The sequence below is a fragment of the Methylocystis sp. WRRC1 genome (assembly GCF_020733155.1).
In the GTDB taxonomy this organism is placed as follows: Bacteria; Pseudomonadota; Alphaproteobacteria; order Rhizobiales; family Beijerinckiaceae; genus Methylocystis.
In genome coordinates this window covers 2,256,254-2,312,045 of record NZ_JAJFZJ010000001.1, presented here as the reverse complement: position 1 = coordinate 2,312,045, position 55,792 = coordinate 2,256,254, and the positions used below count along the sequence as shown (strand labels likewise).

Sequence of the window (55,792 nt, the reverse complement as noted above, 5' to 3'; positions counted from 1 at the left end):
CGGGCGGCGGCGTCCTGCGACGGCAGCAGCGCGGCGAGCGGCGCCTCCAGCCGCCCGAAGAGACGGTTGCGCGCTTCGGCGTACCACTCCGGCACCGTCGCGCCCTGCGGCAGGCGGTGCTGGAAGAGGGCGCGCCAGCTCGGCTCCTCGCGACGCGCGAAATCCAGATAGGCGCGGGCGAGGGCGGGCAGCGCCTGCGCCGGATCGGTCGAGCGAAGCGCCGCGTCGAGCGCCGCCTCCAGCCGTTCCAGCGTGCGGACGTTGACGCGCAGGATCAGCTCGTCGAGATCGGCGAAGGCCGTGTAGATCGCGCCGAGCGCGCAGCCTGCGGATGCGGCGAGATCGCGCGCCTTGAGCCCCGAGAGCCCGCGCCCGGCAATCGCCTGCTCGGCCGCCGAAATCAGGCGATCGCGCAACGGGGGACGGCGTTCGGCGGCATTTTCCCTAGTTTTTACGCTCACCCGCAACTTTCCCTTCGCCACATTCTCAAGCCTCTGCAACCGCGCGTTGAGAAGCAGCTGAGCATTACCTAAACTCGACGGCTGAACAATGGTCTATGTGAGGAAGGAACATGCTCTCCCCCGTTTCGCCCACTGACGCGACCGCCGGCGCCGCAAGACAGCCGCGTGGAAGCGAACCGCGCCTCGTTCGCTCCCTCGAAGTCCAGATTCGGGAGGTGGGCCGGGCGCTGGAGCGGTCGAAAAGGGATCTGGCGGCGGCCTTCACGCGGGCGGAACTGCAGGACCAGCGCGTCGCCGACGCCAGGCGGAAACTGGAGCAGTTGCGCTGGATCAAGGCCAGCGCGGACGAGAATCCGGAGCTGGCGCGGCTGGCGGCGGCGGAGATAGCAACGCATAACGCCGTGATCGAGGCCGCGAAAAGGGCCGAGGCGAACATGTCTTCGCAGATTGCGCGCCTGCAAGGCCGCGTCGAGCGTCAGACCACGCGCTTCTTCGACCTGCAGAGCCGTCGGCGCGAAGGGAACGACGGCGATCCGGCGAACGCCGCGGATGCGAGGAAGCCGCGTCCCGCCAGCGTCGAACAGCAGACCGGCCGCTCCAGCGACAACCGGACGGCCGAAGTCGAACAGGCCTTGCTCGACCAGCTGGTCCAGATTGGTCTGCGAGCTGCGGAACGCGGCGAGAAAGGGTCCAAGGACCGCGCCGGGCGGCGCAGGTTCGACGAGATCGAGACGCCCCGAGCCGCGCCTGTTTTTCGAGCCCCCGAAGTTTCCGTCTGATTTCCTGCTGATCGACCCTTCCGACCGGCGTCGAGGACGGCTGCCGAAATCCGCCCGCGTCACGGCAGGCAGGCTCGTTTTCTCGTGGAGGCGAAGTCCCCGCCCGCTCCACCGTCCCAACAGAAATTGAACGAAGTTCAATTTTTTGCTTGAACGATGTTCATTCTTGCGCTAGTCTCCCAACGTGAACGTCGTTCATATTGGGAGAGCCGCAATGTTCAAGACCGTCGTCACCCTTCTCAGAGGACGCGCTTTCGAGGCCGAGGAGCGCCTCGCCGACCGCCACGCGCTTTCGCTGTTGGACCAGCAGATGCGCGACGCGGCGGCGAGCGTCGATCGCGCAAAAAAGGCGCTCGCCATCGCCATCGCGCAGGACCGCAGCGAGGAGCAGAAACTCGCCGCGACGCGCGCGCAGATAGCGGAACTCGAAGCCCGCGCCGTCGAGGCGCTCAGGGGCGGGCGGGATGATCTGGCGCAAAAGGCCGCCGAGAGCATCGCCGCGCTCGAAGGCGACGCGCAGGCCGCCGACAGGGCGCGCGCGATATTCGCGGCCGAGATCGGAAAGCTGGAGCGCCATGTGCGCAACCAGTCGGCGCGTCTCGCCGAGCTCGAACGCGGCCGCCGCATCGCCCGCGCGGCGCAGGCGGTGCGCGTCGCCCGCCGCGGCCGGCTGGAGGAGGCGCCCTGCTATCAGTCGACGCTCTCCGAGGCCGAGGCGACGCTCGCAAGGCTGCGGGAACAACAGGCGGAAGTCTGCGCGGCGGAAGCGGCGCTCGACGCGTTGGACGCGGAGCCGACGGCCGAAAACCTCAACGAGACGCTCGCCAACGAAGGCTTCGGCCCGCCGGTGAAGCCGCGCGCGTCGGACGTTCTCGCAAGGCTCAAGGAAAAGGCCAGAGCCTGAGCGCGCACCCAATTCAAAGGAGAAATCAAATGACCTCGCAACCGATCAAACACTCTTCCGCCTTCGTCACCTTCTCCTACGCCACCTTCGTCCTGTCGCTCGTCATGGTCGGCGGCGGCGTGTTCCTCATGCCGATCGACCATTGGATGAAGAGTTTTCTCGCCATGGGGATCGTGATGCTGGTGCAGTCCTGCATCATCGTGACCAAGACGATCCGCGACAATCAGGAGGCGGAAAAGCTCCTCAACCGCATCGAGGACGCCAAGACCGAACGCCTGCTGATGGACGTCTCCAAGGCGGCGTAACGAAAGGCGCCCCTTTTTCCTCGCAATCGGCCGGCGTTTTGACCGATCCTTAAATGAGATCGGGTCATTGTCGCCGGCCTCGCCCGCACGGATTTCAAGCCATGTCGCAGTCGCTTCTCGCAACGCGCCGTTTCGCGCCCCTGTTCTGGCGCCAGTTCTTCGCGGCCTTCAACGACAATTTCCTCAAGAACGCGCTCGTTTTGCTGATCCTCTTCAAGATCGGCGGGGATGCGGGCGCTTCGCTCGTGACCCTTGCGGGGGCGCTTTTCATCGCGCCCTTCTTCCTGCTGTCCGGCCTGGGCGGCGAACTCGCCGACAAATACGACAAGGCGCTGATCGCCCGACGTCTCAGCCTCGCGGAAATCGGCGTCGCCAGCGTCTCCGCCACGGGCTTTGTTCTGGGCGACGTTCCGACGCTCTTTGCGGCATTGGTTCTGTTCGGAATTACGGGCGCGCTGTTCGGCCCCGTGAAATACGGCATCCTGCCCGATCATCTGACCCGCGAGGAATTGCCGGCCGGCAACGCGCTCGTCGAAAGCGCGACCTTCATCGCCATTCTCACCGGCACGATCGCCGGCGGTTTCGCGATGGAGTCGCATGGCGACATCGCCTTCGCTGTCGGGATAATGGTCGTCGCCGTCGCGAGCTACGCCGCCGCCTGGTTCATTCCCCCGACGCAGAGCGCCGCCGCCGGGCTGAGGATCGACGCCAACATCTTTCGCTCGACCTACCGCCTGCTGCGCGTGCTGCGCGCCGACCGGACGCTGTCGCGCCTCACCGGCGTGACCAGCCTCTTCTGGCTCTTCGGCTCCATCGCAATGTCGCTGATGCCGCCGCTCGTGACGCATGTGCTGCATGGTTCGGAAAGCGTCGTCACGATCCATCTCGCCGTCTTCGCCATCGCCATCGCCGTGGGCTCCGGCCTCGCCGCCTTCCTGCTGCATGGCAGGATCGTGCTTCTGCCGGCCGCCGTCGGCTCGGCGATCATCGCCTTCGTATCCGGCGATCTCGGCCTTTCGCTGCTGCTGCAGCCGATGCATGAGGGCGCCGCCGATCTCGGCCCCGCCGCCTATTTCGCGCAGCCCGGCGCCTGGCGCGCGACGATCGATCTCGGCCTTCTCGCGCTCGCCGGCGGCCTGATGATCGTTCCCGCCTTCGCCGCCATTCAGGCGCAGAGCGAGCCGTCGGAGCGCGCCCGCACGGTCGCGGCGGTCAATGTGCACAACGCCGCCTTCATGGCCATCGGGGGACTGGCCGTCGCCGGCCTGCAGAGCTACGGCGTCTCGCTCGCGCATCTTCTCATCGGCATGGCCGTCGTCGCGTTGCTGTCGGCGGTCTGGATCTGGAAGGCGGTCGTCAGGAACCCCTTGCTCGACGTCCTCTCGATCTTCTTTCGCGCCTTCTACCGGCTGGAAGTGAAGGGACTGGAGAATTTCGAGAAGGCGGGGCCCAATCCCATCGTCGCGCTCAATCATGTGAGCTTTCTGGACGCGGCGGCGATTCTCTCCGTCATGCCGAAGGAGCCCGTTTTCGCCATCGACCACGGCATCTCGCAGCGCTGGTGGGTGAAGCCCTTCCTGAAACTCACCCGCGCCATTCCGCTCGATCCGTCGAAGCCGCTCGGCACGCGCACGCTGGTCAACGCCGTGAAGGCGGGCGATCCGCTGGTGATCTTTCCCGAAGGGCGCCTCACCGTCACCGGAAGCCTGATGAAGGTCTATGACGGCGCCGGGCTCATCGCCGAGAAATCCGGCGCCATGGTCGTGCCCGTGAGGATCGACGGTCCCGAGGCGACGATGTTCTCGCGCCTCACCCGCGAACAGGCGCGCCGCCGCTGGTTCCCGAAATTCACGCTGACGGTTCAGGAGCCGGTGCGCCTCACCGTCGATGACGAGCTGAAGGGCAAGGCGCGGCGCATGGCCGCCGGCGCGGCGCTCTATCAGATCATGTCGGATCTCATCTTCCGCACGACGAGGACGGACGAGACATTGTTCGAGGCGGTGGTCCGCGCCGCCGACAAGCACGGTTTTTCGCGCGTCGCGCTCGAAGACCCGATCACGGGCAAGCTCACCTATCGCAAGATCCTCGTCGGCGCGCGCGCGCTCGGCGAGAAGATCGCCGCCTATGGACAGCCAGGCGACGCAATCGGAATCATGTTGCCCAACGCCAATGGCGCGGGGGTCGCCTTCCTCGCCGTGACGTCGGCGGGCCGCGCGCCGGCGATGATCAATTTCACCGCGGGCGCCGCGAATATTCTCTCGGGCTGCGAAGCGGCCCAGGTGAAGACCATTCTCACCTCGCGCGGCTTCATCGAGAAAGGCAAGCTGGAAAAGCTCGTCGCCGCCATCGAGGAGAAGGTCCAGCTGGTCTATCTCGAAGATGTCCGCGCAACGATCGGGCTTTTCGACAAGCTGCGCGCCATGCTGCGCTTCACGAAGCCCGTCGTTGCGCGCAAGCCGGACGACATGGCCGCCATTCTCTTCACCTCGGGCTCGGAGGGCGCGCCCAAGGGCGTGGCGCTTTCGCACCGGAACATGCTGGCGAACGCCGCGCAGGCGGCGGCGCGCATCGACTTCGGCCGCGCCGACAAGGTCTTCAACGTGCTGCCGATCTTCCACAGCTTCGGGCTGACGATCGGCTTCATGCTTCCGCTGATCTCGGGCGTGCCGGTTTATTTCTATCCCTCGCCGCTGCATTACCGCATAGTGCCGGAGCTGGTTTACGGAACCAACGCGACGATCCTTTTCGGCACGGACACATTCCTCGCCGGCTATGCGCGTTCCGCCCACGCCTATGACTTCCGCTCGATACGCTATGTGGTCGCGGGCGCGGAGCCGGTGAAGCAGTCGACGCGCGACGTGTGGAGCGAGAAATTCGGCATAAGGATTCTGGAAGGCTACGGCGTCACGGAGACGGCGCCGGTGCTTGCGCTCAATACGCCGATGTTCAACAAATTCGGCACGGTCGGAAGACTCATGCCGGGCGTCGATTACAGGCTCGAAACCGTGCCGGGCGTCGAGGAAGGCGGACGTCTGCTGGTTCGCGGCCCCAATGTGATGATGGGCTATCTCAAGGCTGACAGGCCCGGCGTGCTGCAACCGCCGGAGGGCGGCTGGTACGACACGGGCGACATCGTCACGATCGACGCGCAGGGCTTCGTCACGATCAAGGGACGCGCCAAGCGTTTCGCCAAGATCGGCGGCGAGATGGTCTCGCTCGCCGCGATCGAGCAGCTCGCCGCGGAGCTCTGGCCCAAGGCGATCTCCGCCGCCGCCACCGAGGTCGATCCGCGCAAGGGAGAACGCATCGTGCTCGTCACGCAGGAGAAGAACGCGACGCGCGCCGATTTCCAGGCCTACGCCAAATCGAAAGGCGCCGCCGATCTGATGGTCCCGGCCGAGGTTCTGGTTGTCGAGAAGGTGCCGCTGCTCGGCTCCGGCAAGCTCGATTTCGCCGGCGTGACGAAAATGGTGCGCGACCGCGGCCGCTACATGGCGAACGGCCCGCGCCTGCCCAATGGCCTGCTCGGACGCATCGACGGGAGCGTGGCGATGTCGACTTAACTGCGCATAGCTGCTGGAAAAAAACTCGCCACAACGGTGGAGTGGGATTAAAGGTGGCGCTTTCGCTGGGAATCGGTTTTTATCGACAGGTTTTGTGCGAGGAGGCCATTTCATGGGGCACGAAGCTAATTTCAGCTTTGTAATTAGTTTCAAGAGTGGCGAGGGTGACCCGCGACGCATTTTCGATGCAGCAAGCGCTCTTATTGACGCTTTTCAGAGCCTCGACCGTGCAGTCCTGCCGACAATCGACAGAAAGATAGAGACTTCCATCGTCCTTGAGGCTGTATCCGCAGGTAGCCTGCGGGTGCGCTTGGCAAACGTCCTTAAATCGATGGACGAAGATGCTTTGAAATCGGGCGAATGGAAGAAGTTTGTCGGCTGCTTCCTTAACGGCGTGCGGATCAGAGCCATCAAGTTCCTCGATAACGAGGATGGCGCCTCCAATCGCCTGCAAGAAATGAAAAAAGAGATCGTCTCCGACGCTACGGCTACCGACGTTAGACACCTTCCCGACTATGCGCCTCTCCAAGACGGACAGCTCATTGCGGCATTAGACAAAATTCAAAAGGCAAAGGCCGAACTGGACGTTGGAGACGGGCTACTTCTTGAGGTCGGCATGGACGAATATCGTGCGGACATAAAGGAGACATGGCTCCCGAGCGATAAGGTCGAGAGTGACGCCAAACAGCCTATCGAAAAGGAAAACATTCTCGATTTAGTACTCACGCTGAGAAAACCTGACATGATTAAAGACACGATGTGGCAATTCCTGCACGGGAAGAGGAATATCAACGCCGCTATGCGAGACGAAGACTGGATTGAGAAATATCGCGCTCGCCAAATCGCGATTCTCCCAGGCGATGCGCTCCAATGCACCGTCCGAGTCGTCGATTCCTATAACGAAAAAGGGGAGTTGATAGAACAGACGACGGAAATAGTTAAAGTCAAAAATGTCATCCGTGGCGGCATACAGGGCATCCTGCCGCTATGACACAGTTACCGCCGTTCCTACGCAGCCTCGAAGGATTGCGCTAGGCTCTCACCCCCAAAACGGCGCCAGCTCCTTCAGCCGCTTCTCGCTTTCCCGCGCATGTTCGACGCCGGCCCGCGCCGCATGGGCGAACCAGCCGCGCACGAAGGCTGACGCGCGCATCGTCGCGCCGCCGTCCCCGGCGTCGATCTCGTCGAGCAGCGGCGTCACCGTCTCCATGTCGTTGAAGGCGCCGAGTCCGTCCTGCAATTCGGCGAGCGCGCGGGAAAATCTGCGCGCGCCGCGCCGATGCGGGAAAAGGCTCTGGAAAAACTCCGCGCCATAGCGCGCCTTTTTCAGCGCGATGCGCGCCTGGTGACGATCCTCGGGCGACAGATCAGCCAGTCCCCTGCTTTTTTTCATCACGCGCTTGCGCAGCCGCGTCAGCGCCGCTTGCGCAAAGCCTTTCGCAGAGCCCTCGTCGCGCGCGTCCGCCGCCGCATTCCAGTCGCGCAGCTCGATCGCCGCCCGGAACTCCGCGACGAATTGCACCGCCTGCGTTTCGTCGAGCTTGGCGCGCGCCTGCGCATAGGCCGTCGCGCGGCGCGACGCCACGGCGTCGAGCAGCGCAAAGAAACTCGGCTCCTGCTCAAAGGCCGCGCGCGGGCCGGCCTCGAGCATCTCGCGAAACACGTCCCAATCTCGCGCGGCGCCGAGAACGGACGCAATCGCCTTCGCGCGCTCGCGCGCGGCGTCTAACGCCGGTCCCGACAGCGCGTTGCGGAACAGGCCGATGGCTGCGCGCAGCCTGCGCAGCGCCACCCGCATCTGGTGGACGCATTCCGGATCTTCCTGCGCCCGCAACGCTCTTGCATTGGCTTCGAACTGGTCGAGCGCGGAGAGGAAGACGCAAATCGCGGCGTCCTCCGTCGAGTCCTCGGGAGAGAGTTTTACTGGCCGCGCCTTCTGCGGTCCGGCTGACGCGGGCCCGGCCACGACGTCGCGCCGCGGCGCCGATCCCCCGGCGGCGGGAGACTCCCGGGCCTCCGCCGAACGCTTCATGTCCGAACCTCCGCGTTTCGCGCCCCGAAACTGAAACGAAGCTTGCGTCACAATCAAGCGTGGCCGCGGCGGGAGGCGAGACGGAGCGCCCGAAAGCCGCGCGCCGGCCGGGGCGATCGAAAGCCGCGGTCCCGCCGGGCTTGATTATCACACCCACTCTTGCTTTATCGCAGCGCAACAATCATTCCCGCAGGAGACCCGCCCATGTCCGTCTGGCCCGTCTATGGCAAAATCACCGGCCCGATCGTTCTGATCGGATTCGGCTCCATCGGGCGCGGCATCCTGCCCCTGATCGAGCGCCATTTCGACTTCGACAAGAGCCGCTTCACGGTCATCGATCCCGTCGACACGCATCGTCGCCTGCTCGACGAGCGCGGCGTCGCCTTTATCAAGACCGGCCTCACGCCGGAGAACTACCGCGAGGTGCTGACGCCGCTCCTGACCAAGGGCGACGGACAGGGCTTCATCGTCAATCTCTCGGTCGACGTCTCCTCACTCGCCATCATGCAGCTAGCGCGCGAACTGAAGGCGCTTTATGTCGACACGGTCGTCGAGCCCTGGCCCGGCTTCTATTTCGACAAGAGCAAGGGTAACGAAGGCCGCACCAATTACGCCCTGCGCGAGACGGTCCTCGAGGAGCGTCGCAAGAATCCGGGCGGCTCCACCGCCGTTTCCTGCGTCGGCGCCAACCCCGGCATGGTTTCCTGGTTCGTGAAGCAGGCGCTGGTGAACATCGCCAAGGACACGGGCGTCCTCGACCGGGAGCCGACGACCCGCGCCGAATGGGGCGCGCTGGCGCAGAAGCTCGGGCTCAAGGGCGTCCACATCGCCGAGCGCGACACGCAGCGCGCCCGCGACCCGAAGCCCCGCAACGTCTTCGTCAACACATGGTCAGTCGAGGGCTTCGTCTCCGAAGGCATGCAGCCCGCCGAACTCGGCTGGGGCACGCATGAAAAGTCGCTGCCGGACATCGGCCGCACCCATTCGACGGGCTGCGGCGCGGCGATCTATCTGCTCTCTCCCGGCGCCAACACGCGCGTGCGCACATGGTGCCCGACGCCGGGGCCGCAATACGGCTTCCTCGTCACGCACAATGAGTCGATCTCGATCGCCGACTATCTCACCGTGCGCGACGCCTCCGGCAAGGCCGTCTATCGCCCGACCTGCCATTACGCCTATCACCCGGCCGATGACGCGGTGCTCTCGCTGCACGAGATGTTCGGGCAGGCCGGCAAGATGCAGGACAGCTGGAAGATTCTCGACGAGAACGAGATCGTCGACGGGATCGACGAACTGGGCGTGCTTCTCTACGGCCACGCCAAGAACGCCTATTGGTACGGCTCGCAGCTTTCGATCGAGGAGACGCGCGACCTCGCTCCCTACCAGAACGCGACCGGCCTGCAGGTCGCCTCCGCCGCGCTCGCCGGCATGGTCTGGGCGCTCGAGAATCCGGAGGCCGGAATCGTCGAGGCTGACGAGGTCGACTACAAGCGCTGCCTCGAAGTGCAACTGCCCTATCTCGGCCCGGTGAAAGGCTATTACACCGACTGGACGCCGCTCTCGGGCCGCCCCGGCCTCTTCCCGGAGGACATCGACGAGAGCGACCCCTGGCAGTTCAAAAACATTCTGGTGCGCTGAAGCCGCAAAAAAAAGCCGATCCATTTACGCGCGCGCCGCCTCCCAAGGGGCGGCGCGTTTTTTATTGCCGGAACGAATCCGCCGAACGCCTCTTGCATCCCGAAATTTTGTTCTATAATTGTTCTTTATTCTGGTTATGTTCCGCTGCGGCAGGTCGAGCCATGGCGGGGCATGGAAGTCCCCAGTGAGTTGCGTTGCGTGTTGCGTCTGCGTGGGAGGCCCGGCTGTCGCGCGCTTTCGTCGCGACGGAGCGAGGGCCTCCCGTCACTGTCACGGAACGGGTGGAGTTCGTCATGGGCCATTTGGCGGAAATTGCGCCAGACGCGGGGGCGCGGATCGGCGGGTTGATCGACGCCGAGCGCCGGCGCGGACGCGGCGCGGTCTCGAAGCGCAGCGGGCGCTTTGAAAAGGAGACCCGCGAGGAAATCGACGACGGCTGGGGCGGGCTCGGAACGCTGGACGCACTGAAGACCAATATTCACGTCGAGAAGCCGCGTTCGATCATCACCAAGAACGATTCGCCCGACATTTCCTTCGATCGCTCGATCAATCCCTATCGCGGTTGCGAGCATGGCTGCGTCTATTGTTTCGCGCGGCCGACGCACGCGTATATGGGCCTGTCTCCCGGCCTCGATTTCGAAACGGAAATCTTCGTCAAGGACGGCGCGGCGCAGATTCTCGAGCGCGAATTGTCGGCGCCGAACTATGTCCCGAAGATGATCGCCATCGGCTCCAACACCGACCCCTATCAGCCGGCGGAAAGACGCCACCGCGTGATGCGCTCGATTCTCGAAGTGCTGGCGCGCGCGAAACATCCGGTCGGCATCGTGACGAAATCGGCGCTGGTGCTGCGCGATCTCGATCTGCTCGCGCCCATGGCCGAGCAAGGCCTGGTGAAAGTCGCGCTGTCGGTGACGACGCTCGATCCGCGTCTTGCGCGCATCATGGAGCCGCGCGCCGCGACGCCCGAGCGCCGGCTCGACGCCATCGAGAAGCTCGCCGCGGCCGGCGTTCCCGTCGCCGTGATGACCGCGCCGATCATACCGGCTGTCAATGACGAGGAGATCGAGACGATCCTGACCCGCGCCCACGCCGCGGGGGCGCGGGAGGCCGGCTATATCATGCTGCGCCTGCCACTCGAACTGCGCGACATTTTCAGCGAGTGGCTCGTCGCCAATTTTCCCGACAAGGCGCGGCGCGCCCTGTCGCTCGTGCGCTCCACGCGCGGCGGGAAAATCTACGACGCCGCCTTCGGCAAGCGCATGACCGGCGACGGCCCTTACGCCTGGATGATCGGGCGCCGATTTGAGGTCGCCGCCAAGCGCCTCGGCTTTTCGCAGACGCGACTGCGGACCGATCTCTTCGAACCGCCGCGGCGCTCGCCGCAGCAGCTCGCATTGTTTTGAGCGCGGCTGGAGCGCGTTCAGGAAAAGTGCAGGCGGTTTTCCGCTTGAACGCGCGACAGAAAATGAAGCGAGAGCAGATTCGGAGAATTCAAATTCGCCGAATTTGCCCTAGTGCTTCAATGAAAAGAAGAAACGCAGCAGCACGATGAGCGCCGCGACGGCGGCGACGCCGAACAGGCCGTAGAAAATCTGCATCGTGGCGCTCAACAGCGGGCGGCGCCCCCCATAGCTCCCCGGCGCGGAGCGATCGACCGTCGATTCGGCCAGGAAGCGATAGGTCGCCACACGGCGCGGCGTGTTCTCGCCAATGATGTAGGAGGCGAATTCCTGATCGTTCGGCGCGCGGCCGTTCTGGCTCTCGAAAGCGCGCATCCAGTCGATCTTGTTCTGCTTGTAAAGCGAATAGGCGACGAGGCCGATGATGTCGTCGTCGCCCGAGACGAGTTTTCGAAAGACCCCATTGTGCTCCGCATCGTTTGTGATCGGCGGGGCCGGCGCGGCGCCCGAGACCGCCGGAAGCGCCTTTTCTTTCGGATAAGTCGCCGCTTCGACGGACTTTTCGGTTGCCATGCCCATAGTCGCCGCGCTTTGCTGTTCCATAAGATGCCTCCTGCGCTCCTTGCCCGCCTCGCCCCGCCGCACGGGGCCGATTCTCGCCAGGCCACGCCTTCCGGCGCTTGTTTGCATTTCTTTAGCAAAGCTGAAGCTGAACCGGAAAGACCTCTGTGAACGGCGGTTTCTCCCCATGATTTCGATGGGCCCGGATTTTCGTCTCGAAGGCCGGCTGCGTCGGCAAGGCGTTTGGCCTGTCGCCGGCGTCGACGAGGTCGGCCGTGGTCCCCTCGCCGGCCCCGTGGCGGCGGCGGCGGTCATTCTCGATCCCGCCCGCCTGCCGCTTGGCGTGAATGATTCGAAGGCGCTCGGTCCGAGGGAGCGCGAGGCCGCCTTCGAGAGGATCCTGTCCACCGCGCAAGCGGTCAGCGTCGCCTTCGTCACGCCCTCGGAAATCGACGCGATGAACATCCGGCAGGCGTCTCTCGCCGCCATGGCGCGCGCGGTCGCCGGACTTTCTCTGTCGCCAGCCTTCGTGCTCGTCGACGGGCGCGATCCGCCGCCGCTGACCTGCCACTGCCGCGCCATCGTCAAGGGCGACGCCCTGGCGCTGTCCATCGCCGCCGCCTCCATCGTCGCAAAGGTCGCGCGCGACGGCATGATGCGGCGGCTGGCGGCGGCCTATCCCGACTATGGTTTCGAGACCAACGCCGGCTACGGCGCGAGGCGTCATCTCGACGCGCTGGAGAGGATAGGGCCTACTCCCGCGCATCGTTTCAGTTTTGCGCCGTTACGCGACAAGTCCTGAGGGGCGCTGGAAACCTTCTGATAACCTTTTCTTTTCCTTAAGATATCCGTTCGAAAAAGAGACGGTAGCGCCCACGCTTCCTATACGCGGCTTTTACCTCGTTCCGGCATCATCGCACGTGTTGGTAGCGTATGTGGTGTTGAGTGAATGAGTAGCGCGCGCGTCGGGGCGGCCCGCCTCCAAACCCGGATCAAGGTCACGCGTACCGGGTCTTCCATTGCAGGGCCGCCCCGCGCGATGTCGGCGCGAAACGCCATATTGCAGGGCGACTGCGTCGAGCTGATGCGGGGCCTGCCCCATGAGAGCGTCGATCTCGTCTTCGCGGATCCGCCCTATAATCTCCAGCTCGCCAGCAAGCTTACCCGGCCGGATCAGAGCCTCGTCGACGCAGTCGACGACGACTGGGACAAATTCGCCGATTTCGCGACCTACGACGCTTTCACCCGCGACTGGCTGTCGGCCGCGCGGCGCGTGATGAAGCCTTCGGCGACGATCTTCGTCATCGGCTCCTATCACAACATATTCCGCGTCGGCGCGATCATGCAGGATCTGGGATTCTGGATTCTGAATGACATCGTCTGGCGCAAGAACAATCCGATGCCGAATTTTCGCGGCCGCCGGTTCACCAACGCCCATGAAACGATGATCTGGGCGGCGCGCGACGCCTCGGCGAAGAGCTACACTTTCAATTACGAAGCGCTGAAGGCTGGCAATGAAGATTGCCAGATGCGCTCCGACTGGCTGCTGCCGATCTGCACCGGAGCCGAACGCCTCAAGGACGCGGAGGGACGCAAGGCCCATCCGACGCAAAAGCCCGAGACGCTGCTCGCGCGCGTGATTCTTTCCGCCTCCAACGCGGGCGATCTCGTGCTCGACCCCTTCTTCGGCTCCGGCACGACGGGCGCCGTCGCAAAGCGCCTGCGGCGCGATTTCCTCGGCCTGGAGCGCGACCCCGTCTATGCGAAGGCGGCCAATGCGCGAATCGCCGAGATCGAGCCCCTGCCGGAGCACGCCGTCTCTGTCGCGCCGTCGAAACGCGCCGAGCCGCGAATCGCTTTCGCGAGCCTCGTCGAGTCGGGGCTCATCGCGCCCGGCGCGAGGTTGACGGATTTGAAGAAGCGCCATGTCGCAATGGTGCGCGCCGACGGGACGCTCTCGCTATCGGGCTTCATCGGCTCGATTCACAAGACCGGCGCATTGGCGCAGGGTCTTCCGGCCTGCAACGGCTGGACCTTCTGGCATTACGAGAAGGCCGACGGTCTGGTGGCGCCCATCGATGAGCTGCGCGCGCAGATGCGCGACCACATGCGCGGCGCAGCGGAATAGGCCTCGAGCCGGGCGTCGCCGCCGTTCACCTCGAAGGGTGGAACATCTGGCAATGCGGCCTTGTGGCGAGCCGTCGCAGCGCAAACTGCACGACCGCGCGCGTCATGGGATCGTCGATGAGGCGGTAGGCGCTCCAGAGTTTCAAAACGGCGGCCTCCCGCCTGCGCTCCTCTTTCGCGCGCGCCAACCGATCTGGCATGTCTGTGGCGTATTTTGAAGCGCTGGTATTTTCCGCTCGAGTCATCGACCTCGCCCCTTGGGAATTCGACCGAACCGCTACGCCGATGTAAGGCATTGGTTCAGCAGGGGAAATTTAGCGGCGAGCGGATGCGGCCGGCACCTCCCAAAAATGGGGGGCCGGGATCAGCCCCGGCCCCGAACCAATCGGAAAAGCGGCCTGCGCCTCAGGCGAGGAATCCGGCGTAAAAGCCCACGAGCAGCACGACGCCGATGAATCCGCGATAGGCGACGAAGGGCCATGCCGAGAAGCGCTCCAGAATGCGGAGCAGGCCCCAGATCGCGACAAAGGCCGAGATCGACGCGACGAAAAGGCCAAGCGTCAGCACCGACCAGCCGTGGAAGTCGAGATGCGCCTTGTGAAGCTCCCAGAGCTCCTTGAGGCCCGCGAGCGCGATGGCCGGCAGGCCGAGCAAGAAGGAAAAGCGCGCCGCCTCCTCGCGCTTGAGGTCGAGGAACAGCGCCGCGGTGAGCGTCGAGCCGGAGCGGGAGACGCCCGGGATCAGCGCGCCGACCTGCGCGAAGCCGACGATCATCGCGTCCTTGAGGCTCACATGGTCGAGCGTGCGCTTGTGGTTGCAGTAGAGCTCCGCGATCGCGAGCAGCGCCGCCATGACGATGCAGGAAATGCCGATGACCGGCAGGGAGCGCAGCGGCGAACCGCAGGTGTTCAGCGTATGCGAGAGGAGAATGCCCGCAACGCCGATCGGCACGGTCGCAAAGCCGATCCACATCACGAAGCGGAAGGTCCAGTCGTTGAAGTCCCGCCGCCGGATCGCCTGTATGGAGCCGACCGCGAGGGTGCGGATGTCGCTCCAGAAATAGCTGACGACCGCCGCGAGCGCGGCGAGCTGCATGGCGGCCGAAAACGCCGAGCCCGGGTCCTTCCAGCCGAGCAGCGCCGGGACGATGCGCATATGCGCGGTCGAGGAAATCGGCAGGAGCTCGGTGATGCCCTGCACGACGCCGAGCGCCGCCACTTTCATATAGCCGAGGTCGACGAAACCGGTGTCGAGACCATTGGTGCAAGCCGTCGCCATCTGTTCTCCCGTCGGAAACTTGTTGCGCGCAATGGTTGCGCGCGGCGCGCTATGGAATTTTCACCATTTGCGCAATTTGGTTAACGGAGCGCAAAGAATGGCGCGAGGAACCGCGCGATCACCTGAACAGCGCCAGCGCCTTGATCGCCGTCATCGACACGCCCCAGGCGAGCGGAATTCCCACTGCCGCCCAGGCGAAGATCAGCAACGCCGAGAACCCGCCCGCCGCGCCCTTCTGCGGCGACGTCGGCGCGGCCGCGGCGATCGCCTCAGGCTCCAGCGCCTCCTCCACGAAATCCTCGAAATCCGCGTGGATGTCGTCGTCCTGCTCGCGCACCTGCGCGACGGTGATCTTCTTCTCCGCCGCCACTTCCTCATCGGTCATGTAATATTTCTCCGCGACCGGGCGGACGAGGAGATTGCAGGCGAGACCGACGAGCAGCAGGCCCGCGAGCACATACATGGTCTGGTTATAAGCGGCGCCGCGCGGCGCGCCCGTCGCGAGCTGAAATTCGCGGATGTAATTGACCAGCACCGGCCCAAGCACGCCCGCCGTCGACCAGGCGGTCAGCAGGCGCCCATGGATCGCGCCAACATGATGCGTGCCGAACACATCCGCGAGATAGGCGGGAATCGTCGAGAAACCGCCGCCATACATGGTGATGATGACCGCGAAGAGCAGCACGAAAAGGGCGACGGCGCCGCCCTTCGCCGCGAAGGGAACGGCGGCGTAGAGCAGGAAGCCGACGATGAAGAAGATCGCATAGGCGCCCTTGCGCCCGAGGACATCGGAGGCCGAAGCCCAGCCGATGCGCCCGCCGATGTTGCAAAGGCTCAGGAGCCCGGTGAAGCCGGCCGCAATGGCGGCGATCTGCTTCTTCTGGTCAGCGTTCAGTTCGTCGAAACCGACGTCGAGGCCGATGAGACGGCCGCCGAAGACTTCCTGAAGCATTGGAGACGCCATGCCGAGCACGCCGATGCCGGCCGAGACATTGAGGCAGAGCACGCCCCACAGGAGCCAGAACTGCGGAGTCTTCCAGGCCGTGTCGAGATGCACATGGCGATGCGTCACCATGGCGTTGGCGGCGGGCGACGGCGGCGTCCAGCCTTCCGGTGTCCAGCCGTCGGGCGGCACGCGATAGCCGAGAGCGCCGGCGACCATGAAGATGAAATAAACGCCGGCCAGCGCCACGAAGGTCTGCCAGACGCCGGGAGAGACCGGCGTCGCGAAAAAACCCATCAGTTTGTCGGCGAGCGGCGCGCCGATCATGGCGCCGCCGCCAAAGCCCATGATGGCGAGTCCCGTCGCGAGGCCGCGCCGGTCGGGAAACCATTTGATGAGCGTCGAGACGGGCGAGATGTAGCCAAGCCCGAGTCCGACCCCGCCGATGACGCCGGATCCGAGCCACAGCATCCAGATCTGATGCAGGTGGACGCCGAGCGCGGAGATCAGCAACCCGCCGCACCAGCAGAAGGCGGCCGCAAGACCCGCCTTGCGCGGCCCCGCCGTCTCCAGCCAGTGGCCGAAGATGGCGGCCGATGAGCCGAGCAGCACGAAAAACAGCGTGAAGGTCCAGCCCAGCCAGCTGATTTTCCAGTCGCAATCCGTCGCGACGATGGTCGAGAAGTAGCCGAGGTCAGCGGGGCATTCCTTCGGCGCGGCGCCGCCGACGACGCGGGACAGCGGCAACCAGAAGACGCTGAATCCATAGGCCATGCCGATGCACAGATGGATCGCCAGCGCGGCCGGGGGCACGAGCCAGCGATTGAAGGTCGGCGAGGCGATGGTCCGTTCGCGGCTCAGAAAATGCGGTTGCTGCGAAACGGCCATATCCATCCTCTCAACCCCTTTCCGGCGCATGCGATATCCACGCCGAGGCTACGCTCGGTTCGATTACAGGAACGCCTTGATCATCTGCTGATAGCTTGCAGTGGCCCAGTGATCAATGAATTGGCGACATTCTGGCTGGAGCGCGGCCGACAGCCATCATATTCGGCGCCATATCCTGTCGGAGTCGACCTGCCTGTCGATCGCCGCCAGCGTGAGATGACGGCAGGCGCCGCGCCGGAGGCGCGCGCGAGGGTTGCGCTCCCCGGCCGCGCGATCACGCGCGGCCGACTGTTTCGGGCCGGTTTCGGGATCATGCGGCTCCGGCCCGGAACATGTCTTGCGGGAGCGACCTTTTGGGAACGCCGCGTCAGACGACGCTGCGCTCGATGATCTGCGCCAGGTCCGTCATGATCACGTTGAGGTCGTAATTCTTCGGCGTATAGACCGCCGCGACCCCCGATTCGAGGAGAAGCTTCTCATCGTCCGGCGGAATGATGCCGCCGACGACGAGCGGCGCCGCGACGCCCTCCTCCTTCATCAGCCGCATGACTTCATGCGCGAGCGTCACATGCGAGCCGGAGAGGATGGAGAGGCCGATGCAATGGACGCCCTCCTTCTTCGCGGTTTCGACGAGTTCGGCCGGCGTCGAGCGGATGCCGGCGTAGATGACGTCGAAGCCCGCGTCGCGCGCGCGCACGGCGATCTGCTCGGCGCCGTTGGAGTGGCCGTCGAGGCCCGGCTTGCCGACGAGGAACTTGGCGCGCTTGCCGATCTTCTGAGACACGCGCTCGACTTCGCCGCGCACCTTGTCGAGCTGGCCGCCGACCTGGCGCGCCGTGGAGGACACGCCCGTCGGCGCGCGGTATTCCCCGAAAACCCCGCGAAGCACACTGCCCCACTCGCCCGTCGTAACGCCGGCTTTCGCCGCCGCGATGGAGGGCTCGACCATGTTGCGGCCTTCCTTGGCGGCGCGGGCGAGCTCCTCGATCGCGGCCTGCGCGGCCTTGTTGTCGCGGCTTTCGCGCCAAGCCTTCAGGCGGGCGATCTGGTCGGCCTCGACGCCCTCCGGCACGACCATGATGGCGTCGCTGCCCGAGGCGAGCGGCGAGGGCTCGGTCGAGGTGAATTTGTTGACGCCGACGACGGTCAGTTCGCCGGCCTCGATCGCCTCGAGGCGTGCGGTGTTGGACTCGACGAGCTTCGACTTCATGTAGCCGATCTCGACCGCGGCGGCGGCGCCGCCGAGTTCGTCGATCTTCCTCAGCTCGGCCATCGCCTCGGCCTTCAGCTCCTCGACCTTGCGGGCGATCTCCGGATTGCCGTCGAAAATGTCGCCATATTCGAGGAGATCCGTCTCATAGGCCATGATCTGCTGCATGCGCAGCGACCATTGCTGATCGAAGGGACGCGGCAGGCCCAGCGCCTCGTTCCAGGCGGGCAGCTGCACGGCGCGGGCGCGGGCGTTCTTGGATAGGACCACCGCGAGCATCTCGATAAGAATACGGTAGACGTTGTTCTCGGGCTGCTGCTCTGTGAGGCCCAGCGAATTGACCTGCACGCCATAGCGGAAGCGGCGCAGCTTCTCGTCCTTCACGCCGTAGCGGTCGCGGGTGATCTCGTCCCACAGCTCGACGAAGGCGCGCATCTTGCACAGCTCGGTGACGAAGCGCATACCCGCGTTGACGAAGAAGGAGATGCGGCCGACAACCTGCGCGAACTCCTCGTCCGACAACCCCGCAGCCTTCACGCCGTCGAGAATGGCCACCGCCGTCGCCAGCGCATAGGCCAGCTCCTGCGACGGCGTCGCGCCCGCTTCCTGCAGGTGGTAGGAGCAGACGTTCATCGGATTGAATTTCGGGCATTCCTTCGTGGTGAAGAGAATGAGGTCCTGCGTGAGCCGCAGCGACTGCGCGGGCGGAAAGACGTAGGAGCCGCGCGAGAGATATTCCTTGATGATGTCGTTCTGGGTCGTGCCCTGCAGCTTCGAGCGCGGCGCGCCCTGCTCTTCCGCGGTCGCGATATAGAGCGCCATCAGCCACACGGCGGTGGCGTTGATGGTCATGGAGGTGTTCATCTCGCCGAGCGGAATGCCCTCGAAAAGAGTGCGCATGTCGCCCAGATGCGAGACCGGAACGCCAACCTTGCCGACCTCGCCGCGCGACAGGATGTGGTCGCTGTCGTAGCCGGCCTGGGTGGGCAGGTCGAAGGCGATGGAGAGGCCCGTCTGTCCCTTCGCGAGGTTGGAGCGGTAAAGACGGTTCGAAGCCGCCGCCGTCGAGTGACCGGCGTAGGTTCGAAACATCCAGGGCTTGTCGCGGCGCGGGGCGGTCTTCTCGATCATCGGGCGTGTCCTCCGCCGTGTGCGATAGCACAGACCGCTGTTTTGACAAGATACGGCGTGGTCGCGCGGCGAGGCTCGGCCCTCAAGCGAAACCATCGTGAAAACCTGCCCACACATCGGAATTTTAGGGCTATTCGGGGCGTCGCGGGCCTATTATAAGCTCGCCCGGGATTTTGTCGCGCCGCAACTCAACGGGGGAGGAGCCTGACCTTGAGCGAGAAAAAAGACCTCTACGAACTGGGCGAGATTCCGCCGCTCGGCCATGTTCCCAAGAACATGTACGCCTGGGCGATCCGCAAGGAGCGCCATGGGCCGCCGGACAAGGCGATGCAGCTGGAGGTCGTGCCGACGTGGGAACTCGACAGCCACGACGTGCTGGTTCTCGTGATGGCGGCGGGCGTCAACTACAATGGCGTCTGGGCCTCGCTCGGCGAGCCGATCTCTCCGCTCGACGGCCACAAGCACCCCTATCATATCTGCGGCTCCGACGCCTCGGGCATAGTCTGGGCCGTCGGCTCCAAGGTGAAGCGCTGGAAGGTCGGCGACGAAGTCATCATCCACTGCAACCAGGATGACGGCGACGACGAGGAGTGCAACGGCGGCGACCCGATGTTCTCTACCTCTCAGCGCATTTGGGGATATGAAACGCCGGATGGCTCCTTCGCCCAGTTCTGCCGCGCGCAGGACCGCCAGCTCATGGAGCGCCCCAAGCATCTCAGCTGGGAAGAGGCTGCCTGCTATACGCTGACGCTCGCCACCGCCTACCGCATGCTATTCGGCCATGCGCCGCATCAGCTCAAGCCCGGCGACAATGTGCTGGTCTGGGGCGCCTCGGGCGGCCTCGGCGTCTTCGCCGTGCAGCTCTGCGCGGCTTCCGGCGCCAACGCCATCGGCGTCATCTCCGACGAGTCGAAGCGCGAATACGTCATGTCGCTCGGCGCGAAGGGCGTGATCAATCGCAAGGACTTCAAGTGCTGGGGCCAGCTCCCCAAGGTCAATTCGCCCGAATTCAACGAATGGACCAAGGAAGCGCGCAAATTCGGCAAGGCGATCTGGGACATCACTGGCAAGAAGGATGTCGACATCGTCTTCGAGCATCCGGGCGAGGCGACTTTCCCGGTGTCCTGCCTCGTCGCCAAGCGTGGCGGCATGGTGGTGTTCTGCGCCGGCACCTCCGGCTTCAATATCACCTTCGACGCCCGATATGTGTGGATGCGCCAGAAGCGCATTCAGGGCTCGCATTTCGCGCATCTGAAGCAGGCGTCGGCCGCCAACCGCTTCGTGCTCGATCGCCGCGTCGACCCCTGCATGTCGGAAGTCTTCTCCTGGGAGAAGATCCCGGAAGCGCACATGAAGATGTGGCGCAACGAACATGCGCCGGGCAACATGGCCGTGCTCGTCATGTCGCCGGAGCCGGGACTGCACACCGTCGAGGACGTGGTCGAGGCCTATAACAAGAAGAAGTAACGGCCAACGTCCTTTCGCTCATTTTGCGGCGCGTCGGGAAACCGGCGCGCCGTCTTGCTTGACGGGCGCCAAGGCGCGATGCACACTCGAGCCAAAGATCATACCCGACGACCGGGCGAGGCCACGCGCGCGGACGGCAAGGGCAAGGATGCGGCGATGCTCGAAGCGCGCAATTTGACGAAACGTTACGACGGCGCCGCGTCTGCGGCGCTCGACGGGCTGAATTTGGCCATCCCCGCCGGCGAGGTCTTCTGTCTGCTCGGCCCCAACGGCGCCGGCAAGACGACGACCGTCAATCTCTTCCTCGGTTTTCTCGAGCCCACGGAAGGGCAAGCGCTGGTTTGCGGGATCGACGCAGCGAAAGACCCGCTCGGCGCGCGGGCGAAACTCGCCTACATTCCCGAGACCGTGATGCTCTACGGCGCGCTGACCGGCGTCGAGAATCTGCAATATTTCACGGAGATTTCCGGCGCGCCGACGCCGCCGTCCGACCTCCTTCCGCTGCTCGCCGCCGCAGGTCTCCCCCGGGAAGCGGCGGAGCGCCCGGTGCGCGGCTACTCCAAGGGCATGCGCCAGAAGGTCGGCGTCGCCATCGCGCTCGCTCGCCGCGCGCAGGCGCTGGCGCTGGACGAACCCACCTCCGGCCTCGACCCGCTCGCAGCCAATGAATTCGCCGCGCTGGTGGAGCGGCTGCGCAGGGAAGGCATGGCGGTGCTGATGGTCACCCACGACCTCTTCCTCGCCAAGCAGTGCGGCACGAAGATCGGCATCATGGCGCAGGGAAAGCTCGCCAGCGTCTTCGGCGCCGACGACGTCGATCATCTCGGGCTCGAACGCGCCTATCTCGATCTCTTCCGGACGGGAGTCGCGGCGTGAGCGACCTCGCCTGTGCGCCGCTCCCGGCGGCGGCGCGACGCATGAATCACTGGGGCGTGATCCGCGCCGTGGCGTCCAAGGAGTGGAAAGAGCTTTCGCGCGACCGCCGGCTCGTCTGGCTCTGCGCCTTCGTCGTCGTGCTGATGCTCGCCGCGCTCGCCTTCGGCGCCGCCGAGAACGAGCGCCTCACGCGCGAGCGCGCGAACGCCGCCGCCGCCGACAGGATGCTCTGGACGAGCCAGGGCGCGAAGGACCCGCACGCCGCGGCGCATTTCGGCCAATACGCCTTCAAGCCGACAAGCCCGCTGGCGCTCGCCGATCCCGGCGTCGACGCCTATGCGGGCTCGGCCGTCTGGCTCGAAGCGCACAAGCAGAACGAGGCGCAGTTTCGCGCGGCGCGCGACCTCGGGGTCGGCGCCAGACTCGGCGGCCTGTCGCTCGCCTTCATCCTGCAGATCGTCGCGCCGCTGGTCGTGATCCTCATGGGCTTCGCGAGCCTCTCCGGCGAGCGGGAGAGCGGAACGCTGAAACAGCTCCTCGGCGTCGGCGCGCGCCCGCGCGACATTCTGGCGGGCAAGGCGCTCACGCTCGTTGGCGCGAGTTTCGCGCTGCTCGTCCCAGCGCTGGCCGGCGCGGCTGCGGCGCTGGCGCTGCTGACGGACGCGCGGCTGTCGCTCGCAGACCAGTTTCTGCGGCTCGGCGCGCTCGGTTTCGGCTATGCGGTCTATCTCGCGGGCTTCGCCCTGCTGACGCTCGGCGTCTCCGCGTTGTCGAAAAGCTCCCGCGCCGCGCTCGTCACGCTTCTCGCCTTCTGGCTCGTCAATTCCTTCATCGCCCCGCGCGTCGCGACGGATATTGCGCGCAGCCTCGCGCCGACCCCGACGGCGCAGGAGTTTCGCGCCGCGATCGCGAAGGACAAGGCGAAGACCTTCGGGCATGACGAGAGCCATCCCGCTTTCGCGGCTTTCCGCGACGAGACGCTCAGAAAATACGGCGTCGCCCGCATCGAGGATCTGCCGGTGAATTTCCGGGGCCTTTCGCTGCGCAAGGACGATGAAAACGGCTACCGGATCTTCGACCGCCACTATGGCGCGCTGCAGGCCGCCTTCGACCGTCAGGACGCCTTGCGCGCCGCGCCAGGCTTCCTTTTTCCGCTGCTGGCGCTGCGGCCCTTCTCGATGGCCTTCGCGGGCTCCGACAGCTGGAGCCAGTTCGACTTCGCGACCGCCGCGGAGGCGCATCGCCGCGAAATCCAGAACGAGGTGAGCGACAATCTCATCCATTTCGGCCGGTATGGCGATTCGACCTATGTGGCCGGGCCGGATCTCTGGAAACGCATCGGCTCCTTCGCCTATCGCGCGCCGGGAGCGGATTTCGCGCTCGCCAACAGCGGGGGCGCCGTCGCCGGGCTCGCCGGCTGGCTCGCCCTCACCGCCCTGTTCGCGCTTTTCGCCGCGGGCCGGCTGCGCCCCCTATGAGCGCCTTTCTCGCGGGTCTGCGCTTCGAGGCGGTGATGCTGCGGCGCGAGGCCGCCGTTTGGATGGCGTTGACCGCGCTCGTCGCCGCCGCCCTCTTCGCGCTCTGGAATGGCGCGGCGCGCGTCGAGACGCAAAGAAACCTCGTCGCCAGCGCGCGCGCCGATGAGGCGCAACGCATCGAGGGACTGCGAAGAACCCTCGCCGAGCTCGAAAAGGGCGAGTCCCACGGCGAGCCGCCGCCCTACCGCAACCCGCGCAACGCGGCCTTCATGGGCGGCGGGCCGGCCGCGACGGTCGCCGCTCTATCGCCGGCGCCGCTGGCGCTCGTCGCCGTCGGGCAGAGCGACCTGTTCCCGCCCGCGATCAGGGTGACGACCGGCTCGAAGGACAATTTCCTTTTCGCCGACGAGATCGACAATCCCGCCAATCTCATGAGCGGCGCAACCGATCTCGCCTTCGTGATCGTGATTATCTATCCGCTCGTCATCCTCGCCCTGACCTTCAACCTGCTCGCGGGCGAGCGCGAAGCGGGTTCGCTCGCCATGACGCTCGCTTCCGCCAGACGGCCCGGCGCGGCGCTCGGCGGAAAGCTCGCCGCCCGCGTTCTGGCGCCGATCGTCGCGATCCTGCTGGCGACAGTGGCCGGCGCCGGATTTTTCGCCGGCCGGGAGGCGCTCGCCGCGGCGGGCTTCGCGCAACTCGTCGCCGTCATTTTTGTCTATGGCCTGTTCTGGGCGGCGCTCGCGGCGGCGGTCGACGGCCTCGGGAAAAGCTCGGCGTTCAACGCGCTGACGGTGATCGGCGCCTGGGTGGCGCTCACCATGCTGACCCCCGCCGCGATCAACAGCCTCGCCGGCTACGCCCATCCGGCGCCCTCGCGCGTCGACATGGTGCTCGCCGCCCGCGCCGCGACGACCGACGCCGACAGGGAGCGCGACGCGGCGCTCGCCCGCTACATGGACGAGCATGGCGCCGACGCCGGCATGAAACGCGGCGCGGCGCAGGAGCGCACGCTGCGCCGCCTCGCGACGCAGGAGGCGGCCTTTCAGCGCGTCGAGGGCGTGATCGCCGAACATGACGCGCAACTCGAAAGGCAGCGCGCGCTGGCCGACCGTCTCGCCTTCCTCTCTCCGCCGCTGCTGGCCTGGCGCGCGATGACCGACATCGCGGGAACGGGCGAGGCGCGCTACCGGGATTTCCTCGCCCGCATCCACGCCTTCCATCTGGATTGGCGCGACTTCTTCCTCTCCCGCGCCCGCGCGGGCGCGCCATTGACGGCGCAGGATTACGCCGCGCTGCCGCGCTTTCCGCAGGCCACGCAGACCGGCGGGGCGGACATCGCGGCGCCGCTCCTCGGCCTCGCGCTCCCCGCCCTCGTCCTCGCCGCCTTCGCCTGGCGGGGCTTTCGCCGCTGCGCCCCGCGATGATGCGGCGCAGGCGTCGCCGGTTGCGTCGCGGAAAAAATGACGGCATGTAGGGCGTCAATTTTTCCAGAGCCCCTTCGGGCCTTCTTCCGGGTAGGAAACATGACTGCAGCCCTCGCGATGAAACTTGACGCCAACACCTGGCTTTCGGACGCCAAAGAAGCGCTGGCCGCCGTCGAGGCGCTTTACAATGAAGGGCTCGCGAGCGTTCGCGCCCGCGTCACGAAGGACGGCAAGCTCTCCAACGAGCTGATCGAGGCCGACCAGCACGCGGCCCACGGCCTCGCCTGGTTCGCGACCTATGTGCAGGGCCTCAAGGAGCTCATCGACTACGCTGAACGCCTCACGGCCGAGGGCGCCTATGGCGAGACCGAGGAGCTTCTGAACCAGATCGGCTACGCCGAGTTGCTGGCGCAGGTCTATGGCGGCATTCCGATGAGCCAGGGCGAGACCGTCCGCCTCACCGACTTCGGCCTCACCGTCCAGCAGATCGCCGCAAAGCGCCCCGCGTCGGTGGATCGCCTCATTCTTTCCGGCAATACGCCTGCGAACCGCGCGCGTCTCGCCGAGCTCATCGACCACCACGCGGCGGCGGAAACCATCGGCGCCTCGGGCCTCGACGAGACGCTGGAGGCCATCCGCAGCGAGATGCGCAAATTCGCCGCCGACCATGTCGTTCCTTACGCGCAGGAATGGCACGCGAAGAACGAATACATCCCGCTCGACGTCATCGCCGGCCTCGCCGAGCTCGGCGTCTTCGGCCTCACCATTCCGGAGCAGTATGGCGGCTCGGGCATGGGCAAGATCGCCATGTGCGTCGTCTCCGAGGAGCTGTCGCGCGCCTATATCGGCGTCGGCTCGCTCGGCACGCGCTCCGAGATCGCGGGCGAACTGATCCTCGTCGGCGGCACGGAGGAGCAGAAAAACAAATATCTGCCGAAGATCGCGAGCGGCGAGATCCTGCCGACCGCCGTCTTCACCGAGCCGAACAACGGTTCCGATCTCGCGGGCCTGCGCACCCGCGCCGTTCGCGAGGGCGACGTCTACAAGGTCACCGGCAACAAGACCTGGATCACCCATCCGGTCCGCGCCGACATCATGACCCTGCTGACGCGCACCAATCCGAACGAGAAGGGCTACAAGGGCCTTTCCATGTTCATCGCCGAGAAGCCGCGCGGCACGGACGAGAATCCCTTCCCGGCCAAGGGCATGACCGGCGGCGAGATCGAGGTGCTCGGCTATCGCGGCATGAAGGAGTTCGAGATCGGCTTCGACAATTTCGAAGTCCCGGCGGCCAATCTCCTCGGCGGCGAAGAGGGCAAGGGCTTCAAGCAGCTCATGGAGACTTTCGAGTCCGCCCGCATCCAGACGGCCGCGCGCGCGCTGGGCGTCGCCCAATGCGCCCTGGACCTCGGCCTGAAATACGCCAAGGAGCGCATCCAGTTCGGCAAGCCGCTCTTCGCCTTCCCGCGCGTCTTCAACAAGATCGTGTCGATGGCGGTGGAGATCCATGTCGCTCGCCAGATCACCTATTTCGCCGCGCGCGAGAAGGACGAGGGCAAGCGCTGCGATCTCGAGGCCGGCATGTCCAAGCTGCTCGGCGCCCGCGTCGCCTGGGCGGCGGCGGACAACGCCCTGCAGATCCACGGCGGCAACGGCTTCGCGCTGGAATATCCGGTCTCCCGCGTCCTCTGCGACGCCCGCATCCTCAACATCTTCGAGGGCGCGGCGGAGATTCAGGCGCAGGTCATCGCGCGTCGCCTTCTGGAAGGCTGACGTAGCCTTAGCTGCTCACAGGCTTTCTGATTCTTCGGGCGGTCCGGAACAATTGTCCGGGCCGCCTTCTTATTGTCAGCACGCGTTTGCGGCGCCGCATTTTGCGATGCACAAAATTTCGTCAAGCGATTTAGTATTTATTTTTCAATGCCTTGTGAATCGATCAAACTCCCCGCGACAAATTTACACTGGCGAAAGTTTCGTGGCGCAAAATATGTTGGACTCAGCGCGGTGACGGAGCGGCGCCGTCATTGCTTCGAGCATGCTCGATGGAGGTCATCATGGAAGCGATCAGACAGTGGTTTCAGGATTGGTCGGACGCCTGCGAATATGCGAAGGAATGCGCGCCCGATTTCGCGTCTTTCCCGCGTCCGGTCATCGGCGAGCCTTATACGGCCCTGCTCGCCATCGCCGCCGGCTGCTTCCTCGTCTGGGCCTGGAACGAGCGGCGGATCAGGGGCTCGAGAGCCTCTGCCACGCAGTCTCCGGCGGCCGCCAATGTCGGCGCAGACAAGCTCAATGTCGTCCTCGGCCAGATGAAGGGCGAGCCGTCGCCGGCGAAAAAACTGGCGGCGTAAGCCGGTCCGCCTCCGTTTTTCGGTTCGCCGGGCGCCCCGAGCGCCCGGGTTACGTCATTGGCTCGACGATGGCGGCTAATGGTCGCGCTTGCCCTTCCCTCGCTTCGGGTACACATCCTCAGGATATAATTTCAAGCGAGGAAACCATGGGTAGCATTGCCGTTAATAATGGAGCCTGGGTGCTTGTCGGCGACGGCCGGCGCGCGCTGTTTTTCGCCAATCACGGCGACGCGACGCTGCTCGATCTGCGCGTGGTCGAGACACGGATCGACGAGAATCCGGCCACCCGCGAGCAGGGCTCCGACGCGCCGGGACGCGCCTTCGCCTCCCGCGGCGGCGTGCGCAGCGCGCTGGACAACGTCGACTGGCACGAAATCGAGGAGGAGCGTTTCGCGCGCTCAATGGCGGACCGCATCAACAAGGCCGCCGAAAACGGCGAGATGACGGAAATCGTGATCGTCGCGCCGCCGCGCACGCTGGGCGAAATCCGCAAGGACCTGTCGGTCAAGGCCAAATCGAAGGTTGTCGGCGAACTCGACAAGGATCTCACGCACCATCCGCTGCCCGAGATCGAAAAGGCGCTGGCGCGGCGCAGCTGACCGATTCCACCGCAAGGCAGGAGGAAAACCGGCGGACCGGCTTCCTCCTGCGCAGTCGGAGGCTTGCGCCCCCAGCCCTCGCCTCCGACGCTCGCTTGTCACAGCGAGCATGGTCATCTTTGTGCAATTTATTTCATTGATATGTGAGACGTCGCACATCGCGGCCCGTTTCCGCACGAAAGCCGCATTGCCGTCGGAAATGTGATAGAGAAACTTCCGCGGGCCGCTTTCGCGGGATCGCTGCATTTTTACTCGAGCTCATGGCCCACATCGGATGGCCCGACCCATTCTTCTTACGCGCGTCCTTTTCGCCCTTCTGGTCCTGTCCGGACTCGCAGCCTGCTCGAGCCGGCCGAATGGCGTGCTTGTCGCGACGCATCAGAAGCCGCCCGGCGCAAGCCTCGTCGACATGATGGTCATGACGACCCGCGCGCCGGACCGCGAGAACCCCGCCGCCATGTTCTCCGGCGATCGCGCGCCGCAGCCCTCCTTCGCGGACATCATCGTGTCGCTGCCGCCCGACGCCAACCGCAGGGTCGGCGAGGTGCAATGGCCGACGAGCGCCACGCCCGATCCGATGCGCGAATTCACCACGGTCGACGCGCGGGTGCTCAGCAAGGAGGAGGCCCTCGCCGAATTCGACAGGCGCATTCGCCGGACGCCGAAACGGCAGGTGCTCGTCTTCGTGCATGGCTTCAACACGCGCTTCGAGGAGGCGGTCTATCGTTTCGCGCAGATTTCGCACGATTCTGCGGCGGATGTTCTGCCGGTGCTCTTCACCTGGCCCTCGCGCGGCAGGATTCTGGCCTATGGTTACGACCATGAGAGCGCGAGCTACTCGCGCGATTCGCTGGAGCGGCTGCTGCAGGTTCTCGCCGACGACAAGAACGTCGGCGAGATATCGATTCTGGCCCATTCGATGGGCAATTGGGTGACGCTGGAGGCCTTGCGCCAGATGGCCATCCGAGATCGCGGACTGCCGGGCAAGATCCGCAATGTCATGCTTGCGTCACCCGACGTGGACTTCGACGTCTTCCGCCGGCAGATCAACGCGATGGGCGTGAAGCCGTCGCTGTTCACCATTTTCATCTCGCGCGACGACGAAGCGCTGGCCGCCTCGAAATATGTGTGGGGCGGCGAATCGCCACGGCTCGGCGCCATCGACCCCGAGGCCGAGCGCTACCGGAGCGTTCTCGAAAGCGATCGCATTCAGGTCGTCGACCTCACCGGAATATCGTCGGGCGGCGGCGACTCGCTGGGACACACGAAATTCGCCGAGGCGCCGGCCGTCGTTCGCTCGATCGGCGCGCGGCTCGCTTCGGGTCAGGCGCTCAACGATGGGCAGGCGGGCGTCGGAGACCGCCTCGGCATGTTCGCGGCGGGCACCGTATCGACCGTCGGCGCCGCCGCGGGAGCCGCCGTGGCGACGCCCTTCGCGATCGTCGATCCGCGCACGCGCGAAAACCTCGGCGAGCATTATGAGGCCGTGGGCCATCACGCGCGGCACACGATCCATTCGGGCACGGGCGTGGATCCGTGATGATCGCGCCCGTCAAACCGGCCGGGCCGCTGACGGCGGCGGCGATGGCCGCGGCGCCGGTCGTGGCGGCCGCCGCGCTCGGCAATCTGGCGACCATGCCCAATATTCCGGGCTGGTACGAAGGGCTCGCAAAACCCGCGCTGACGCCGCCGAACTGGGTTTTCGGGCCGGCGTGGACCATCCTCTACATTCTGATGGCCTTCGCCTTTTATCGCGTGCTGCGGCTCGATCCCGCGACGCCCGGACGGCGTGCGGCGATCACGATCTTTCTCGCGCAACTGGCGCTCAACGCGTCGTGGTCCTTCGCATTTTTCGCCGCGCATAGCCCGATCGGCGGGCTCATGGTGATCGTGCCGATGGAGGCGCTGATCCTTTATATGATCGCGCAGTTCTGGCGGCTCGACCGCGTCGCGGCTTGCTGTCTCATTCCCTACGCCGCCTGGGTCGCCTTCGCGACCTATCTCAACGCCGGCGTCTGGATGCTCAACCCTTAGAGCAAATTCGGCGAATGCAAACGGAAAACCGCCTACACTTTTCCTGAACGCGCTCTAGAAGGGCGCCGTCTTCGCCGCCGCGACATAGGCGTCGGCGTCCTCGGGAAGCAGCAGCCGCTCCTTGACGAGCCTGTCGGCGACGACGCGCATGGTCGCGACGAAATAGGCGCGCGAGCCATAGCGTTCGACAAGCGAAGGACGCGGGTCGGCGGCCTTTTCCCGTTCCGCCTTCGTTGTCGGAAATGGGAGCGTCGCTCCGGCGACGCAAGGCGGGCCGCCCTTGTCCTTCTGCGCATTGAAACCGGTGAAGGTCGCAATCGGCAGCGCCTGATCCGGCAGGCGCAGGCCGGAAAGTTCATTGCCGTCGGAGTCTATTCTCGGGACGAGCCGCTCGCCTGCGGGCGGCGCCGGGAGGCCGGGGATTTTCGGCCAGACGAGCGCGCCCGCCGTCACGAGATCGGCTGCGCCCGGCGCGCGCGAGGCCGGCGGCTTCGTTCCCCGCGTCCATTCGTCGAGCGCGACGAAAAGCGCGCGCAGCGCCGGCCTGCCCGAGCGCATGTTCGCGGACGCGGCGCAATTGGCGGCCGCGCCCGGGGCGGCGGTTCCGGCAATAAAGAAGCCGCGATGGTTTTGCGGCTCCGGACCGCCCGGCGCCGCGCGCGGCGTCGCGCGCCAATAGGCGTCGGCGCCCCATGTCTCGATGGTTCGCGGCGCCTTTGCGGCTCCCGAGGGAATCGCCTCGACGTCCTGCAGCAACAGGCCGTCGAATAGCGCGCCGGCCTCGACGAGCGCCGCGCCCATCTCGCCTTTCCCATGCGCGAGAATGCGCTTTGCGGCGCTCTTCTCTCGCAGGCGGGGCAGGAGGTCACGCAGCGCCCGCGCGCGAAGGCCGGGCGGGAGGCTGATAAAATCCAGCGCCGCGACTGTCATTCCGCGCGAAACGGCCGTTGGGCGAAGGTCGTCATCTTGCGCAAGTTCAACGAACATGGCGCCGTCCGGGGCCGGCTTCTTTGTGCGCAGCAATTTTCCCGCGAGGGCAAATTCCTTGCCGTCATCCCTGAATACGGTGCGAATGTCGTCGCCTGCGTCCTCGAATTTGAGAAGCTCGGCCCGCGCCGGAATGCACAAAAGAAACATCGACAAAGCAATTGATTTGCGCATCCGAGCAGATTCCGTCGCCCGCGCGCGCCCGGGCTAGGGCAATTTCAATATCACCCGGCAAGCGCGCCCACTCCCTCCGCTTATCCTCTTCCTCCTCGAGGCGCAGTAGAAAAGAAGGGTGTATGCCGGCGACGAACCTCGTCTCCTGATCGAGGTCGATGAACTTCCCCCGCAACCGCGACAAGGGTTCCAGGCGCCCCGACTCCCCCGGATGGCGCTTGCGCCGATGGCGGCGATAAGGCCTGTCGCGGCATGGGGACGTCGAGGTCATAGGAGCCGAAGCCGAAAGCAGCTCAGGGACACTCCTCTGGCTTGGCTCACAACTCAAGGTTCTCGCAGCGACGCCGGGACCGGGAAGGTCGAGATTGGCCAAGCTATCATAATGAAAAAGTAGGATTTATTTAAACCATGAATGCCAAAGCTGAAGCTGTCTCTGCTCTGGCGCGGGAAGGATCGTAATGCGTCGCTCATTTCTCCAAAACAGGCGCGGCGGCGTTGCGATTTTTTTCGGCCTCGCGCTCATGCCTCTGGCCTTGATGGCCGGAGGGGCGGTCGACTTCAGCCAGATCTCGAGGCAGAAATCAGCGCTCAATCAGGCTGCCGACGCGGGGGTGCTTACAGCGCTCAAAGAGGCGCGCGAGCAATTGAAACAAGGCAAGCCGGATTGGCAGAGCTTCGCCGAGAAGCAGGGCGGCAAGGTTTTTACGAATAACGCCAGCAAAATCGGAGGAGTGGCAGGAACGGGCGCGACGATCAACCTCAGCCTGTCCGGCGGCGTGCTCTCGGGAAGCCTCAATTACGCCGCGAATGCGCCGACCCATTTTCTGAGGATTGCGGGCCTGAACACGATCAACCTCAAGGGGTCGGCTTCAGCGACGATGAGCGCGGCGCAATACAGGGACATTCACTTCGTCATCGACGTATCCGCCTCGATGGGCATTGGCGCGACCAAAGCAGATCAGCAGGCGATGCAAAATTCGGTCGGCTGCGCTGTCGCCTGTCATCACGCCGAAGCTGCCGACCCCGCCACAGACAATCTGGCGGCTGTCCGCGCAATTGGCGCCACGCTGCGCATCGACGTCGTGCGAAAGGCGGTCATGGACGCCCTTGCGAAAATCCCCAATGATGGATCGACGCGGGTCGCCATCCACAGCTTCAGCAATAGTCTCAAGACGGTGTTTCCGCTCTCCACCAACATCGCGGGAGCAATCTCGGCGACCCAGTCCATCGACCTGACCAACGAGAACGGGCAGGGGGGAACCAACGTTCATTATTCGCTGAACCAGTTGAACAATCTGCTTGCCAGCGCGGGCAACGGATTGACGGCCAGTCAGCCGCGCGGATTCGTGTTGCTCGCCACCGACGCTGTCGAGGATTCGAGCCTTTTCTTCTACGCCGACGGCGTTGCGCCGCCTTTCGCGAGGCAATGGGTCGAGCCGAACTTCGTCGTTGGGAACCCCTCCTATTTTGCGTGGGGGCTGCATTACGTCCAGGCCCCCGATGCGGCGAACTGCAGCGCCATCAAAGCCAAGGGCTATACGATGATGACCCTGGAGACGGAGTATCTCATTCCCGACGGCGTCTATAATCCAACCTTCGACGCCGTCCGGGGCGATATGGGGCCGGCGATGACCAAAAGCATGACCGATTGCGCATCGGCGCCGGACTACTACTTCCACGCCGAGTCGCCGCAGGAGATCGACAGGGCGGTCCAGACTATGGTTTCGAAGACAGTGAACCTGTCGCTGACGCACTAAGACAGTTTCGCGATGAAATGCGCGAAGGCGAGGGAGCCCTCGGGCCAGGGGCCGCGGCCGCTGTCTGCGTTGATGTGCCCGGCCGCGCCCGCGTCGATGAATTTCGCGCCAATATCGTCGGCGAGACGGCGGGCGAAGAGCGGGTCGGCGTAAGGGTCGTCGCTGCTGCCGACCACCACCGCCGGGAAGGGCAGGCGCGCGCGGGGAACGGGCAGGAAATCCGCGTCGACCGCCGGCAGTTCGCGGATCACCTCCTCGGACGGCGGGGCGACCAGAAAGGCGCCGGCGATCTTGTCGCGCAAATGCTGCGCAGCATGGAGCGCAGCAATCACCCCCAGCGAATGGGCGACGATGACGACGGGCTTCGCGCTTGCGAGAACCTCACGAACGATCGTCTGCGCCCATTCCGAACGCTCGGGCCTGTCCCAGTCGCGCTGGACGACGCGACGCGCCGTGGAAAGCTTCTTCTCCCAGCGGCTTTGCCAATGGTCCGGGCCGGAGTTCGACAGGCCCGGAACGATCAGTATGTCGGCGTCGGCGGCGCGCATCAGGCGGCGGGGGCGAGGAAGGCGCCGGCGAGCGCGTCCGCGATCAGCTTACGGGAATTCGCAAGGCCATAAAGCGCGATGAAGGAGCCGAAGCGCGGCCCCTTCTTCTCGCCGAGCAGCACCTCGTAGAGCATGTTGAAAAAGTCGTTGGAGACGCCCGGCCGCTCGGGCGTCGCGCCCTTGGCGGCGAAATCCTGATAGCGCGGCACGGCGCGGGCGACGTCGTAGAGCGCGGTCTGGATGTCTTCGGCGCTCGCGCCTTCCGGCAGCGCGCCGAGGGTCGCGTCGATCTTCTGCAAAACCTGGCGCTCGACTTCGTCGGCGGCGCGATAGGTCTTCGCCGGCTTCACGAAATCGCGGAAATAGGCGACCGCATAGCCGACGAGCCTGTCGAGCCGCGGGTGGTTTTCGGGGCTGGCGCCCGGCGCATAGCGGCGCAGGAAGCCCCAGAGCACCGCCGGGTCTTCGGCGTTCGCCACGGCCGCGAGATTGAGCAGCATGGAGAAGGAGACGCTCGTCCCCTTGGCCTCGCCGGCGTGAACCAGCGTCTCCGCCTCCGGCGGATTGCCGGCGTGGATGTGCCAGACGGGATTGCCGAGACGATTCTTCCAGTCCTGCCGGGGGTAGGCGTCGAGGAAGGTCAGATAATCGTCCACCGCGCGGGGGATGACGTCGAAATAGAGACGCTTCGCCGCCGTCGGCTTCTGGAACATGAATTGCGCGAGGCTCTCGGGACTGGCGTAGGTCAGCCATTCCTCGATCGTCAGTCCGTTGCCCTTGGACTTGGAGATCTTCTGGCCCTTCTCGTCGAGGAAGAGTTCATAGTTGAAGCCCTCCGGCGCGCGGCCGCCGAGCGCGCGGACGATGGCGCCCGAGAGCTTCACCGAATCGATGAGATCCTTGCCGGCCATTTCATAATCGACGCCGAGCGCATACCAGCGCATCGCCCAATCCGGCTTCCATTGCAGCTTGCAATGGCCGCCGGTGACGGGCGTGGTGAATTTCTCGCCCGTGTCGGGGTCGGTCCAGTCGATCGTGCCGGCCTCGGCGTCATAGCCGTCAAGCGCCACCTGCATGACGATCCCGGTCCCGGGGTGGATGGGCAGGAAGGGCGAATAGGTCGCCGCGCGCTCCTCGCGGAAGCTCGGCAGCATGATCTTCATCACCGCGTCGTAGCGCGCGAGCATGTGCTTCAGCGCCGCGTCGAAACGGCCGCTTTTGTAATATTCCGTCGAGGACGCGAATTCGTAATCGAAGCCGAAGGCGTCGAGAAAGGCGCGCAGCCGGGCGTTGTTGTGAGCGCCGAAACTGTCATGCGTGCCGAAGGGGTCCGGCACCCGGGTCAGCGGCTTGCCGAGATGCGCCGCGACCAGCTCCTTGTTGGGGATGTTGTCGGGCACCTTGCGCAGCCCGTCCATGTCGTCCGAGAAGGCGATGAGCCGCGTCGCGATCTTGCCTTCGGTCAGAACCTCGAAGGCGCGTCGCACCATGCTGGTGCGCGCCACCTCGCCGAATGTGCCGATATGCGGCAGGCCGGAGGGGCCGTAGCCGGTCTCGAAGAGCACGGATTTCTGGCCGCTGGCCTCGATCCTTTTGACGAGCTTTCTCGCCTCCTCGAACGGCCAGGCGGGAGAGACGCGGGCGGCGTCGATGAGTTCGGGCGACAAAAGGAGAGGAGCGGACATGTGCTTGAGGCGCGACCATTCATGTGTTGGGGAAGCGCGGCACAGTAGGTATCGACGCGGAAGGCGTCAACGCCGCCCGGGCGTGAGAGAGACGCAAAAAGAAAAGGCGGAGGCGTTCTTCCCGAACGGCCTTCGCCTTCAGTAGGCCTTCGACCACGCGATCAGTGGACGCTGCGCGTTTACGTCAGTTGGCGCAGGACACGCTGCGCATGTAACGGACGCGGCCCTTCTCATCAGTGCTTGGCCTGATGATCAGCGTGCAATCTTCGTCCTCTGCGCCAAAGGCGCGTCCAACCTGGATCGCCGGTCCACGCGCGAGCGGGCGCAGCCCATCGTCATTGAGGCTCACCGCGGCCTTGACGGCGGCGGATTGTCCCTTCGGCTCGGCCGGCGCAGTGGGGGCCGCCGCGACGGCGGCGCACAGACCAACGGCGACCGTGAAGCCGAGGATCACCTTCGACGTGCGGCTTGCGATCATGCTTTCACGCGTAACGGCCATGAATTCCCCTCCCATAGGGTGACAAAGGTCTTGTCCCTCGTCGCGCTACTCGAACGATGCGCAGCCTTGGGTGTTCCTCTTTTTGTTGGGGGGATAACGCCGCACTCGTGCGAAGGTTGCATCGCGAGGCAAAAAAATTTTCGCGCCGCCTTAATTGCGCCTCATCGTTCCAGTCGCGCAATGAGACTCGACGTGTCCCAGCGCCTGCCGCCCATGGCCTCGACCTCGGCGTAGAACTGGTCGACGAGCGCCGCGACCGGCAGGCGCGCGCCACTGCGGCGGGCCTCCGCAAGACAGATGGAGAGATCCTTGCGCATCCACTCGACCGCGAAACCGAAGTCGAATTCGCCCGCGAGCATTGTCTTGGCGCGGTTCTCCATCTGCCACGACTGCGCCGCGCCACCTTTCAGCAGGTCGATCACATTTTCCGCGTCGAGACCCGACGTCTTCGCGAAATGCAGCGCCTCCGAGAGGCTCTGGATCAGCCCGGCGACAGCGATCTGATTCACCATCTTGGTGAGCTGGCCAGCGCCTGGCGGCCCCATGAGCCGGCAGGCGCGGGCGTAGGCGGCGATGACCGGCTCGGCCCTGGCATAAATATCGGGCTCGGCGCCGCACATGACCGTGAGGGCGCCATTCTCGGCGCCCGCCTGCCCGCCCGAAACCGGCGCGTCGACAAAGCCCAGCCCGAGGGCCGCGGCCTCGGCGTGGAGCTCCCGCGCGACATGGGCGGAAGCCGTGGTGTGGTCGACGAAGACAGCGCCGATCTTCATGCCCGCGAAGGCGCCGTCCGGTCCGAGCGTGACGGCGCGCAGATCGTCGTCATTGCCGACGCATGAGAAGACGAAATCGGCGCCGGCGGCGGCTTCGCGCGGCGTGGCCGCCCATTCCGCCGCCTGTTGCTGCGCAAAGAGACGCGCCTTCTCCTGCGTCCGGTTGAAGGCGATCACATGATGGCCGCGCCGCGCCAAATGGCGGGCCATGGGGCCGCCCATGACGCCGAGCCCGATGAAGGCGACGGTCTTCGCGTCGGTCATGTAATCAGCCGCCCGTCATGCTCATGTGGCGCGAGACGGCGGGGCCCTGCGTCGCGCGGTCGATGACGAAGTCGTGACCCTTGGGCTTGCGCGCGATGGCCGCCTCTATCGCCGCGACGAGCGGCGCATCGTCGGCGCTTTCGCGCAGCGGGGCGCGCAGATCGGCGGCGTCCTCCTGCCCGAGGCACATGTAGAGCGTGCCGGTGCAGGTGACGCGCACGCGATTGCAGCTCTCGCAGAAATTATGCGTGAGCGGCGTGATGAAGCCGACGCGCCCGCCGGTCTCGGAGACGCGCATGTAGCGCGCGGGCCCACCCGTGCGGTAATCGGTTTCAGTCAAGGTGAAGGTCTCGGCCAGACGGTCGCGCACCTCGCGCATCGGCAGATACTGGTCGATGCGGTCCGGCCCCTCAAGTTCGCCGAGCGGCATCACCTCGATGAAGGTCATGTCCATGCCGCGCTCATTGGCGAAGCGCACGAGGGGGACGAATTCATCCTCGTTGACGCCCTTCAGCGCCACGGCGTTGAGCTTCACCCTGAGCCCGGCCGCAAGGGCCGCGTCCACGCCCGCCATCACCCGCGCGTGGTCGCCGGTCCGGGTAAGGGCGCGGAAACGGCCGGGATCGAGCGTGTCGAGCGAGACATTCACGCGCTTCACGCCGCAATCGACGAGTTCCGAGGCGAAGCGGGCGAGTTGCGATCCGTTGGTCGTGAGCGTCAACTCCTCCAGCGCGCCGGAGGCGAGATGACGCGAGAGCGCGCGAAACAGCGTCATGACGTCGTGACGCACCAGAGGCTCGCCGCCGGTGATGCGCAGCCGCTTCGTGCCGCGCGCGATGAAAGCCGAGCAGAGCCGGTCCAGCTCCTCCAGCGTCAGCAGATCGCGCCGGGGCAGGAAGGTCATGTGCTCGGACATGCAATAGACGCAGCGGAAGTCGCAACGATCCGTGACCGAGACGCGCACATAGGAGATCGCCCGGCCGAAAGGATCGATCAGCGGCGCGGGCTCTGCGGCGGCTGCGGGCGGTTGCGAATGGGCGTTCATGCGGCGCTTCCCTCGACGGCGGGCGGTATCCATCCCGCCGTGACATATATTGCCGGAAGCAAGTCGCGGGAAGCCCGCGTGTTTTCTATGCGCCGATCGGCACTTTCAATAGCTGCCCGACGAAAATGCGGTTCGGATCGCTGATGATATCGGGATTGGCCCGCGCAATATCGTTGAAGCGGCTGGCGTCGCCGTAATTGTCGCGCGCGATCGCCGCCAGCGTGTCGCCGCGCTTCACCCGATGAAGCCGGTAGCCGATGTAGCTGGGAACGATGCGCGGACCATAAATGACCGGCACGATGACCTTGTTGATCTCGGAGCCGTCGTTGGCGCTCTCCTCGTAGATCTCCACGAACAGGCGGTCGAGCTGGAAGGCCGCGCCCGTGAGATCGACGGATAGCTGGAATTGTCCATGCTCGCCCGTCCCGCCGCCGAGGTTGAAGAAACCGGCGCGCTCGTCGTGGCCGTCGTGAACGCGATATTGGAGCGTCGCCTCGAAGCCTGTTCCGACGCCGCCGATGAGAACCGGATTTCCCACGAGATCGAAGGGACGCGGTTGCTGGATTTCATTGACGATCATTTTGAAAAACCTCCGTAATAGGCTTTTGACAAAAATCGCCCCGAAGGCGGATCATTCCCGATCCGTCGCGCCGGGGTCAGCGGCGCTTGGCCTCGCGACGGCTTCTCATATATGTCGGCGCCGGCGCAGGAGTAGCGTCGAAGCCTTCAGGAGCGACGATTGACAGCAGAACCATGGCCCACCGAAATTCGCCTCCTCGACGACGGCCGCGCCTTGCGCGTCGCTTTCGACGACGGCGAAGCCTTCACATTGAGCGCGGAATTGCTGCGGGTGAGAAGCCCCAGCGCCGAGGTGCAGGGCCATTCGCCCGCCGACCAGAAGACCGTGGGCGGCAAACGCAATGTCGCCATCATGACGGTCGCCCCGGTGGGCAATTACGCGGTGCGGCTCGATTTCGACGACATGCACCGCACCGGCATCTACACCTGGCGTTATCTGCGAAAGCTCGGAGAGACGGCGGAGCAGAGTTTCGTCGCCTATCTGGAGGAGCTGAAGGCCAAGGGACTCGACCGCGACCGGCCGGGGGAGAAATGAAAACGGCCGGCGCAGGGGCCGGCCGTTAAATTCTTTTATGTCGCGGAGAACTTACCGCGTCACCACCACGCGGGTGCCGACCTTCACGCGATTGTAGAGATCGACCACGTCGTCATTCGTCATGCGGATGCACCCCGAGGACACGGCCTGGCCGATCGTCTCCGGCTCGTTGGAGCCGTGGATGCGGTAGAGCGTGCCCGAGAGATACATGGCGCGCGCGCCGAGCGGATTGTTGAGGCCCCCTTCCATATGGCGCGGCAGGTCGGGACGGCGCTTGAGCATTTGCGCGGGCGGGGTCCAGTCCGGCCATTCGCGCTTGCTGGAAATGAAGCGCGTGCCCGACCATTCGAAGCCCGGACGGCCGACGCCGACGCCGTAGCGGATCGCCTGACCGTCGCCGAGCACGTAATAGAGCCGGCGCTCATTGGTGGAGATGACCACCGTGCCGGGCGCATATTTGGCGTCGAAGGAAACGACCTCGCGCGGAATGGCGACGGCCTGCGGGCGGCCGTCCTGCGTCTGGGGCGCAGCCGCGGGCGCGCCGCCGAAAAGCGCCGACAGCGGGTCGGTTTCATAGGCCGGCTGCGCGGTGTTGCGCGCGAGCGTTTGCGCAGAGAGGGCGCCGGTGGCGCCGAAAAAGCAGATCAATGCAAGGACGAGCCGCCGCATGTTGTTCCCTTGTTCGCAGTCGGAGAGGAGAGATCAGCCGCGCGCCGCTGAAAACGGCGAACGGACGCTACATCTGCGACGATTAGTCCCGCAGGCGTTAAGGCTTCGCAAGCGCCAAGCAGGCAAGACGCAGGTCTGACGCCGATTTACATTGCGACAGTTGCAGGCGTGCAACAGTTCACATTCGAACGAAAACTAGAACCTGAGCGTAAGCGCCTGCTTGACGCCGGGCAGATCGCGAATGGCCGCGAGCACGTCCTCCGGCAACTCGCCGTCGATCGCGACCAGCGCAACGGCGCACCCGCCGGGCATGTCGCGCCCCAGCGCGAAAGTCGCGATATTGACCTTCGCCTCGCCGAGCAGGCCGGCGAAACGGCCGATGAAGCCGGGCCTGTCCTCATTCTCCGTGTAGATCATGGAGGGCGCGAATTCGGCGTCGATCCCGATGTCGCCGATCCGCGCGATTCGCGGCTTGCCGTCGTGAAAGACGGTTCCGGAAACGCGGATCTCGCCCTGCGCCGTCTTCGCGCTGACAGTGAGCAGCGATTCGTAGTCGCTCTGCGCGTCGCGGGTGATTTCCTCCACCGCGACGCCCCGCTCCCTCGCAATGACCGGCGCCGAAACCGGATTCACATCCTCGAGAATAGGCTTGAGGAGGCCGGAAAGCGCGGCCGCGGAAATCGCCCGGGTCTTCTGATGCGCGATGGCGCCCTCGAAAACGATCGATAGATTCTCGACGCCCGAACGCGCGATCTGGCCGGCGAAAAGGCCGAGTTTTTCGGCCAAAGCCGCGAAGGGCTTCAGACGCGGCGCCTCCTCCGCGCTGATCGAGGGGAAATTGACGGCGTTGGTGATCGCGCCGCGCGTCAGATAGTCCGACATCTGCTCGGCGATCTGCAGCGCGACCTTCTCCTGCGCCTCGGTCGTCGAGGCGCCGAGATGGGGCGTGCAGACGACATTGGCATGGCCGAAGAGCGGGTTCTCCATCGCCGGCTCGGTCGCGAAGACATCGAGCGCCGCGCCGGCGACATGGCCGTCGTCGAGCGCCTTGCGCAACGCGGCTTCGTCGAGAAGCCCGCCGCGCGCACAATTGATGACGCGCACGCCCTTGCGGGTCTTCGCCAGCGCCTCCGCCGAAAGGATATTCTTCGTCTGTGCGGTGAGCGGCGTGTGGATGGTGATGAAATCCGCGCGGGCGAGGAGATCATCGAGTTCCACCTTCTCGACGCCGAGCGCCTGCGCGCGCTCCTCGGTCAGGAAGGGGTCGAAGGCGATGACGCGCATCTTGAGGCCCAGCGCGCGCTCCGCGACATTGGCGCCGACATTGCCGCAGCCGATCACGCCCAGGGTCTTGCCGGTGATCTCGACGCCCATGAAGCGGTTCTTCTCCCATTTGCCGGCCTGAGTGGAGGCGTCGGCGGCGGGTATTTCGCGCGCGAGGGCGAACATCAGCGCAATGGCGTGTTCCGCGGTAGTGACCGAATTGCCAAAGGGCGTGTTCATGACGATCACGCCCCGCGCCGTCGCCGCGGGGATATCGACATTGTCGACGCCGATGCCCGCGCGGCCAATCACCTTGAGGCGGCCCGCCCTGGCGATAATCTCCGCCGTCACCTTCGTCGCGGAGCGTATGGCGAGCCCGTCATAATCCCCGATGACCGCGGCCAGCCTGTCCCTGTCCTTGCCCAGCGTGGGTTCGAAATCGACGTCGAGTCCGCGCATGCGGAAAATCTGCACGGCGGCGGGGGAGAGGGAGTCGGAGATGAGGACGCGAGGCGGCATATTCATCCTTTGAAAAGCGCAAGATCGGGCGGCTCGGCCAGGCCTTTAAGCGCGCGCCGGTTCTCATTGTCGGACATCCCGAAGCGGCGCAGCCGATTCGCGACAATAGCCGATATCGATGGTTCTGTTTGCGACGCGAAGGGCGCTCCGAAGGCGCTCCATCGCCGAAAAGAAGAGCAAGATTGGCGGCAAGATCGACGGCGGGACCGATATTGCTCGCATCCGGCGGTAAATCCGCCGCGACAATGAGAAGGCGAGAGGTTGCGGCCCCGCGCTGAAGGATAGTCAGCGGCCGATTACGCCGCCTTCGCCAGCCCCGACGCCTCGGCGTAAGCCCATTCCAGCCATGGCAGGAGCGCCGCGACGTCGCTCGCCTCCACTGTCGCGCCGCACCAGATGCGAAAGCCGGGAGGCGCGTCGCGATAGGCGCCAAAATCGTACCCGGCGCCTTCCTTCTCGATCATGGCGACCATCGTCCTTGCGAGATCGGCGCGCGCTTCCGGCGTCTTCGCGACGCTCTCGTCCGAAAACACGAGGCAGACGCCGGTGTTGGAGCGGGTCGCCGGGTCTTTCGCGAGAAAATCGATCCAGGGCGTTTTCGCGACCCAATCGGCGATGACGGAAGCGCTCGCGTCGCAGCGCGCCATCAGGGCGGGAAGCCCGCCGATCGACTTTCCCCATTTCAGCGCATCGAGATAGTCCTCGACCGCGAGGAGCGAGGGCGTGTTGATCGTCTCGCCCTGGAAAATCCCCTCGTTGATCCTGCCCTTCTTCGTCAATCTGAAAATCTTCGGCATGGGCCACGCCGGCGTGTGGCTCTCGAGCCGCTCGACGGCGCGCGGCGAGAGGATCAGCACGCCATGCGCGGCCTCGCCGCCCATAACTTTCTGCCAGCTGTAGGTCGTGACATCCAGCTTGGGGAAATCGAGCGGCTGGGCGAAGGCCGCGGAAGTCGCGTCGCAGATCGTCAGGCCCTTGCGGTCGGCGGGGATGAAATCCGCATCGGGCACGCGCACGCCGGCTGTCGTCCCGTTCCAGGCGAAGACGAAATCATTGTCGAAATCGATCTGCGAGAGATCCGGCAATTCGCCGAAGGGCGCGGTGAAGCTGCGCGCGTTCGGCAACTTCAACTGCTTGATGACGTCCGTCACCCAGTCAGCCGAAAAGCTCTCCCAGGCGGCCACGTCGACGCCGCGCGGGCCGAGCAGCGACCACAACGCCATTTCGACGGCGCCGGTGTCGGAGGCCGGAACAATGCCGATGCGGTAATCCGCCGGCACGCGCAGCACCTCGCGGGTGAGATCGATCGCCTGCGCGAGCTTCTCCTTGCCCGCCTTCGAGCGGTGCGAACGGCCGAGCGCCGCTCCGGCGAGATTCTCGAACGCCCAGCCGGGACGCTTGGCGCAGGGGCCGGAGGAAAAGCGGGGGTTCGCCGGCTTCGCGGCGGGTTTGGCGATGGCCATGGGCGCGTTGTCCTGATGAATCGCGCGATGCGCGAGTGAGACCCCGCGCTAAGCGCTCGTCACATAATCGTCAAGACGCGCCGACGCCCCGTCGTTTCAGCCACGCACGGACAATTTCCGGTATCGGTCCTCGGAACTCGTCACATAGACATGGCCGAACGCGGTCTTTTCCCAGGTCACATTTTCCGCCGGAAGGGCGATCTTCAGGGATTCGACCTTGAGCGGAAAGCCCGGGGTCGCGGAAATTCCGTCGAGCTTGATCTCCGTCGCGCCGGGGCCGACCGAAAAATCCGCGACGACCGCGCCATCGGCCGCGAAGGCCCGCGCCCAGCCGGGCGTTCCGACGGATTTGACGGCGACGGGGTTCTCGCCGAATTGCGGCGCCCCGGCGGCGTCGAAGGCCGGGCTCGCGAAGACATATTCGGCGAGCGCGGCGCTGCGCGTCACGGCGTGATCGGCCGTCGGCGGCCGGCCGGTGGAATAGAGGACCAGCCTTCCGCCGGCGAGCGCCTTCCCGATCTCCTCGGCGCTCGCAGATGCATAACTTTCCGCAAGTCTCATATGTCGCGCTCCTTGAACAATGGGGGTGTCGCTATTGCGACAATTTCGGCCCGCCGCCGGGCCGCCGCGCCCCGGGTCGCAAGCGCCATGCCGCCGGGGGCCGGGAGCTTCGGGGCTGGCGCGATTTTTTCTTCGGCCGGCGTCGATAAAGAGAAGGAGGATCGCCCGATGTCCGACGCCGGACGGGATTACCGTTATTTTCTCACCTACAGCGGCGTTCGCCTGCCGCTGAAGCTGGTGCGGCCGCTGGAGGCCGCCGAGCTGGGGAACCGCAACACTTTCTTCCGTGCGACCTACGATCCGGCGGGACGGCTCGCGACCTGCGAAAAGCTCGTCTATGGCGAGGTCGAGCTCGCGCACGCCTATGCCTATCGCGACGACGGCACGCTCGCCCATGCGCGGATCGAGATGGGCGACGAAGTGACGGAGGTGGATTGCGACGAGACGGGCGCGCCCATACGTTCCTGAGCGCAATCCAGCTTCAACAAGGCGGTCCCATGAGAATTTTCGCCCCGGCCTGTCTCTTTCTGCTTTTCGCAGCTGCGCCCGCCGCGGCGGTTCCGCTCCGGCAGGTGATCAGCGACTGCGGTTCGGACGGCAAGGCCTATTGCGAGGGAGTCGGCTACGGCGCCCCCATGCAGGCCTGCCTCGCCCGCAACAAGAAGAAACTGACTCCCGCCTGCCGGGCCATCATCGACCGGCTGGAGAAGGGGGAGGAGGTGGAGATTTTCGGGTAGCGAGACGCCCTTTCGCTGGAGGGCTACTCCCCCGGCGCCTTCGCGCTGATCGCCAGCGCATGCACGCCTTCGGCGATCTCCTGCGCCAGCAGCTCGTTCACCATCCGGTGCCGCTGCACCCGGCTCTTGCCCTCGAAGGCTGCGCTCACCACCTCCACCCTGAAGTGGCTTTCGTTGCCGTGCCGCTTGTCGCCGGGGTGGCCGTGGCCGGCATGGTGGTGTGATTCGTCGATAACGTTCAAAGAAACCGGCGCCAGCGCTTCGATCAGCTTGCTGGTGATGCTGGCCTTGACGACGCCTTTACCCTGATCCTTTGTCATTTCACCAAGTCCTCGATTTAATTCGGCGCCTACCCCTTCGACCGCCCCTGCCGCGAGATGCGTGCGGAGACGAAGAGAAAGCTTATTCCCTCCTCCGGCTCTCTCTCGCTCTCATGGAGAAACATCGGCTTCTTCGAAACGGCGCTTAACACTACCATTGCAAAATCCGCCCGTCGTTTCGACCCCGCAAAGGCGGCCCGACCCACAATCGGTTTTCGTTGGAGCCAAAGACCCCTCAAGGCGGCCGGGGAGGCGTCGAAACAGGCTGGTCGAGATGATATCTTGAGGGGGCTGCGCGTTAATTGCCTTTGATCATGGATTTGTTTACATTATTTATGTAATCTTGCACGGGGGTCGGACATCTAATTCGCAACGGAGTGGAACCCGGGCGAATGTGTGTCCGACGGGGGGCAATAAATGGAGTAAGCATATGAAACGTTTGGCGCTTACTATCTTTGCGGCGAGTGTTTTCGCGGGCCCTGCTCTGGCTGATTCTCGTGATTTCAAAGGTCACGACACATTCCAGAAAACATGTCAGTTCCCGAACAACGGAACCAGTTCGCCGCCGACCGGTCTTTGGGGGAACTGGCCTGCTTGCGGTGACGCAAATGGACCTCTGGTTCCCGGCAAGTATCGCAAATGCATCGTGGTGTGGAACGTTACCGCCGCGAACAACAACAGAATCGGGGGCGGGAGCGACGGCCATGTGGTCGTTCTGAACGACGGGGATCAGACGAGCGCCTCGAAGACGCAATTTCCTTTCGTATTGCCGTATCCTTCGACGATAACACAAGGCTTCGAGGAAGTTCCTCTCGTTTTCAGAGATCCAAAAGGTCTGTTCGTATATGACCGAGGCCCGGGCGGCACGAACAGCAACGTATGGGTGACCGTCACTGGAGAATATGTCGAGTGCAGGTGGTAAGGCTCTGATCAAACGCAAGAATTATTGATGTGAGGGAGGGGGCGATCCGCCCCCTTCAGCACGAAGGGGCGCCTTCTTCCTGCTTGCCTTTGACCAAATGGCGATTGAGCCGATTATCTCGTGAAATCAGGAATATCCATTTTGGCGGCGGTTAATTTACCCTGATCCGCCATGATTGTTTTTCTACGAATGTCGGGCGGCTGCGCCCGAGGCGCCCGACTTGCAAGATTGGACGCATGAAAAATTCGGCGCTGTCAATGCTTGCGGCCGGCGCCCGCCGCATCATAATGGAACCCCATGAACCTGAACTCGCCCCTCTTCGATCGCATAAGGACAAAGCGCGAGCCGCGCGAGGAGCCGCGCCGCGAGTCGACGATCCGTTGCGCCTCGCCCGGCTGTGAGGCGGAGGGGTCTTACCGCGCGCCCATGGGCCGGCTGCGCGAGGGCCAGTATTTCTGCTTCTGTCTCGACCACGTCCGCGAATACAACGCGACCTACAATTATTTCAATGGGATGAACGACGCCGACGTCGCGCGATACATGAAGGACGCGACAGTCGGGCACCGTCCGACCTGGTCGATGGGCGCGCGGCGGGGACAATCGGGCTTCCGGGAGGAGGGCAGGCCGACGGAGGACCCGCTCGGCCTCTTTCGCAACCGCTTCCATGGCCAGCCGGCGCCAAAGCGCGAGCCGCGCTATTCGCCGGTGACCATGCGGGCGCTCGCCGCGCTCGATCTCGATGAGACGGCGGGTGCGGAGCTGATCAGGACGCGCTATAAGGAGCTCGTCAAACGCCACCACCCCGACGCCAATGGCGGAGATCGATCCCGTGAGGAAAAATTGCGGGAGATCATCCACGCCTATAAGACGCTGAGGGCCGCCCGACTCGTCTGATCGGGCGCGATTGAGCCCCCGAATTGGAGGACGAGTTTTGGTCGATGCAGCAAACGGCGGCTCGGGCCTGGAAGGCCTGCCGGATATGAAAGTCTCGGCGCGTCAGGTCTTCGGGATCGACTCGGATCTCGAAGTCCCGGCCTTTTCCGAGCGCAACGAGCATGTGCCGGACGTCGACCCCGACTATCTTTTCGATCGCCAGACGACCCTCGCCATTCTCGCGGGCTTCGCGAAGAACCGCCGCGTCATGGTCACGGGCTATCACGGCACCGGCAAGTCCACGCATATCGAGCAGGTGGCAGCGCGGCTCAACTGGCCCTTCGTGCGCGTCAATCTCGACAGCCACATCTCCCGCATCGACCTCGTCGGCAAGGACGCGATCGTGCTCAAGGAAGGAAAGCAGGTCACGGAATTCCGCGACGGCATCCTGCCCTGGGCCGTGCAGCACAATGTCGCGCTCTGCTTCGACGAATATGACGCCGGCCGCCCGGACGTGATGTTCGTCATCCAGCGCGTGCTCGAGGTCTCGGGCCGCCTCACGCTGCTCGACCAGAATCGCGTCATCCGCCCGCATCCGGCCTTCCGCCTCTTCGCCACCGCCAACACGGTCGGCCTCGGCGACACCTCGGGCCTTTATCACGGCGTGCAGCAGATCAACCAGGCGCAGATGGACCGCTGGTCGATCGTGACGACGCTGAACTATCTGCCGCACGACGCCGAGACCAATATCGTCATCTCCAAGGTGAAGTCCTACGGCGCGACGAAGGAAGGCCGCGACGCGGCCAACAAGATGGTGCGCGTCGCCGACCTGACCCGTAACGCCTTCATGGCCGGCGACCTCTCGACGGTGATGAGCCCGCGCACGGTCATCACCTGGGCCGAGAACGCGGAAATCTTCGGCGACGTCGGCTTCGCCTTCCGGCTCACCTTCCTCAATAAATGCGACGAGCTGGAGCGTCCGCTGGTCGCGGAGTTCTACCAGCGCTGCTTCGGGAAGGAGTTGCCCGAGAGCGCGGTGAATGTGGTGATGACCTGAGGCGGCGCACACTGTAGGCTTCGATCATGGCCGATGAACCGGAAAGTCTCGTTCTCCAGTTGCTTCGTCAGTTACGGGACGATGTCGCCGACACGCAGTCGCAGATCCATTCCCTGCGCGCGGATGTCGCCTCGGACTTAGTGGCGATGCAGGCGAAGAACGACGCCGAGCACAGGGCGACGCGCGAACAGATCGTCGGCCTGCGCCGGGCGGTGGTCGAGTATCACTCCGCCGTGCTCGGCCACGGCATGCTCATCAGCGATCTCGAGGCGCGCGTGCGACGTCTCGAGCAGAAGGTCGGCGTTTCCGACGCATAGATCACGTCGCGTTCAGGCGGAATCGCAAGATTGCAGACGACGTGATCGGTTCTGAAAGTTCAAAGCGCGCTTCCGGCGAAAAACCGGGTTCTGGTTTTTCGCAACGCGCAGGCGGAGAACCGGCTCCGCGGGCCGTCTCGCACGCGCCCCCCTGGCCTCCGTCCAGGGCCCGCTGCAAGCCGCGGACCTCGCCGCCCGCCGCCTCGACGAGGCCCGCACGGCGACAAAGGGCAGCCGGGCGAAGCGTTGCGCCGCGTCATCCAACTGTCATGATTTCGCGCGCCCTTGAGGCGATGCACGCGAGCAGACAGTTGACCATCGACCACCTCAGGGACGCCCTTCACCCTGACATCCCCGGCTGCCTGTGGGTGATGCGCTTCGACGCGCAGGGCGAGGCCGCGCCGGGCGGCGCGGCCGATCTCGCCCGGCTCGGCCAGCCGGGCGAGGGCTTCCTCTGGCTGCACATGGATCTCGCCGATGTCCGCGCCCGTCCGGTCATCGCCCGCATCGGGGCGCTCACCGAAACCGCGCGCGCCGCGCTGTGCGACCCGGTCGACCATCAATATCTCGAATATTCGGACGGGCTCGTGAGCGGCGCGCTGCTCGATCACGAGCGGACGCTGGCCGGTCCCGCCTCGCGCACGGACTATCTCCGCTTCGCCATCGGCGACGGCTTTTTCATCTCGGCGCGGCGGCGCCCGATGAGCAGCGTCGAGACGACGCGAAACGCACTCGGCCGCGGAGCCCGCGTCGACACGCCCTTCGCGCTGTTCGAACTGATGACCGATTTTTTGATCGACGAACTCGTCCGCATGACCAATGACGTCGGCCTCGCCTTCGATCGCGTCGAGGATCTGCTCATCGACGGGCGCGGCCGCGAAGCGCGCCCGAAGCTCGGCGCGGCCCGGCGCGACGCCGTGCGCCTCGCGCGTCAGGTCGGCGGCCTCGCCTCCACGCTGGCGCGGCTGGAGACGATCGAGGAAGACCCCGAGGAGCGGACGGACAATGATCTGCGGGAAACGGCGGCGCGGCTGGTTCAGCACACGGAGGCGCTCGCGCGCGAAATGCTGAGCCTGCAGGAACGCGCGCGTCTGCTGCAGGACGAGCTGAACGCGCTGCTCAATCTGGAGACCAACGACCGCCTTTATGTGCTGACGGTCGTCACGACCCTTCTGCTTCCGGCGACATTCGTCACCGGCTTCTTTGGCATGAACCTGAAGAACCTCCCCTTTTCCGAAAGCGAGGAAGGCACGGTCTATGCGACCATCCTGTGCGTTCTCGCCGCGGGAGCAGTGCTGATCCTGATGCGGCGATGGGGGCTGACCAATCCGCGGGAGGCCGAGGAGGATAGGCCGCGCCCCGGCGCGTCGGGCCCTTCCCGGCCGGCGGACACCAATCTTTAGGCGCGGCCGCCGCTTTACATGGCGCGGCGACGCGCCTAATTTCCGCGCCGAATCCTGAAGAGGGAGCGTCGCTCCCTCATTCCACCGAAAGACAAAGACAAATGCGCGCCGAGCCGCTTGCGCTGAAAGAACAGATCGAGCAGTCCATGGGACTGCTGAGGAGGCATCTTTGACGTCGAGACCGCGCAACGCCGTCTCGCCGAACTGAACGTCAAGGCCGAAGACCCCAATTTCTGGAACGATCCCGACGAAGCGCAGAAGCTGATGCGCGAGCGCACCCAGCTCGAGGAGCAGATGGGCGCGATCGACAAGCTGTCACGCGACCTCGAGGACGCGCTGACGCTCGTCGAACTCGGCGAGGAAGCCGGCGACGAGGACACCGAGAAGGAAGGCGTCGAGGCGCTCAAGGCCGTGCTGAAAGACGCCCAGCGCCGCCAGATCGAGGCGCTGTTCTCGGGCGAGGCCGATGGCAACGACACCTTCATCGAGATCCATTCCGGCGCCGGCGGCACCGAGAGCCAGGACTGGGCGCGCATGCTGTTCCGCATGTACGCCCGCTGGGCCGAGCGCAAGAAGTTCAAGGTCGAGGTGATCGAGGAGACGGCCGGCGAGGAGGCGGGCATCAAGTCCGGCACGCTGCTGGTGAAGGGCCACAACGCCCATGGCTGGGCCAAGACCGAATCCGGCGTGCATCGCCTCGTGCGCATCTCGCCTTTCGACTCCAACGCCCGCCGCCATACGAGCTTCGCCTCGGTCTGGGTCTATCCGGTGGTCGACGACCGCATTGAAGTGAACATCAATGAGTCGGACTGCCGTATAGACACGTATAGATCGTCGGGCGCGGGCGGCCAGCACGTCAATACGACGGACTCCGCCATCCGTATCACCCATATCCCGACCGGCATCGTCGTCGCCTGTCAGGCCGAGCGTTCGCAGCACAAGAACCGCGCCACCGCATGGAACATGCTGCGCGCGCGTCTCTACGAGCTCGAACTCGAAAAGCGCGAGGCCGAGGCCAACAAGGCCGCCGCCAGCAAGACCGACATCGGCTGGGGCCACCAGATTCGCTCCTACGTCCTGCAGCCCTATCAGCTCGTGAAGGACCTGCGCACCGGCGTCACCTCCGGGACGCCGTCCGAGGTGCTGGACGGCGAGCTCGACGACTTCATGCAGGCGTCTCTCGCCCAGCGCATCTATGGCGGCGGGCCAGAGAAGGTCGAGGACGTCGACTGAGACGAGGGGCGCGCGTCGCCCCTTTTCTCGAAATCCTCCCCTTGAAAGTCGACAATCGACCGCGCGAATGGCCGCGGTCAAGACAATCGCAATTTTTCGCCCCTAGCATCCCGTCATCAACTTGACCTCGACATTATGCGGGGATCGAGGGCTGCGCGGGCGCGGATGTCGCGACAGGCGCTCCCCCGCCGGTTTTCAGGGTGGCGCGATGACCGAGGAGCATATTTCATTTGCGCGCGGGGTCGCCCTCGCGCCCTCATTCGCCGCCCTGCGCGGCTTGCGCATCGTCAATGCGCATCTTGTCTCGATCGCGCTCCTTGCCGTCGTCCTGCCGCTGGCGATTTTCGCCGCGCATCTGGAGCCGATCCCGGCGATCATCCTGCTCCTTGCGGCGGGTCTTCTCGTTTTTCTGTTGAGTTTCAGCTGGGCGCCCGGCGCCCTGCTTTCGGCGCGGATCGACTGGACGAGCCTCGGCGGCTGCCTCCTGCTCGCCCTCGCCCTTTGCCTCGTCAGCGGCGAGGCTCACCTTTTCTTCAGCCCCTATGACTGGTTCGTGCGCGACGCGGTCCTGTCGGATCTCGTGGCGAACAAATATCCGGTCTTCTATCATTATCAGGGCGCCGACTTCCTCATGCGCGCGCCGCTGGGCATGTATATGTCGCCAGCGGCCGTCGGCTGGTCCTTCGGCCTGCGCGCCGCCCATTTCGCCCTGCTGGTCCAGAACGCCTTTCTGCTCGGGACGATCCTCTATCTCTCCGCGGAGCTCGCCGGCGGCGCGAGGCGGCGCTTGATCGTCCTGCTGCTGCTCTTCAGTCCCGTGGACGTCGTCCCCCATCTCGCCGAAAGCGTCATCGACTATTTCAGGACGGGCGCCTTCGTTCTCAGCCCGCATCTGATGTTCTGGAACAGGCTCGTCTTCTACTGGGGCCAAATTCCGTCCTTCTTCTGGGCGCCCAATCACGCGCTTGCGGCCTGGCTCTTCGCGGTGCTGCTGTTCCTCGAAATCCGGCGCGAGATCGATATTGCGTTCCTGGGTCTCGCCTTCATCGTCCTGCTGTTCTGGTCGCCGCTCGCGATGATCGGCGCGCTTCCGTTCCTGGCGTGGCGCGTCATCCGCAGCCTGTCGCCGGAACTCGTCAGCAGGCGGAATGCGCTCGCTCTGGCGGCCGCGCTGTGCCTGCTGCCGCTGGCCTATTACCTCAGCCTCGACGCCGGCCGCGTGACGCGGGAATGGATGTTCCTGCGGCCCGATTTCTGGGGCTGGTATCTGTTGCTGCTCGTCTTCGGCCTGCCGCAGGCGTGGATTCTGCTATCGCGCTGGCCGGATGTCGCCGGCTGGGCGAGAACGGCCGTCGCAATCGCGATCGCCCTGCTGATCGTCATGCCCTTCTACCGGATCGGCGTGACCGTCTCGGACAATGACATGACGATGCGCTGCGCGCTCGCGCCCTGGTTCATCCTCGGCTTCGGCTTCAGCGGCGCGGCGCAGCCGATCATGGACCGCGGCAAGGCGCTCGGCGCCCTGACCTTTACGCTAATTGCGCTTTCGGCCTTCACGGGCCTTTTCGAGATCCGGCGCGGCCTTTCCGACCCGGCCTACGCCATCAACGACTGCAACCTGCTGACGGCGACGGAAAAGGTCACGCCCGGCTTCCCGATCTCGAACTATCTCGCCCATATCGAGAAGGCGCCGGGCTGGTTCGTGCGCGACACGGGCGTGCGGCTCGCTGTCGAGCAGCGGCTGTGCTGGCCGGGCTATCCCTTCCTCGACAACAAATAGCCCGTCTCAGCCGGGCCAGACCTCGAGCCGGAGGTCCGGCACGTCGTCGAAATGCCCGGCGTCGCGCGTCACGAGCGTAAGGCCGAGGGCGAGCGCCTGCGCCGCGACCATGCGGTCGAGCGTGCGGCGGCGTTTGGGTTCGATCCCTCGCAGCAATCTTCCGTAGATTTCCGCCGCCGCGCGGTCGAAGGGCAATATGTCGATATTGCCGGCGATGAGGGCGATGTTCTCGGCGAGCCGGCCGTCCTTGCCGGCGGCGGCGACTCCGGCGAGCAATTCGGCGTAGGCGACCGCCGAAATAGCGACCTCGCCGATCGAAAGCCGCGACAGTCTGTCGAGCGTCGCGGGCGCGCCCGAGGCGGCGGCGATGGCGACGGACGCATCGAGCAGATAGCGCGCCACCCGCCTATTCCTGAGCCCCGCCGCCCCAGTCGCGCCGGGGCGGCCTGAACTCCGGCCGCTCGACGGCGGCGGGCGCGGGAGCGGCGCCGAGCCGCGCCACGAGCGCCGGCATGTCGAGGCGCGCGGGGCTGACGACGAGGCTCTCGCCCTGACGGGTGACGATGACCTCCGCGCCCTCCGCGAAGGCGATTTCGCGCGGCAGCCGAACCGCGAGGCTGTTGCCGGATTTGAAGATTTTGGTCGTCGCCATCAGGGAATGGTCCCATCCGGCGCGCGCAATGTCAATACCTGTATTTACTGGAGGACGCCGCCCAGCGCCGAGGCCGCTTTCAGGAAGCGCGAGGGATCGACCGCCTCGCCATCCATGCGCACCTCATAGTGGAGATGCGGGCCGGTCGAGCGGCCCGTGGAGCCGACGCGGCCCACGAGACCGCCGGGCGGGACCTGCTGGCCGGGCGCAACGGAAATCGCCGAGAGATGCGCGTAGCGCGTGGACAATCCGCCGCCGTGGTCGATCTCGACCATATTTCCATATCCGCCCTGGGGGCCCGCCACGCTCACCACGCCGGCCGCCGTGGCCCGCACCGGCGTTCCATACTCATCGCGCAGGTCGACGCCGCTGTGCAGCGCCGGACGGCCGAGGAAAGGGTCGGTTCGATAGCCGAAGGTTGAGGTCATTTGCAATTCGCCGGCGAGCGGCTTGCGCAGCGGCGTCGTCGGCAGCGCGCGGCGCAGGCCGTCGAGCGTCGCGACGGCGCTCTGGGCGGCGGCGAGATCGCGCTCGAAGAGACCGCCGGGCATCCTCGGATCGGCCGCGACGAAGGGGCCGCCCACCGCGCCGGGCGCATCCTTTCGCCTCGCCTTGGCGACGTAGCGCTCGACCGGCAGACCGGCGATGTCGAACGCCCGGCGCAGCCTCGTCGCCGCCTCCAGCGCCGGACGCACGATGCCGGAGAGGCGGCGCGCCTGATCGCGCTCGATCCGGTCGAGCGACATGGCGAGACTCTCGAGTCGCGCCGTCATGGGCGCGTCCGGGTCGGCGGCATGGGCGAGCGAGGTCGTCGGCGCGACGGCGCGGGGCGCGAGCGAGGTGTCGATCGGCGTCAGTTCGCCGCGGTTCGGCGCGGCTTCGGGCGGGGCCAGCGGCAGTGGCTTGCCCTCGAGCTCGCGGCCGAGGCGCAGGTCGAGCCCTTCCGGCTCCGGCTTGCCCGATCCGCCCACCGCATTCTCGTCGAGCGCACTTTTCGGCGCCTTTGCCGCGGCGGCGGGGCCGGTCGCCGGCAGGGCGGCGCCTGCGGCCCTGGCGACCGGGGCGGCCCGATTTACAGCCGGCGCCAGCGTCTCCGCCCTTGCGGCGGGGGAGATCATCGTCACGCCGCCGTCAGGCGAAATCGTGCGCTCGACGAGCTGGGCGACGACGGCGGCGCGCGTTTCGAGCTGCGCCTGGCGCAGCACGAGGCTCTGCACCTTGCCCTCGACTCCGTCCTGATCGATGAACTGGCGGCTCGCGAGCTGGTCGAGACGCAGCCGCATGGCGGCGATGCGGTCCTCATAGGCGTATTGCATCTGCGTCTGGCGGTCGATCAGACCGGCGAGCAGATCGTCGCGAAATATCAGATAGCCGGCCGCGCCGACCGTCGCCGTCGCAACGAGGCCGACCGCAAGGGCGGCCATGACGACAGCGGCGCGCGAAATCTCGAAGCGGCGGCTGCGATGGCCCCGCGAGACCTCCACCACATAATCGCCGGACGTTTCGACGAGGCGATAGGACTGATCACGATTGCGCATATTCGATCCCGGCGGGGCGGACGCGCCCCGGTCACTCGGACCGGCGGACGCCGTCCGCGATTCCGGCGGCGCGCCACATGGCCCGAATGCAATCAAACTCCATTAAGGTTAATGCTTCCCGAAACTGCCAAGCTCGCGGCGTAACGGGCTTTTGCGGGCGCGCGTCCGCGCAAACGGCGCGTGGACATGCGGCTCCGGCGCTCTTATGATTCGCCCCATGCTGCGACTCCTGACCCGATTCATCGGCCTGTTGCTGCTCGCGGGGGGCTTCATCGCCCTCATCGTCGACGGCACACGATCGATCGCCGGCGGCCGGCTGCTGGTGACAACCCTGAACAAGGGGGCCTCCGAATTCTTTCCCGCGCTCTATCAGGGGCTGCAGAGCGGGGTTTCGGAAAAATCCGCCCTTCTCTGGGATCCGGTCTTCACGACGCTGCTTTTGCTTCCGATCAGCGTCGCTTTCGGCGGACTGGGCGCGCTTCTCATCGTCCTCAGCCACAAGCAGGAGACGACGCCGCGCTATTGGCGCCGCTAGGGACCGCCTTATCTAGGCGGCATGTCCATCTTCGACCGACTCAATCTCTCAGGACGCCTCGGCCCGATTCCCGACCGGCCGACGCCCGTCGCCCATGGCGCGCGCCATTTCGTCAACGGCAATCCGCTCGATCCGCCCTTCCCGCTCGGGACGGAGCAGATTCTCTTCGGCATGGGCTGCTTCTGGGGCGCCGAGCGCAAATTCTGGCAGGCGGGCGAAGGCGTTTATGTGACCGCCGTCGGCTACGCCGGCGGGACGACCAAAAACGCCAATTATGAAGACGTCTGCACGGGACGCACCGGCCATGCGGAAGTGGCGCTGGTTGTCTACTACCCGGCCGTAATTCCCCTCGACGCGCTGCTGCGGCTCTTCTGGGAGAGCCATGACCCGACGCAGGGGATGCGGCAGGGCAATGACGTCGGCACGCAATATCGCTCGGCGATCTATGCGACGACGCCCGATCAGCTCGCGGCGGCCGAGAACTCGCGGGACATGTACCAACGCGTATTGACGAAAGCGGGATTCGGCCCGATCACAACGGAAATCAGGCCGGCGCCGCCCTTCTTTTACGCGGAGGAATATCACCAGCAATATCTCGCCAAGAACCCCGGCGGCTATTGCGGGCTCGGCGGCACGGGCGTCTCCTGCCCGGTCGGGACGGGCGCATCCGCCGCCTGACCTATTCCGCCTTCAGCACCTCCTGGCAGGCCGGCGGCAGTTTCGCCATGGTCATGGGCGGCCAGCTCTTGGTCGACTTCTTTGGATGGAGCGCCTCGTCGGTGAACCACCAGGCAAGCGACGAATCGCAGCCGTCGCCCGCAGGCGTCGGGTCCTGATCCTTGCAGCTCGAGCCGTCCGGACAGAACAGGCGGATGTGGAAATGGTAATTGTGCCCCCACATGGGGCGCACCTTGCGCATCCATGATTCGCCGGCCGCCTCGCGGCACATCGCGCGCTTGATTGCGGCGTTGACGAATATGCGCTGCACCTTCGGCTCCATCGCCGCGGCGCGAATCACGGCGAGATGGCCCTCGCTCCACACATCCGGCCGCACATCGAGAAGGTCCTCGCGCACCACGTCGGTCGCGGACATTTCCTCACGCTCGGCGCGCGTCAGCTCGCGGTTCGGCATGGGCGTCAGCCAGATGTCGGCGTCGAGCCCGATCTGGTGCGAGGCGTGGCCGGTGAGCATGGGACCGCCGCGCGGCTGGGAAATGTCGCCAATGAGCAGGCCCGGCCATCCCGACGCGCGCGACGCCTTGGGCGCGAAATGCTGCAGGAAGGAAATGAGCGCCGGATGGCCCCAATTGCGATTGCGGGAGAGGCGCATCACCTGCCAGTTCGGACCGTTGACGGGTAACTGCTCGGCGCCGGCGAGACAGCCGCGCGAATAGAAGCCGATCGGATCGGGATCGAGCGGCGCAGCCGCGCGCGCGCGGCCGAAAAGCTCCTTGGCCGGCGTCGCGGGATCGGAAGGATTCGCGAGCGGCGGCAATGGCCTGGGATCGAGCGTGCCCTTGTCCTGAGCAGCCGCAGTCGCGGTCATCATCAGGAGCGCCGCGGTAATCGTCAATGCCCGCATAGTGGAACCATCTCCAGGACTTCGTTTCGACAGCGTTGAAGCGGCTTCTTTCCTGATCCTTGCCAGT

The 55,792-nt window shown here is 65.3% G+C and carries 53 protein-coding genes (1 of these 53 only partly in view); 31 read left to right on the top strand and 22 right to left on the bottom strand.

The window, feature by feature from the left end:
• Positions 1–461 carry the 5' portion of a TetR/AcrR family transcriptional regulator gene (locus tag LG047_RS11155; RefSeq protein ID WP_036288557.1) on the bottom strand. Its footprint begins 166 nt before the window's first position, so 461 of the gene's 627 nt are visible here — the first part of the coding sequence; it begins with the start codon at positions 459–461; its stop codon lies beyond the left edge, outside the window.
• 110 nt (positions 462–571) lie between these two features.
• Between LG047_RS11155 and LG047_RS11150 the strand changes: the two genes are divergently transcribed.
• The 5 genes from LG047_RS11150 to LG047_RS11130 all read left to right on the top strand — a co-directional run bounded on the left by LG047_RS11150 (position 572) and on the right by LG047_RS11130 (position 7,003).
• Complete coding sequence (locus LG047_RS11150; protein ID WP_227966735.1) at positions 572–1,240, top strand: PspA/IM30 family protein; 669 nt, start codon at positions 572–574, stop codon at positions 1,238–1,240.
• Positions 1,241–1,454: 214 nt separating this feature from the next.
• Positions 1,455–2,144: a PspA/IM30 family protein gene (locus tag LG047_RS11145; protein WP_227966728.1), complete on the top strand. Its 690-nt coding sequence runs from the start codon at positions 1,455–1,457 to the stop codon at positions 2,142–2,144.
• Positions 2,145–2,173: 29 nt separating this feature from the next.
• The gene (locus LG047_RS11140) at positions 2,174–2,449 is read left to right on the top strand and encodes a YiaA/YiaB family inner membrane protein (protein ID WP_227966727.1); all 276 of its coding nucleotides are present in this window, start codon (positions 2,174–2,176) and stop codon (positions 2,447–2,449) included.
• 101 nt (positions 2,450–2,550) lie between these two features.
• Entirely contained in the window at positions 2,551–6,012 is a 3,462-nt protein-coding gene (locus LG047_RS11135) for an acyl-[ACP]--phospholipid O-acyltransferase (RefSeq protein WP_227966725.1), read from the top strand.
• Between the two features lie 112 nt (positions 6,013–6,124).
• A complete protein-coding gene (locus LG047_RS11130; protein WP_227966724.1) occupies positions 6,125–7,003 on the top strand; it encodes a hypothetical protein in 879 nt (292 codons plus the stop codon).
• Between the two features lie 48 nt (positions 7,004–7,051).
• On the opposite strand, the gene LG047_RS11125 is transcribed toward LG047_RS11130, so the two are convergent.
• Entirely contained in the window at positions 7,052–8,044 is a 993-nt protein-coding gene (locus LG047_RS11125) for a CHAD domain-containing protein (protein ID WP_227966722.1), read from the bottom strand.
• A 204-nt stretch (positions 8,045–8,248) separates the two neighbouring features.
• Here LG047_RS11125 and LG047_RS11120 point away from each other — a divergent pair, with 204 nt between their 5' ends.
• Entirely contained in the window at positions 8,249–9,682 is a 1,434-nt protein-coding gene (locus LG047_RS11120) for a homospermidine synthase (protein ID WP_227966721.1), read from the top strand.
• 293 nt (positions 9,683–9,975) lie between these two features.
• The gene (locus LG047_RS11115; RefSeq protein ID WP_227966720.1) at positions 9,976–11,088 is read left to right on the top strand and encodes a PA0069 family radical SAM protein; all 1,113 of its coding nucleotides are present in this window, start codon (positions 9,976–9,978) and stop codon (positions 11,086–11,088) included.
• A gap of 108 nt (positions 11,089–11,196) precedes the next feature.
• Here LG047_RS11115 and LG047_RS11110 read toward each other — a convergent pair whose 3' ends face one another.
• Entirely contained in the window at positions 11,197–11,658 is a 462-nt protein-coding gene (locus tag LG047_RS11110; RefSeq protein WP_227966719.1) for a hypothetical protein, read from the bottom strand.
• A gap of 184 nt (positions 11,659–11,842) precedes the next feature.
• On the opposite strand from LG047_RS11110, the gene LG047_RS11105 reads away from it, so the two are divergent.
• Positions 11,843–12,448, top strand: a complete 606-nt coding sequence (locus tag LG047_RS11105) for a ribonuclease HII (RefSeq protein ID WP_227968477.1) — start codon at positions 11,843–11,845, stop codon at positions 12,446–12,448.
• A gap of 147 nt (positions 12,449–12,595) precedes the next feature.
• Positions 12,596–13,774, top strand: a complete 1,179-nt coding sequence (locus tag LG047_RS11100) for a site-specific DNA-methyltransferase (RefSeq protein ID WP_036284781.1) — start codon at positions 12,596–12,598, stop codon at positions 13,772–13,774.
• A gap of 404 nt (positions 13,775–14,178) precedes the next feature.
• Here the strand turns inward: LG047_RS11100 and LG047_RS11095 are convergent, their stop codons facing one another.
• From LG047_RS11095 to LG047_RS11085, 3 genes are all read right to left on the bottom strand, one after another.
• Entirely contained in the window at positions 14,179–15,051 is an 873-nt protein-coding gene (locus LG047_RS11095) for an undecaprenyl-diphosphate phosphatase (protein WP_227966716.1), read from the bottom strand.
• Between the two features lie 118 nt (positions 15,052–15,169).
• Positions 15,170–16,888: an OFA family MFS transporter gene (locus LG047_RS11090; RefSeq protein WP_227966714.1), complete on the bottom strand. Its 1,719-nt coding sequence runs from the start codon at positions 16,886–16,888 to the stop codon at positions 15,170–15,172.
• A gap of 361 nt (positions 16,889–17,249) precedes the next feature.
• Positions 17,250–19,223 (bottom strand): protein meaA, encoded by a 1,974-nt coding sequence (locus LG047_RS11085; protein ID WP_227966712.1) that lies wholly within the window; start codon positions 19,221–19,223, stop codon positions 17,250–17,252.
• A gap of 210 nt (positions 19,224–19,433) precedes the next feature.
• Here LG047_RS11085 and ccrA point away from each other — a divergent pair, with 210 nt between their 5' ends.
• The 9 genes from ccrA (at position 19,434) to LG047_RS11040 (ending at position 29,455) form a co-directional block, all read left to right on the top strand.
• Positions 19,434–20,690, top strand: a complete 1,257-nt coding sequence (gene ccrA / locus LG047_RS11080) for a crotonyl-CoA carboxylase/reductase (protein WP_036284765.1) — start codon at positions 19,434–19,436, stop codon at positions 20,688–20,690.
• Positions 20,691–20,768: 78 nt separating this feature from the next.
• Positions 20,769–21,566: an ABC transporter ATP-binding protein gene (locus tag LG047_RS11075; protein WP_227966710.1), complete on the top strand. Its 798-nt coding sequence runs from the start codon at positions 20,769–20,771 to the stop codon at positions 21,564–21,566.
• Positions 21,563–23,044, top strand: a complete 1,482-nt coding sequence (locus LG047_RS11070; protein WP_227966708.1) for a DUF3526 domain-containing protein — start codon at positions 21,563–21,565, stop codon at positions 23,042–23,044. The genes LG047_RS11075 and LG047_RS11070 overlap by 4 nt, the downstream gene beginning before the upstream one ends.
• Positions 23,041–24,471 (top strand): DUF3526 domain-containing protein, encoded by a 1,431-nt coding sequence (locus tag LG047_RS11065; protein ID WP_227966707.1) that lies wholly within the window; start codon positions 23,041–23,043, stop codon positions 24,469–24,471. Before LG047_RS11070 ends, LG047_RS11065 begins: the two co-directional genes overlap by 4 nt.
• A gap of 99 nt (positions 24,472–24,570) precedes the next feature.
• Positions 24,571–26,244, top strand: a complete 1,674-nt coding sequence (locus LG047_RS11060) for an acyl-CoA dehydrogenase family protein (RefSeq protein WP_227966706.1) — start codon at positions 24,571–24,573, stop codon at positions 26,242–26,244.
• Between the two features lie 281 nt (positions 26,245–26,525).
• On the top strand, positions 26,526–26,822 hold the full coding sequence (locus LG047_RS11055) for a hypothetical protein (protein ID WP_227966705.1): 297 nt from the start codon (positions 26,526–26,528) through the stop codon (positions 26,820–26,822).
• A 146-nt stretch (positions 26,823–26,968) separates the two neighbouring features.
• Positions 26,969–27,421 carry a host attachment protein gene (locus tag LG047_RS11050; protein ID WP_051134280.1) on the top strand — a complete coding sequence of 151 codons (453 nt, stop codon included), beginning with the start codon at positions 26,969–26,971 and terminating at the stop codon, positions 27,419–27,421.
• Positions 27,422–27,695: 274 nt separating this feature from the next.
• Positions 27,696–28,961 (top strand): alpha/beta hydrolase, encoded by a 1,266-nt coding sequence (locus LG047_RS11045; protein WP_227966704.1) that lies wholly within the window; start codon positions 27,696–27,698, stop codon positions 28,959–28,961.
• Positions 28,961–29,455: a TspO/MBR family protein gene (locus LG047_RS11040; RefSeq protein WP_227966703.1), complete on the top strand. Its 495-nt coding sequence runs from the start codon at positions 28,961–28,963 to the stop codon at positions 29,453–29,455. Before LG047_RS11045 ends, LG047_RS11040 begins: the two co-directional genes overlap by 1 nt.
• A gap of 54 nt (positions 29,456–29,509) precedes the next feature.
• On the opposite strand, the gene LG047_RS11035 is transcribed toward LG047_RS11040, so the two are convergent.
• Positions 29,510–30,616, bottom strand: coding sequence for an alpha/beta hydrolase domain-containing protein (locus LG047_RS11035; RefSeq protein WP_227966701.1), 1,107 nt, complete (start codon positions 30,614–30,616; stop codon positions 29,510–29,512).
• 458 nt (positions 30,617–31,074) lie between these two features.
• Between LG047_RS11035 and LG047_RS11030 the strand changes: the two genes are divergently transcribed.
• Positions 31,075–32,373, top strand: a complete 1,299-nt coding sequence (locus LG047_RS11030; protein WP_227966700.1) for a TadE/TadG family type IV pilus assembly protein — start codon at positions 31,075–31,077, stop codon at positions 32,371–32,373.
• On the opposite strand, the gene LG047_RS11025 is transcribed toward LG047_RS11030, so the two are convergent.
• From LG047_RS11025 to LG047_RS11000, 6 genes are all read right to left on the bottom strand, one after another.
• Complete coding sequence (locus LG047_RS11025) at positions 32,370–32,921, bottom strand: alpha/beta hydrolase (RefSeq protein ID WP_036284755.1); 552 nt, start codon at positions 32,919–32,921, stop codon at positions 32,370–32,372. The two genes, LG047_RS11030 and LG047_RS11025, sit on opposite strands and share 4 nt — an antisense overlap.
• On the bottom strand, positions 32,921–34,606 hold the full coding sequence (locus LG047_RS11020; RefSeq protein ID WP_227966696.1) for a lysine--tRNA ligase: 1,686 nt from the start codon (positions 34,604–34,606) through the stop codon (positions 32,921–32,923). The genes LG047_RS11025 and LG047_RS11020 overlap by 1 nt, the downstream gene beginning before the upstream one ends.
• 184 nt (positions 34,607–34,790) lie before the next feature.
• Positions 34,791–35,105, bottom strand: coding sequence for a hypothetical protein (locus LG047_RS11015; protein WP_227966695.1), 315 nt, complete (start codon positions 35,103–35,105; stop codon positions 34,791–34,793).
• Between the two features lie 161 nt (positions 35,106–35,266).
• Positions 35,267–36,142: an NAD(P)-dependent oxidoreductase gene (locus LG047_RS11010; RefSeq protein ID WP_227966694.1), complete on the bottom strand. Its 876-nt coding sequence runs from the start codon at positions 36,140–36,142 to the stop codon at positions 35,267–35,269.
• 4 nt (positions 36,143–36,146) lie between these two features.
• The gene (moaA, locus tag LG047_RS11005; RefSeq protein WP_227966693.1) at positions 36,147–37,187 is read right to left on the bottom strand and encodes a GTP 3',8-cyclase MoaA; all 1,041 of its coding nucleotides are present in this window, start codon (positions 37,185–37,187) and stop codon (positions 36,147–36,149) included.
• Between the two features lie 85 nt (positions 37,188–37,272).
• Positions 37,273–37,767 carry a Gmad2 immunoglobulin-like domain-containing protein gene (locus LG047_RS11000; protein ID WP_227966692.1) on the bottom strand — a complete coding sequence of 165 codons (495 nt, stop codon included), beginning with the start codon at positions 37,765–37,767 and terminating at the stop codon, positions 37,273–37,275.
• 159 nt (positions 37,768–37,926) lie between these two features.
• Here LG047_RS11000 and LG047_RS10995 point away from each other — a divergent pair, with 159 nt between their 5' ends.
• The gene (locus LG047_RS10995; protein ID WP_227966691.1) at positions 37,927–38,301 is read left to right on the top strand and encodes a gamma-butyrobetaine hydroxylase-like domain-containing protein; all 375 of its coding nucleotides are present in this window, start codon (positions 37,927–37,929) and stop codon (positions 38,299–38,301) included.
• 51 nt (positions 38,302–38,352) lie between these two features.
• On the opposite strand, the gene LG047_RS10990 is transcribed toward LG047_RS10995, so the two are convergent.
• The 4 genes from LG047_RS10990 to LG047_RS10975 all read right to left on the bottom strand — a co-directional run bounded on the left by LG047_RS10990 (position 38,353) and on the right by LG047_RS10975 (position 42,776).
• Positions 38,353–38,970: a L,D-transpeptidase gene (locus LG047_RS10990; protein WP_227966690.1), complete on the bottom strand. Its 618-nt coding sequence runs from the start codon at positions 38,968–38,970 to the stop codon at positions 38,353–38,355.
• Between the two features lie 195 nt (positions 38,971–39,165).
• Positions 39,166–40,752: a phosphoglycerate dehydrogenase gene (serA, locus tag LG047_RS10985; RefSeq protein ID WP_227966688.1), complete on the bottom strand. Its 1,587-nt coding sequence runs from the start codon at positions 40,750–40,752 to the stop codon at positions 39,166–39,168.
• A gap of 296 nt (positions 40,753–41,048) precedes the next feature.
• Positions 41,049–42,215 (bottom strand): phosphoserine transaminase, encoded by a 1,167-nt coding sequence (locus LG047_RS10980; protein WP_227966686.1) that lies wholly within the window; start codon positions 42,213–42,215, stop codon positions 41,049–41,051.
• A 96-nt stretch (positions 42,216–42,311) separates the two neighbouring features.
• Positions 42,312–42,776: a hypothetical protein gene (locus tag LG047_RS10975; RefSeq protein ID WP_227966684.1), complete on the bottom strand. Its 465-nt coding sequence runs from the start codon at positions 42,774–42,776 to the stop codon at positions 42,312–42,314.
• A gap of 168 nt (positions 42,777–42,944) precedes the next feature.
• On the opposite strand from LG047_RS10975, the gene LG047_RS10970 reads away from it, so the two are divergent.
• Complete coding sequence (locus tag LG047_RS10970) at positions 42,945–43,244, top strand: DUF6156 family protein (RefSeq protein WP_036288528.1); 300 nt, start codon at positions 42,945–42,947, stop codon at positions 43,242–43,244.
• A gap of 29 nt (positions 43,245–43,273) precedes the next feature.
• Positions 43,274–43,513 (top strand): hypothetical protein, encoded by a 240-nt coding sequence (locus LG047_RS10965; RefSeq protein WP_227966682.1) that lies wholly within the window; start codon positions 43,274–43,276, stop codon positions 43,511–43,513.
• A gap of 23 nt (positions 43,514–43,536) precedes the next feature.
• Here LG047_RS10965 and LG047_RS10960 read toward each other — a convergent pair whose 3' ends face one another.
• Entirely contained in the window at positions 43,537–43,833 is a 297-nt protein-coding gene (locus LG047_RS10960) for a BolA family transcriptional regulator (protein WP_036288525.1), read from the bottom strand.
• A 430-nt stretch (positions 43,834–44,263) separates the two neighbouring features.
• On the opposite strand from LG047_RS10960, the gene LG047_RS10955 reads away from it, so the two are divergent.
• From LG047_RS10955 to LG047_RS10925, 7 genes are all read left to right on the top strand, one after another.
• Positions 44,264–44,755: a hypothetical protein gene (locus LG047_RS10955; protein ID WP_227966680.1), complete on the top strand. Its 492-nt coding sequence runs from the start codon at positions 44,264–44,266 to the stop codon at positions 44,753–44,755.
• A 297-nt stretch (positions 44,756–45,052) separates the two neighbouring features.
• The gene (locus tag LG047_RS10950) at positions 45,053–45,649 is read left to right on the top strand and encodes a J domain-containing protein (protein WP_036284730.1); all 597 of its coding nucleotides are present in this window, start codon (positions 45,053–45,055) and stop codon (positions 45,647–45,649) included.
• 37 nt (positions 45,650–45,686) lie between these two features.
• Positions 45,687–46,685, top strand: a complete 999-nt coding sequence (cobS, locus tag LG047_RS10945) for a cobaltochelatase subunit CobS (RefSeq protein ID WP_255679565.1) — start codon at positions 45,687–45,689, stop codon at positions 46,683–46,685.
• Between the two features lie 26 nt (positions 46,686–46,711).
• Positions 46,712–47,002, top strand: coding sequence for a hypothetical protein (locus LG047_RS10940; protein ID WP_227966673.1), 291 nt, complete (start codon positions 46,712–46,714; stop codon positions 47,000–47,002).
• Positions 47,003–47,313: 311 nt separating this feature from the next.
• Positions 47,314–48,405 (top strand): transporter, encoded by a 1,092-nt coding sequence (locus LG047_RS10935; protein WP_227966672.1) that lies wholly within the window; start codon positions 47,314–47,316, stop codon positions 48,403–48,405.
• A gap of 101 nt (positions 48,406–48,506) precedes the next feature.
• A protein-coding gene (gene prfB / locus LG047_RS10930; protein ID WP_144259671.1) for a peptide chain release factor 2 occupies positions 48,507–49,638 on the top strand; the annotation gives its coding sequence in 2 pieces (ribosomal slippage) (positions 48,507–48,575 and positions 48,577–49,638; 1,131 coding nt in all).
• A 208-nt stretch (positions 49,639–49,846) separates the two neighbouring features.
• Complete coding sequence (locus tag LG047_RS10925) at positions 49,847–51,418, top strand: hypothetical protein (protein ID WP_227966670.1); 1,572 nt, start codon at positions 49,847–49,849, stop codon at positions 51,416–51,418.
• Positions 51,419–51,424: 6 nt separating this feature from the next.
• Here the strand turns inward: LG047_RS10925 and LG047_RS10920 are convergent, their stop codons facing one another.
• The 3 genes from LG047_RS10920 to LG047_RS10910 are packed head-to-tail and all read right to left on the bottom strand — an operon-like array spanning position 51,425 to position 53,608.
• Positions 51,425–51,820: a PIN domain-containing protein gene (locus LG047_RS10920; RefSeq protein ID WP_227966669.1), complete on the bottom strand. Its 396-nt coding sequence runs from the start codon at positions 51,818–51,820 to the stop codon at positions 51,425–51,427.
• Between the two features lie 4 nt (positions 51,821–51,824).
• A complete protein-coding gene (locus LG047_RS10915; protein WP_036284705.1) occupies positions 51,825–52,070 on the bottom strand; it encodes an antitoxin in 246 nt (81 codons plus the stop codon).
• A gap of 44 nt (positions 52,071–52,114) precedes the next feature.
• Positions 52,115–53,608, bottom strand: a complete 1,494-nt coding sequence (locus LG047_RS10910; RefSeq protein WP_227966666.1) for a M23 family metallopeptidase — start codon at positions 53,606–53,608, stop codon at positions 52,115–52,117.
• Positions 53,609–53,825: 217 nt separating this feature from the next.
• On the opposite strand from LG047_RS10910, the gene LG047_RS10905 reads away from it, so the two are divergent.
• Both LG047_RS10905 and msrA read left to right on the top strand, forming a co-directional pair.
• Positions 53,826–54,143: a hypothetical protein gene (locus LG047_RS10905; protein ID WP_227966665.1), complete on the top strand. Its 318-nt coding sequence runs from the start codon at positions 53,826–53,828 to the stop codon at positions 54,141–54,143.
• Positions 54,144–54,164: 21 nt separating this feature from the next.
• The gene (msrA, locus tag LG047_RS10900; protein WP_227966663.1) at positions 54,165–54,821 is read left to right on the top strand and encodes a peptide-methionine (S)-S-oxide reductase MsrA; all 657 of its coding nucleotides are present in this window, start codon (positions 54,165–54,167) and stop codon (positions 54,819–54,821) included.
• Position 54,822: 1 nt separating this feature from the next.
• On the opposite strand, the gene mepA is transcribed toward msrA, so the two are convergent.
• Complete coding sequence (gene mepA, locus LG047_RS10895; protein WP_227966661.1) at positions 54,823–55,725, bottom strand: penicillin-insensitive murein endopeptidase; 903 nt, start codon at positions 55,723–55,725, stop codon at positions 54,823–54,825.
• Between the last annotated feature and the right edge of the window lie 67 nt (positions 55,726–55,792).

Excerpts from the sequence above, each read along its gene's own strand:
- LG047_RS11150 (WP_227966735.1), top strand. The coding sequence starts at position 572 with ATGCTCTCCCCCGTTTCGCCCACTGACGCGACCGCCGGCGCCGCAAGA.
- msrA (WP_227966663.1), top strand. The coding sequence starts at position 54,165 with ATGTCCATCTTCGACCGACTCAATCTCTCAGGACGCCTCGGCCCGATT.
- LG047_RS11115 (WP_227966720.1), top strand. The coding sequence starts at position 9,976 with ATGGGCCATTTGGCGGAAATTGCGCCAGACGCGGGGGCGCGGATCGGC.
- mepA (WP_227966661.1), bottom strand. The coding sequence starts at position 55,725 with ATGCGGGCATTGACGATTACCGCGGCGCTCCTGATGATGACCGCGACT.
- LG047_RS11020 (WP_227966696.1), bottom strand. The coding sequence starts at position 34,606 with ATGTCCGCTCCTCTCCTTTTGTCGCCCGAACTCATCGACGCCGCCCGC.
- moaA (WP_227966693.1), bottom strand. The coding sequence starts at position 37,187 with ATGAACGCCCATTCGCAACCGCCCGCAGCCGCCGCAGAGCCCGCGCCG.
- LG047_RS10915 (WP_036284705.1), bottom strand. The coding sequence starts at position 52,070 with ATGGCGACGACCAAAATCTTCAAATCCGGCAACAGCCTCGCGGTTCGG.
- LG047_RS11025 (WP_036284755.1), bottom strand. The coding sequence starts at position 32,921 with ATGCGCGCCGCCGACGCCGACATACTGATCGTTCCGGGCCTGTCGAAC.
- LG047_RS11075 (WP_227966710.1), top strand. The coding sequence starts at position 20,769 with ATGCACACTCGAGCCAAAGATCATACCCGACGACCGGGCGAGGCCACG.
- LG047_RS11010 (WP_227966694.1), bottom strand. The coding sequence starts at position 36,142 with ATGACCGACGCGAAGACCGTCGCCTTCATCGGGCTCGGCGTCATGGGC.
- LG047_RS11090 (WP_227966714.1), bottom strand. The coding sequence starts at position 16,888 with ATGGATATGGCCGTTTCGCAGCAACCGCATTTTCTGAGCCGCGAACGG.
- LG047_RS11055 (WP_227966705.1), top strand. The coding sequence starts at position 26,526 with ATGGAAGCGATCAGACAGTGGTTTCAGGATTGGTCGGACGCCTGCGAA.
- LG047_RS10975 (WP_227966684.1), bottom strand. The coding sequence starts at position 42,776 with ATGAGACTTGCGGAAAGTTATGCATCTGCGAGCGCCGAGGAGATCGGG.
- LG047_RS10965 (WP_227966682.1), top strand. The coding sequence starts at position 43,274 with ATGAGAATTTTCGCCCCGGCCTGTCTCTTTCTGCTTTTCGCAGCTGCG.
- LG047_RS10980 (WP_227966686.1), bottom strand. The coding sequence starts at position 42,215 with ATGGCCATCGCCAAACCCGCCGCGAAGCCGGCGAACCCCCGCTTTTCC.
- LG047_RS10910 (WP_227966666.1), bottom strand. The coding sequence starts at position 53,608 with ATGCGCAATCGTGATCAGTCCTATCGCCTCGTCGAAACGTCCGGCGAT.
- serA (WP_227966688.1), bottom strand. The coding sequence starts at position 40,752 with ATGCCGCCTCGCGTCCTCATCTCCGACTCCCTCTCCCCCGCCGCCGTG.
- LG047_RS11110 (WP_227966719.1), bottom strand. The coding sequence starts at position 11,658 with ATGGCAACCGAAAAGTCCGTCGAAGCGGCGACTTATCCGAAAGAAAAG.
- LG047_RS11095 (WP_227966716.1), bottom strand. The coding sequence starts at position 15,051 with ATGGCGACGGCTTGCACCAATGGTCTCGACACCGGTTTCGTCGACCTC.
- LG047_RS11030 (WP_227966700.1), top strand. The coding sequence starts at position 31,075 with ATGCGTCGCTCATTTCTCCAAAACAGGCGCGGCGGCGTTGCGATTTTT.
- LG047_RS10955 (WP_227966680.1), top strand. The coding sequence starts at position 44,264 with ATGAAACGTTTGGCGCTTACTATCTTTGCGGCGAGTGTTTTCGCGGGC.
- LG047_RS11125 (WP_227966722.1), bottom strand. The coding sequence starts at position 8,044 with ATGAAGCGTTCGGCGGAGGCCCGGGAGTCTCCCGCCGCCGGGGGATCG.
- LG047_RS10925 (WP_227966670.1), top strand. The coding sequence starts at position 49,847 with ATGACCGAGGAGCATATTTCATTTGCGCGCGGGGTCGCCCTCGCGCCC.
- LG047_RS11085 (WP_227966712.1), bottom strand. The coding sequence starts at position 19,223 with ATGATCGAGAAGACCGCCCCGCGCCGCGACAAGCCCTGGATGTTTCGA.
- LG047_RS10905 (WP_227966665.1), top strand. The coding sequence starts at position 53,826 with ATGCTGCGACTCCTGACCCGATTCATCGGCCTGTTGCTGCTCGCGGGG.
- LG047_RS11035 (WP_227966701.1), bottom strand. The coding sequence starts at position 30,616 with ATGCGCAAATCAATTGCTTTGTCGATGTTTCTTTTGTGCATTCCGGCG.
- LG047_RS11135 (WP_227966725.1), top strand. The coding sequence starts at position 2,551 with ATGTCGCAGTCGCTTCTCGCAACGCGCCGTTTCGCGCCCCTGTTCTGG.
- LG047_RS11130 (WP_227966724.1), top strand. The coding sequence starts at position 6,125 with ATGGGGCACGAAGCTAATTTCAGCTTTGTAATTAGTTTCAAGAGTGGC.
- LG047_RS11065 (WP_227966707.1), top strand. The coding sequence starts at position 23,041 with ATGAGCGCCTTTCTCGCGGGTCTGCGCTTCGAGGCGGTGATGCTGCGG.
- LG047_RS10970 (WP_036288528.1), top strand. The coding sequence starts at position 42,945 with ATGTCCGACGCCGGACGGGATTACCGTTATTTTCTCACCTACAGCGGC.
- LG047_RS11105 (WP_227968477.1), top strand. The coding sequence starts at position 11,843 with ATGGGCCCGGATTTTCGTCTCGAAGGCCGGCTGCGTCGGCAAGGCGTT.
- LG047_RS11145 (WP_227966728.1), top strand. The coding sequence starts at position 1,455 with ATGTTCAAGACCGTCGTCACCCTTCTCAGAGGACGCGCTTTCGAGGCC.
- LG047_RS10990 (WP_227966690.1), bottom strand. The coding sequence starts at position 38,970 with ATGCGGCGGCTCGTCCTTGCATTGATCTGCTTTTTCGGCGCCACCGGC.
- LG047_RS10940 (WP_227966673.1), top strand. The coding sequence starts at position 46,712 with ATGGCCGATGAACCGGAAAGTCTCGTTCTCCAGTTGCTTCGTCAGTTA.
- LG047_RS11050 (WP_051134280.1), top strand. The coding sequence starts at position 26,969 with ATGGGTAGCATTGCCGTTAATAATGGAGCCTGGGTGCTTGTCGGCGAC.
- LG047_RS11120 (WP_227966721.1), top strand. The coding sequence starts at position 8,249 with ATGTCCGTCTGGCCCGTCTATGGCAAAATCACCGGCCCGATCGTTCTG.
- LG047_RS11060 (WP_227966706.1), top strand. The coding sequence starts at position 24,571 with ATGACTGCAGCCCTCGCGATGAAACTTGACGCCAACACCTGGCTTTCG.
- LG047_RS11040 (WP_227966703.1), top strand. The coding sequence starts at position 28,961 with ATGATCGCGCCCGTCAAACCGGCCGGGCCGCTGACGGCGGCGGCGATG.
- LG047_RS10960 (WP_036288525.1), bottom strand. The coding sequence starts at position 43,833 with ATGACAAAGGATCAGGGTAAAGGCGTCGTCAAGGCCAGCATCACCAGC.
- LG047_RS10950 (WP_036284730.1), top strand. The coding sequence starts at position 45,053 with ATGAACCTGAACTCGCCCCTCTTCGATCGCATAAGGACAAAGCGCGAG.
- LG047_RS11140 (WP_227966727.1), top strand. The coding sequence starts at position 2,174 with ATGACCTCGCAACCGATCAAACACTCTTCCGCCTTCGTCACCTTCTCC.
- LG047_RS11045 (WP_227966704.1), top strand. The coding sequence starts at position 27,696 with ATGGCCCGACCCATTCTTCTTACGCGCGTCCTTTTCGCCCTTCTGGTC.
- LG047_RS11015 (WP_227966695.1), bottom strand. The coding sequence starts at position 35,105 with ATGGCCGTTACGCGTGAAAGCATGATCGCAAGCCGCACGTCGAAGGTG.
- LG047_RS11100 (WP_036284781.1), top strand. The coding sequence starts at position 12,596 with ATGAGTAGCGCGCGCGTCGGGGCGGCCCGCCTCCAAACCCGGATCAAG.
- LG047_RS11000 (WP_227966692.1), bottom strand. The coding sequence starts at position 37,767 with ATGATCGTCAATGAAATCCAGCAACCGCGTCCCTTCGATCTCGTGGGA.